The following is a 57,671-nucleotide window of genomic DNA, read 5'->3' on the forward strand; positions in this document are numbered from 1 at the left end:
ATTTTTGTTTTTGTTGCTGTTTCTATTTTTATATTTCCTCCCATTTCATCAGCAATTACTGTATCAGCACCTTGCCACATATGTGAATAATGTTTTAATGTGATTTCAGGACTAGAATGTCCCATACGTTGCGATAGTACAAGTACAGATACATTAAATTCGTTAATTAAGTAAGAAGCATGTGAGTGTCTCAATCCTTTAGCTTGAATTTCTTTTACACTTGCTAACTTTGCGTATCTTTTAATAATCCTTGAGATAGTTGATTTCAACATAGGTAGTCCATCATAACTAAAAATAAAATCATTTTCGTTTCCCATACCTATTTCAGATTGCCTTTTTTTCCACTCTATAAGAATTTTCACGGTATCATTATCAAGGGCAATTGTTCTTTTTCCATCTTCCGTCTTAGTATAATAATTTCGTTTCCAGTCGCTTTTATTTTTTAAAACAATCATATGATGAACTCTTAAACGCTTTTTTTCTAAATCAACATCACTCCACCATAATGCAGTACCTTCATTCACTCTAATGCCTGTATTGTAGTAGGTCCATAGCATTACAAAGTTCAAATGTTCATAAAAATCACCGATATATATTTGATTTATCACTTTTTCAAATTCTTGTTTCGTCCAATATGGTACAATTGCCTTTCCTTTAGGAATTGCCTTAACTTTTTTCGAAATATTGTATTCTAAATATTGCATTTCTACAGCTTTATCCAAACTTTTGCGGAACGTTCCAAAAACTAGACTAGCATATGATTGAGAATATCCAGCCCCACCATTTTCTTTACTAGATAATAACCACGTACGAAAATTTTGTACATCTTCAACGGAAAGAGAGCGAAGGGGGATAGACCCAAACCTATCCCTAATTCTTTCTAAAATCCTTTTCCTAACAGAGAAGGTACTTTCTTCAACGTCTGTTTGATAGTAAGGTATATACACTTTATTCATAAATTGTTCGTAGGTCATTTTATAATTAGCGTAGCTATTGACTTTATGATATTCTCTTTTTAAACGTGTTAATTCTTTGTTAGCTTCAGATGCGGAAGAAAAAGGCTTGCCATTAATGTCTTTTCTTCCCTTTTTTCTTATTCGTTTCCCTGTAATTCTATCAATACCAAATTCTGTTTGATAAAAATAATTACCATTGGTATCAACATAAACTCCAGGATATTTTGTTTTTTGTTGCGTTTTAGGCTTCATTATCTTGTCTCTCTTCCGATACTAACGACACTCCTAGAATATTTTCAACAACATGCCTTGGAACTCTTCCCAATCTCTTATTGTTATAATAAGGACAACCTTCTTGCACCATAATTGCTTTTGCTTGCCTTATTAGTGAAATAGCTTGATATTTCTTATATCCTATCTCGATTAAATCATCTTTACATATTGTCGTACCCATTATAATCTCCTTTCCATTATCGACCTTTCTTCAAACTACCCTCGTATGCATGAAAAGACACATGTTCTGTATCCTTTAAAAAACTCATTGCTCTTCTATATTTCTCCGTACGCTCATAATCTTTCTCAGTAGGGTTCGTTATTCGACTTAAATCAGAATTGTGTTTTAAATCAGCTATCTTTACCACTCTTGCAAGGTGATTAGTTTTAACTAATTCAATATAATCGAAGTACCGTGACTGAGGACGTTTCGTTAAAACCTCAACTGCTGCAATAACTTTTTCTGGAATCCCTGATTCTCTTAAACTTTGAATAGTTATTTTAGTATCTTCTAACACATCATGAAGTAATGCTACAGCTTTTTCTTCCTCTGATTTTACAAGGCTTGCAACATAAATAGGATGTTCAATATAATCAGTAACCTTATCTTTTTGCTTCTGCCCTTTATGAGCTTCTTTTGCAATAATTAACGCTTTTTCATACAAATTCAAATATATCAACTCCTATAAGTAGTGACTGTTTTTCTTTAATATTCATCTTCGCTGATAAGTTCAAATATGCGTTGTTCAATTAATGTCCGATCGGAATCTGTTATTTTTTCCTTTCCCATAAGTATTAACTCTTTCAAGTAAAGCTCGGCATATTCTTCTCCATATACTCTAGCAAATGACTCATAAACCATACTGATTGATTTTACGGTAGATTTTTCAATCCACCCTTTCTTTTTCTTTAAAGTAATCTTGTCACGAGTTACTTTTAAAGGTATCGTTTCAATACCATCTATAAATTTTTGCCACCATTTCATAGTTGGCAATCTATTTTTATTATGAAAATCACTAGCTTTTTTAGGCTGAGTTTTGAAACAATAGTGAGCTGACAAAATTCCTTTTACTATAACACTTAGAGGCTTTCCACCTTTTATATGAAAGCCTACTTGCATAGCCTTCCCGTCAGTCAACTCAAGTTCCCACCTTACCCATTTTTCAATATTTACAACCTCATCAGTATTATCTTTTCTTTCCTGTTTCTTATCATAAATTCTCAATATTTGAGGAGATGAGCCAATATACAAAGAAAATCCTGTCAATTTTCCATCAAGAATTCTACCACTATTAATTTCAATGAATTTATGGCTTTTTGTACTCAACTGCCCTCGTTTTATATAGTCTTGTAACACCTTAACACTTGGGGTTGAATCATCAAAAATATCTAAAGCTAGGTCAATTCTTGTTATTTTACCTTGCATATCTAAAATAAATGAAATGAATCCATGCCAGTGCCACCCATCTACCCTAGACATATATTCTTCATATTGTCGACATGCTTGCCCAGACAAATCTACGAGAATACTGCTATGATTTTTAGATGAATGAAGTTTAATATTTGCAAAACTTATAGAATCATCATAAGTGGGGTAAGGTGACCCCTTAACCTCCGAAGAAAATTCGGAGATAGGGATTCCTAATATTTCATTAGCAACTATCGTAAAATCGCTATTTGGAATTGAAAATCGCAAGTAATCAATTAAACACTGATTACTTAGCTTTCGGCTCATTTACTTCCCCAATATTATAACTTTCAGCCTCGATTTTTATTTCAGAATACTGCCATGTATCTACCATAGGCTTTCCTTGTCCTACAAAGGATTTCTTTTGAACCTTTCTCGGTTTCACATGAAGCCCTTTAAAGGTAATAGGAATGAATTCTCCATCTTCAAAACTATCAAAGATAGGTAAACTATCTTGATTTTCAACTACCACAGTGATAGGAGAACCAATTTCTGTACTACCATTTCCCAAAACCAATTCAATAAAATGTCTATCATAGACTTTGAAAGCAATACTATACTTACCAGTTTCTACAAGCTCACCATTTGCATTTCTCTCTCTTGCCACTCTAGATGTAAAATCATCTTTCTGAACCACCATAGCTGACGGAACTTTGAATTGTGAAATATCAAAATGTAACTCACCTAAATCGATATTCTCTGAATCATTTAAAGAGATTAGTTTTGAAGATTTCATAATTAATTTTGCCATGTTTATTAGCTCCTTTTTCAACAGAAATTTTGTATTATACTAATCCCCAGTCTCGGGATTTTCGTCAGTCCTTCACGCTTAGAGCCCCAACGTTTTCCACGATTTTCGTTGAGGGAGATTCACCCGTGTTACTCAACGGGTGCTACGCTTTTTTATAGTTCCTCATGTTGAGCAAAGAACGCTCAACATGAAGCCATCATTTTTCACAAACGTTTTCGGACATTCCATTCGGATGGCTCCGCCACCGCCTCAAACCTTCGCAAAAAATGACGGTTAGTTGTGAGTTGTGGCTGAAACATTTTAATACTGCTACATTCTCAGAACGTTCTATTTGCCACTTTCTCCGTAAATAGAGTAACTAAAGTCAATATAATCCTCCATTTCCTTCCCAGAGGGCCAAAGTAACCTTTGATATTCTCTACCTCCATCAATAGCAATAGCACCACATTCGCACCGTTGAAAATCATGGGTATATTTTGATTCGATAATACTGTTACATTTTTTACACCTTACCTTGTTCACAATTACTTTCATGTTTACCTTCCTTGCATTAAGTTTTCTATTTCCGCTATGAAATCAAACTCCTTGTCTATATAAGGAGTTTCAAAATAGACAGGGGCTGTGTGTTTGCCATCGATTTGAATATAACCGCCACCTTTTTCTATAACCGTCTTATATTCAACATTATTCGTATCAAAAATCATATTATATCCAATCGAGTCCATAGCGCCTAAGCCAGCTTTGAATCCCATTTGTGCCCTAATATTTGTTGGTAGGTCATCTGCTGATGGTCGTTGCATAAGTATTTCAATCATTACCCCCGCCTGTCTTCCTTTCATTACAAGCGTAAATACATAATCTAGAGCTTCCTTAGCTACTTTCTTATCTACCGAATGCATAAAGGCAGAGAACTCGTCAAAGATTATGATTACTGGAGGTAATCCAAAATCTCTATATGTTTTTCCAAAGGCGGATACGTCATTAAAATAGTCTGTATATCTTTGCTCCATCAATTCGACAGTTTCTCGTAGTATTCGGCATATTTGATTAGCTTCAGTTGCAACCTTATTTTCAAACCCTGTAACAAATCGAAGTAAGCTCAAATCTGCTTTTTTAGGGTCAATGATTCGTAAATCAGCCTGTGGAGATAATTTCAGATATGAAACTATCTTTCCTAAAATAAAGAAGGATTTACCTGAACCAGTTCCACCGACTATTAATGAATGCGGAACCTTATGAAGCTCATAAGATATATTCCCAGTGATTTTGATTTCATCTGAATCATTTACGCTAGTTACTGTAGAATCTAAAGCTATACGTTCATCTTTATGCTTTAAAAATACATATTCAGCATAATGTACAGTCTGATTGGTAGAGTCTAGCTCTAACCCTAAACTGGATTCCAAATTTTCCCCTAATTTAGTTGCTTCACTTGTAAAACGGTCACCATCACGCATTATTCTTACAAATACATGCTTATCTGTCTCTTTGTATTTAATCCGTATAACTCTTGTAATTCGCTTTTCTCTTACCACTTTGTCTTTATTAGTAGTTTCAAAGTATTCTTCATCATATAGTTTTAGAGAACCTATCATGTAAGCTAGATTATTAGCAATCCATGACTTATTTCTTTTAAACAAGGCTAAATATCCCTTGATACTTAAATAAGTTGTACCTAACCAAAATACGATTAAAAGACCTATTAGGAGTAAGTTGATTAAACCTCCCAAAAAATTTATTCGAGGAATGGCATTTCCCACCTTATCCCAGAAAATTGACAAAGAAATAAAGATAACTAGCAACCCAAGGCATTTGATTAAAAAGGTATTCTTTTTTTGAGGAAAAACTACATCTTTCCATTCATCACCTTTTTTCCGTGTTACTCTTAAAAACTTATTTAATATACTCAACATCATGGATTGCTCCCCCCTTCAAATCCTATTTTTTTAGCTTTACTCGATTCTCTATTAACTTTACAAGTCCTACATGAATTAACTTGCCAAGTAATATTAAAAAAATCGCTAATACAAGCACTATCCAAAAAACTTGCACAACGTCAAAACTATAATTAGCAAATCCTTCTCCAAAAGTGTCAAACTCTATCCAACCATAATGAATGTTGGGGTTCCAAGGTTCTTCATAAGCTCTTCCGAAATCGTTAACCCCCGATAACCAATTACCTAGTAATAAATAAGTAATGGTAAATGGTATAAGAGTGATAACTATCTCAAATAAGAGCTTTACCACTTTGATTCTGTTTCTCATAATACATCTTTCCATTCATCTATTATTCGCCTTATCAATTCTACTCAATTACACTTTTTATTTTTACTCGTTTTGCTATCACCCTCATTACTGCCAAAGCCAACATTCTACCAATTATAATTAGCAAGAAAGACAATATTAATCCTATCCAAAATACTTCTAATATATCAATCTGATGTAATCCTAAGTCATTTGGTAATATATAAAGGTCTTCATACCAATACCAAGGAGTCTCAGAAGCTAGCATTTGTAAACCAGTAAATGCGCCCTCATCATTTAAGTTTCGGAAATATATAATAACTTCGTAAAGAAAATTTGGATCGTTCTCATAGCCTTTAGGATAGTTAGAAACCCTCGATAAATAATTTCCTAGTAACAAATAAGAAATGGTAAAAGGCAAAAAGGTTATAACAGTTTCAAAAATAAATTTGTTTACAACTTTGATTTTGTTTTTCATTTTCCCTCCAAATTTTGTACCAGAGAGTAACTATTTTAAGCTACTCTCTATTTGTTCTACCGATTTCGTCAACAATCAATGAACTATTGATTGATTATTTAATTCTTTACGACGTTTGAGACATTCAACAACATAGGAACTTTTTGATTCAATAGCTGAAATCATAGAATCTAATTCTTCATTTGTATATAAATAGCGAGCTGTTGATAAATTAGAAACTTGATTTAATACAGAATCAGCTTTTTCTAACCTTTTCTTTTTCAATCGTAAAGACTTTTCTCTTTTGTCCATCATTTTCACCTCCTATTTAAAGGCTCTCTAGTGAGCGCCCTATTTATATTCCCATTCTACAGTACATAATCGCAACGGTCAAGTGACCGCCCTTACATTTTAAAAAAAAAGACAAAATTTCTAAATGAATTAAGTCTTTTTATATTAATTTTAATCAAGCATATTATTCTGTTTTAATATTGCTGCGTATATTACTAATTTAACTACAAACGCTCTGTAAACCCTCTTAGTACCGAAAACTGCAAGAAACTTTCTTTGTAACTCGTCAATCCCATCTAAAACGCTCTTATCAATATTTAATGTAGTATCGACTCCAACAATAGACTTATCATTATTATCAGTAACATTAGGAATAGGACTTGCGTTAACCTTTTCCCATTTAATAGATGGCAAATCAGGTTGTATAGATTTAAACGCTGAACCCAATACATAACCATTTGTTACAGTAATATTAGGGTCGCCATAAGTAAGTCTTTTATACTCTTGAAAAGCTAACACTGTTGAACGGCTTAGTTTTATTTTTATTCTCACCTATATTCACCTCAACTTATTTTATCTAACAAATCCCTTATCAGTCAATAGACCGACTGAAATATAAACCAAAAAACAACCAACTTTTATCTTCCGAAAAGCTGGTTATTTATTTACAAAGTTTTAGGGAATTCTATATTTAAAGCATATTTTATAAAAAAACATCCATTTTTGGTGGTGTTATTGGTGGGGAACCATTTTAGTAAAAGCCTATTTCACATAGATAATATATTTATAAACCCTGTAAAATAGGCTATTACAATCTAAATTAGGTTAGTTCCTTATTCCCACTCAATCGTTGCAGGTGGCTTACTTGTAATGTCATACACGACTCTGTTAATATGCTCAACCTCATTCACAATACGTGTGGAGACCTTCTCTAAAACATCAAACGGAATACGTGCCCAATCTGATGTCATGCCATCAATAGATGTAACAGCACGAATACCTATAGTATAATCATATGTCCGAGTATCTCCCATTACACCAACACTACGAATATTCGGTAGCACGGTAAAGTACTGCCAAATATCACGATCAAGCCCTGCATTAGCTATTTCTTCTCGTAAAATCGCATCCGATTCTCGAACAATTTCAAGCTTCTCTTCTGTTACCTCTCCTAAGACACGAATTGCTAAACCAGGTCCTGGGAATGGTTGGCGCCAAACAATACGGTCTGGTAATCCTAGCTGTGTTCCAAGCTCTCGAACCTCGTCCTTGAATAAGGTTTTTAATGGCTCAATTAACTCAAACTGCATATCCTCAGGAAGACCACCTACATTGTGGTGTGATTTAATCGTTTGTGCAGTCTCTGTTCCACTTTCAATAATATCCGTGTACAGTGTTCCCTGTGCAAGGAAATCTATATCCGTAAGCTTTGCCGCTTCATCGTCAAATACATAAATAAATTCATTTCCAATAATTTTGCGCTTTTTCTCTGGGTCATCGACACCTTGTAATTTTGATAGGAATCGATCTTTTGCATCGACTTTAATCACCTTCATGTGAAAATCATCCGCAAATATCTTCATAACATCGTCCGCTTCGTTCTTACGCAATAATCCATGATCAACAAATATACAAGTTAACTGATCCCCAATTGCTCTATGAATTAGTGCTGCTACAACGGAAGAGTCCACACCGCCACTTAGTGCACACAGTACGTTACGATCACCGACTCTTTCTTTTATTGCAGCAATTTCCATCTCGATAAAGTTTTCAATTGTCCAATCACCAGAAGCTTCGCAAACATCAAACACAAAGTTACGAAGTAGTTGATTACCGAACTCAGAGTGGCGAACCTCAGGGTGGAATTGAACCCCGTACATATTGTTCTCCTTATTGCTCATTGCAGCAATAGGTGTGGAAGGACTAGTTGCATCAACTGAAAATGACGGTGGAGTCTCTACAACCTTATCACCATGACTCATCCAAACGGTTTGTTGTTCTGGAGTTTCATGGAAAAGAATTCGATTATTTTGTAGGCTGATAGTGGCTTTTCCATATTCACGGTTTTTAGATCTTTCTACTTTACCACCAAAATGCTGTGCCATTACCTGCATTCCATAGCATATTCCTAACACAGGAATTCCTAATTCAAATATCCGCTCATCCGGACGAAAGCTATTCTCATCATATACACTATGAGGACCACCAGATAAAATAATCCCTTTTGGATTTAATTCCTTAATTCTTTCTATCGTAATCTTATGAGAATGAAGCTCACTATAAACACCGAACTCACGTATCCTTCTTGTAATCAATTGATTATATTGACTTCCAAAATCTAGAACTAGAATCATTTCATTATTCATTTCCATTCTCCTTACTTTTATATAAGTGCGAATAAAAAAAACCTAGATTTCTCCTTAATCTATACAATGCAATCCAGCATTATACAAAAAAGGCAGAAATCTAGATTTCACCTAGACATTCCGCCTTCATAGTCAGGGCATTTACGGTGCCCCGGTAGAAACTTTCGAACCATATTATCGAGGATATACGAATGGCGTAAAACAATATTAAGATAAACTTATTTTACTAGTACTAAGAAATATGGTCAACCCAGTATCCGTTTTATTAAATTTTTCCATAAGTTTGACAGTTCTTCTGTTCCGACCTTGCCATTACTATTTTGGTAGATTAGCTTTTCATAGGTTGTCGTTAATTGTCCCATTTCATCTGACCCATACCAGTTGTCAATTTTAGTAGCGAACTCCCGTAACGTCTGATCTGGACCTTTGTTAAATCCTTTGTTTTTTAATAGCTTTAGAGTAAAGAGATACGCATCCTGATAAGAGGCTGCATCCTGTTTCTTGATTATTTTTCTGTGAAGGTAAATGGTTTCTAATTCAAATCTTTTCCAAAAAAGGAATCCAGCAAGTAATAGCAACAATACTACAATGATTACACCATGTATCCATGTAAAATCAAAGTTAAAACCATCTTCACTCTTACTAGGGCTGAATGCGTCCTGAGTTTCCTTAGGAGGCTCTGGCCTTTCTGGTTGATTTATTTCTGGTGCTTCTAATGCATCATCATGCTGATTATTCAAGCTTACATCATAATCATTTGGAACACGGAAGCCTTGTGTTGGTTCAAATGGCACCCAACCAACACCTTCAAAGTAAACCTCTACCCATGAGTGTGCATTAGCATTCGTAATTTCATACAGATCGGTACCCTCACCATCAATATTATCTTCAAGCTTTTCACCACTAGTAAAACCCTTTACCCATCTAGCAGGAATATCTAATGAACGCAGTAATACCACCATAGAAGAAGAAAAGTTATCACAATATCCTACCTTTGTTTCAAAAAGAAATTGATCAACATAATCTTGTTCATCTGATGGAACGGCAACATCACTAGTCTGATAGACAAATCCATTCGCACTAAAATAACGTTCCACTGCACGTACCTTGTCGTATTGATTATCATATCTTGCAGTAATTTCCTCTGCTAAATCATAGACACGCTCCGGTACGGTGTTAGGTAAATTCGTGTATCTCTCTAATAACGTAGTGTCTGTCGGTGCTTGGCTCTTTCGCATGCGGTCAATTGGATAGGATGGATAATTATATCGGATAGAATAATCTCTTACTACTACATCCTTCCCATCTATTTCTGTTTTCATTTCACCAGATTCTTCGTTTAACCAAAGACCTACTTCTTGGTTTTTAAGATTCACATGGGTAGCTCCATACGGATATATGAGCTTTGGAATTTTTCCTCCTTCATCGAACTTTAAAGACATTTCATATGGCTCGGTCTCTACAGTGGAAGCAAAAGTCTCAAAGGTAATATTCCACTCTGGCTGTTCTATATATTTATCAGAGCTGGAATTAACCCAGCCCTTACCTGTATATACATCCTTTGATTCAATTCGAAAATAGCTTTCTTTTTTCACATATGCTTGAAAAACTTGCGTGTAGTCTTGAACAAAAGAACCACCTAATCTGGAATCATCCTCGCCATAGCCAACCTTTTGAACCGTATAACCTCCAGCGTTACCAAAGCTTTCCTTCGCGCTTTTTATGAATTCAACAGGATCATTCCATTGCGGTTCAAGCTTCGGCGCTGCATACCCAACCACGGTTGAAAATAAAACAATCATGACTAGTGGAAGTATCCAGAGTGAACGAAATCGAAAACTACTAGTAGTCATATTTTCTCGTTGTATCTCTCTGACTATATTGGCAATACCTAAAGCAAGGAAGGCAATGACAAAGGTACGTGCAATTGCCCAATTAGCATGATACACAGTAAAGGTATCTAGTAACGCAATATAAATAAAAGTTAGCACACTAAATATCATCACGCGTTTAACTTGAATAAACCAATAATGAATTAAATAACTCATTAACCAAATAATGATTAAGAACAATAAGGTTCGAAACATATTGGATAAATCAAACCATTCTCTAGCTATTAGTGTCTGTATATTGTAAGTAAGGTCAGTGAATAACTCATGTAACCAGCGCATATTCCAGATAGGATAATCTGAAAAAATCCCATTCAAAACAAATAGAATTCCAAACCCCTTTAAAATAAACGACAGCCACCACTTGACCTGAAGTAATGAAATAAAAAAGCAGAAAAATGTATACATGATAAAAATACCAATAAACTTGGTGTCTGTAACTTGTTCAACAGGATAAAGCCACTCTAGGAATAACAAGAGTCCAGCAATATATAAAATGAAGGAATACACGAAAGGAATATTAGATTGTCTTAATCGATTCACCATGTAATCACCTCAACCGGATCCATCACTAATTCCTTCTCTGTTAGCACACAAACACCAACACCATCATTACGAAGCCTTTGAATCAGCTGATGCTCCAATGTTGTAATCCTTTTTTCCGCTTGAATAAATATGATCATAGCCTTTTTATCTCGTAATCGCACATGCTGTAATGTTTCGATTAATTGTTCATCTAAATGAGTAGTAACAATCACGACATAAATGCTACTCGTTATTTTTGTCATTTCCTCCTTCAGCTTAGAGGCGAAGGGCTTTGTAGTACCTGGTTGAATTTGTGTTAAGTGCTTACGAATCCATTCCATTTTCATTGGGTCATGTTTTACTGGAAAAAGAACCGTGTCCGTACCAATAGAAAGGAACCCTACCTGTGATGCCTGCTTCCGAATGGTATCCATTAAGGAAATACTCATTTCGACAGTAGCTTCATAGGCTAATAGATTCATTCCATCATAATAACAGCTATCTAAAATAATAAGCGTGTCTGTACTTTTTTCTTGTTCAAATTCCTTGGTCATCACATTACTTTTCTTAGCTGTTTGTTTCCAATCTATCCAAGAGAATTTATCTCCAGGTTTATATTCTCTTACCCCTGAGGCTACATTCGTATTTTTTAAATGCATCGCAAAGGAAGAGATAGAGCCCTGCTCATAGCTGTTCATTTTCTCGACAAGATGAACTGGACGCTCTATCGGATAAACCATCAACTCTGTTGTAGCCGGATAGACATGCTCTTTTTTAATTAGTCCAAATATATCTCCAGTTCGAACCCTTACAGCTGGTAATACATGATTACCACGTGGGAGCTGGCTTAAATTATAAGTAATGTCTATTTTTCTCTTAAACCACGGAAAAATAAGCTTTTTAATCTGTCTACCTTTATATAATTTATTGGGATGCTCCAAATATTGATATTTCGTATGTCTTGTATCTACTCGATTTAAAGTGTCCGGGAATACCTCTTCCACAACACAATAGTAGATTGGAAAAGGAAATCTCCGTCTTATTTGAATAGTTAAGGTTATTTGATCCCCGGTTGCGACCACATGCTTCGAACTTTTGCGCTCAACCTTCCACTTAGATATGGGATAAAAGGCAAATCCAATTAAATATAGAAAAATCGGGAGAAAGCCATAAAATAAAAACCAGCTCGTGAATCCTCCTTGAAACATTGCATAGGCAAAAAGTAAAGCAAATAATAGTAGGACGAAAATCACATTACGTACAAAACGAAACGTTCTTCGCATCCTCTAAAATTCCTTTCGAATTGGTACAAATGTCTGCTTTACAATTGTCTCCACGATTTGCTTTGCAGTATTTCCATCATACTTTGCTTCCGAGGTTAAGATGATGCGGTGTGTTAACACATACGGTGCCAAGTATTTCACATCGTCAGGTAGTACAAAATCCCTCCCCTTGATGAAGGCATATGCTTTTGCAGCTTTCATTAGCGCAATCGAACCACGTGGACTAACTCCTAGAAAAATAGCGTTATAGTTACGTGTTTCTCTAACAAGATTAATAATATATTGCTGAACATTTGACTCTATATATACATTTCGAACTTCCTCCTGTATGGATACCAATTCTTCTTTAGTCATAACAGGAGAAATCGTTTCAATTGGGTGCTGTTTTGAGGTTCTTTCTAACATCTCTAGCTCTTCCCGTAATGAAGGGTAGCCCATTGTTAGCTTTAATAAGAAACGGTCTAGCTGAGCCTCCGGTAACGGATAAGTACCTTCATATTCAATAGGGTTTTGAGTGGCCATGACGAAAAATGGTCTTTGAAGTGGAATTGTTTTCCCATCAACTGTAACACTCTTTTCCTCCATGCCCTCTAATAATGCAGATTGTGTCTTCGGCGAGGTTCTATTTATTTCATCCGCTAAAACAATGTTCCCTAGGATTGGACCCCCACGAAACTCAAATTCCATCTCCTTAGGGTTATATATAGAAATACCCGTTACATCTGACGGTAATAAATCTGGAGTAAATTGAATACGTTTAAAATCACAATCCAGTGATTTTGCTAAAGTTCGAACAAGCATCGTTTTCCCTACACCAGGCACATCTTCAAGTAAAACATGCCCTTCCGCAAGTAATGCTACTAAGCTTAATACAGCTACATCTTCTTTACCAATCATTACTTTATTTATATTCTCGATGACTTTCTCGATTTTCGCATTGTATACCATTGTTTCCTGCATCTACTAACGCCCCTCTGCTTATATTCCCGTACCCCTTAACTATACTAAAAATCTGCTAGTTAGTAAAAGGTTACTTAAAATATATTATTTTCAGAAAAATGTGTTTGTATACCTAATAAGCTATTGATTTTTGCTTAACTCATGCTATTTATATTCACAGTTCTTCACAGTTTTAAACAGGAATAAGAGAACGTAAAGAGAATGATATAAGGATGTAATGGAGACTAGCTATAATTACTATTTTTACCTGATTAGTTAATAATTCACTATTTACTCCTTTAATTTCTTTCTACCATTCATTTCAGACTCATTCATATTGCAAAGTGATGCTTATTATTGATCCATGCTTCATTTGGTGTCTTTTTCATGTTCGAAATGATGCATATCACGGCTCTATGATTCATTTCATCCTTCTTCTCATTCTGAAATGACGTTTACAACCTCCCTGTACATCATTTCATCCTCTAACTCATTCCAAAATGACGCTTACTACTGCTCTACGCTTCATTTCAGCACCCTCTCCAGGTCCAAAATGACGCTTACAACCCCTCTATACATCATTTCATCCTCCATCTCATTCCAAAATGATGTTTTCAACCTCTCTATACATCATTTCATCCTCCATCTCATTCCAAAATGACGTGAATTACCAAAAAAGGACAACCTGAGGGGTTGCCCTTTTTCGCCGCATTAAAGTATATGTTCAACTTCTTTAAAATAGGGATTACCTTTCATTCCTATCCAAAGCTCTGTTTGTTCAAGCTGATAGGCTAATTGGAGTAAGCGATGTTCTTCACCCTTTGATGCCATCACTTGCACACCTAGTGGAAGGCCTTCTTCTGATAGATAAACAGGGAGAGAAACCGCTGGTTGCCCAGTAAGGTTTGCAAGCTGGGTATATGGTGTATAGGTTAAACTCGGTAGGAACATTTCATAAATTAGCTCTTGTTGACCATATTTATCTAGGCGCTCCACTTGTTCACGCAGTTCTGCTTGCTTTGCTTCGGAATGCGTAAGCTCTCCAACCTTTGGTGCTGTATATGCAGTTGCTGGAGTAATGTAAAAATCATACGTACGATGTAATTCTGCCATTTGTGCTGCCGCTGTATCCCAAGCAGCCAAACTAGCCGAAAACTCCGCTGCCGTTACTGATTTTCCAGCTACGTTCAATAACCATGACTCTATTTCCATATCATCCGCAGTTAACGTTCGACCAAATGCTGCTTCTAACTCCGTTACCATCGCAGCAATCTCACCACTATTCATCATGTAGTACTGACGCATTAGCTCAATACCATCCACATCGTTCTCTTTTTCCTCTACATGATGTCCCTCTTGTTCTAGCCAAGATACTACTTGCATTACAGCTCGCTTTGCATCCTCAGAGACAGGTGTTCCAACAGGTGATTTCGTCGTATAAGCGATGCGTAATGATTTTCCAAAAGGCTTTTTCATTTCTTCTTGAAAACTTCCAGGGAAAAGTGGCGTTTGGAAGGCTGCCTCTGGCTGTACAACCTGTACCAAGTCAAGAAGGGCAGCACTATCACGAACCGTCCTAGATAAAGCAAAATCAATCGATGCACCTTGCCACTGCCTGCCAGCTCCTGGTCCAACAGGTGTACGTCCACGTGTAGGCTTTAAGCCAAATAGTCCTGAAAATGAAGCAGGAATTCGAATGGAGCCACCACCATCACTAGCTCCTGCCATTGGTACAACACCTGCTGCAATAGCTGCAGCACTACCACCACTTGAGCCACCAGGTGAATATGCTGTATTCCATGGATTCCTAGATGGTCCGTATAATACAGGCTCTGATATATTCTTTAGCCCGAATTCTGGAGTATTCGTATGTCCTAGAAAAAGGAATCCAGATTGCTTAAGCTTATTAACATAATTAGAATTTCGTTTGGCAAAATTAGAACGGAGTAATCTCGAACCAGAAGTTAGTGGCTCGCCATTCAATGATTGTGAGATATTTTTCAGTAAAAAGGGGACCCCTGAAAAAGGGCCATCCTCCACTTTAATATTCTCTACTTCTTGTAAAGTCTTATCTTTCCTATCATGAATTACAGCATTTAAAGTTGGATTAACCTTTTCTAATTGTTCAAAGCTTAATGATACAAGCTCCTTTGGTGTTACCTCTTTTTTCTTCAGTAATGCTGCCATTTCTACTGCATCTAATTTTATATAAGTAGAAAGATCCATGCTAACACCCCATTTTCCTATAGTATCCCATAATTATTTTCCAATTTCTTTCACGATAACTTAACAATCTATTTATCATGTCTAAATGCACACATATGTCTAACTGGTCTTAATCCACCAAAGCTCTTAGATAGAATGGTACTCTTTTCTATAGTTCCCATACAAAACCTATCAAAGAGAAACAGCCATGATATTTCCCTTTACTTGCCTTATACTTCTGAAATACCTTATTTTAACTATTAAACGGACTATTATAGTCATATGATATCATGCTAAAGCACTCTTTGTAACTTTAATTCCTTTTGTATTGTATGGATTGTTTTTTAAACTAAATCAAAAGAGTTAGCGAAGAGCACAATAGGAATTTTGTTATATTCGCACTTTCCACTTACCAACAATATGCCACTAGTATACAACTTAACTATTAAATACTACCAATTACTAATAATCCTAAACTGCCTGTCATAGAATATTACGACCATCGGAAACATTTTGAAGCTATTTAATGTTCCTATTGAACAATAATACTTTTTTTAAAAGGGGAATCTAAATGAATAAAAAAACGATTTTTCGTTTAACTTTTATAACCCTTCTTATTTTTATTCTAGCTGCTTTAGTTGCCTGTACGAGTAATATAAGGGAAGCAGAAATGGATATGAATGTACAAAAACAATTGAAACAAGATACGAAAGAAAAAAGTGAGAGAACGCAAAAAAAACCTAAAGCAGGCGGTACATTAGTAGGAGGAATGTATACTTCTCCAACAGGAATGTTTAATCCATTATTTTACGAGGAAGCAAATGAAGAAAATATCTTAGCATTTACACATGAAAGTCTAGTAAGTCGGAATGAACATCTTGAGTTTGTTCCTAAATTAGCAGAAAAATGGGAGATTAATGAAGCGCATACCGAATTAACGCTGTTCTTAAAGAAAGGTGTAAAGTGGCATGATGGCGAGAAATTTACAGCAAACGATGTCGTTTTTACTTATGAATCGATTTCACATCCTGATTATATTCAGGCGGGTGGAATACTCACCTCGTATGCCGAACCTCTCTTAGACTATATACCCTTTAGTAATGGGGAAACTCAAAAATTTGAAGGTGTAGTAGCAAAGGATGACTATACCGTAATATTTAAATTTAGCAAGCCAACGATTAATCCAATTCATTTTGCGAGTGCACCTATCATACCAAAACATATATTTGAGGACATTCCAGTGGCGGAAATGCCTAAAGCACCAGAATCCCTTGAAGCTGGTAAAGTAATTGGGACTGGACCATTTAGACTTACAGAAATGGTTGAGAACGAGCAATATGTACTTGAAGGGCATAAAGATTATTGGCAAGGTACACCTTATCTAAACAAAATAATTTGGCGAGTTGTTCCTCCTTCCGTGATAGTTGACCAATTAGAAAATGGCGAAATTGATTTTATCGCTAATCCAGATGGTATTCCATTAGAATCTATTAATAATGTCCATGAATTAGAAAATATTACTATCATTGAACAGCCAAGCTTCAGTTATCAGCTACTTGGTTTTAAGCACAATTACCGTACAAAAGAAGATATTGAATTAGGAATATTTGATCCAGATAATTGGAAATCAAATAAAAAACTATCGAGCACTAAAGTGCGACAAGCGATAGCCTTCGCTATTAATCGTGAAGCTATCCTTGAAGAGGTACTTTATAATCATGGTGCGATAATAAACGCCCCTATTGCTAAACCATTCTGGGCTTATGACGAAAATGCGACCAAAAATTATGCATTTAACCCCAAAAAAGCCTCGACAATTCTAGATGAATTGGGCTATTTGGACAACAATGATGATGGATTCCGTGAAGACCCAGATGACAATGAGTGGGTATTGAACTTTAATTATCCTATCGGAAACGAATTACATGAAAAATCCGCATCCCTAATTAAGAAAATGCTTGGAGATATTGGGATTAATGTACATCTGCGGCCCCAAAAAATGGCAGCATTCATGGAAGACCTATCCAATGACAAAAATGAATTGGATTTATATCTGCTTGGCTGGAATCTAGGAAGTGTGGACCCTGATCCTACGGAAATGTGGGGTGCTACAGCTACCTACAACTTCTCTCGTTGGAACAATCCAAAGTCAGATGAATTATTAAAAAAGGCAGTGAAAGCACCAGAGGCATACGAACAAGATTATCGAAAAAAAGTTTATAAAGATTGGCAAGAACTCTTCTCCGAGGACCTACCGGTATTATTGCTTTATGCACAAAATAGCGTATGGGCATATAATAATCGACTACAAGGGGTCGAGCCGCTACCACTCACCATGTACAATAATCCACATCTTTGGTGGGTTACAGTCGGAAAGTGAAAATCATTTCATCCATCCCATTTGACTATTTTAAGTATATTTCAGATTCAATGTTTGGCCCCTAGTAATTGTTTTTTAGATGATGGACTTCGTGATGCATTAAGATCGATGAGTATTCGTTAATAATATAAAACGACGAGAATATTTCACCTGCTAACGGTCAGAATACTATCAGGAGGTGCATGAAATGAGTAAAAAACAGGATAAGACACCTGAAAAGCTAAATGTTCAATTAGGCGGTATGGAAATTTACGGTACAACTGGTAACACAGAATTTGCTGGATACAAGACATCTGGAGATATTGAAAATGCAGGCAAACCTGACAAGGGATTTAAAAAAAATGATAAAAATGGAGCAATTGCCTCATTAGATAGTCATAACATTGGAGATGATTAGTCTTACTAATAAAAGCCTTTCTACTAGAAGGGCTTTTATTTTTATGAGTATAACCGTCAACATCTATTATGGATTAAAAAACCTCTAATATTACCTCCGAAAAGCCATTTCCCGATACCTCAAAGCACTTATAATCTATTCTTCCATTTAAAAATGAGATGATGAACATTAGCACATTTACGTCTGGATGATGTAGTATATCCTGTCTTGAGGGAAATGGTGGTGCCGTGGGGTGAGAATGATAAATCATTAATACTTTTTCTTCTTTTTCCTCTATTTTTCGAAGTGTTTCTCGTACATTCGACTGGCTAACTAAAAATTGGCTCCTTGTTGTTGACTCGTTTTTTAGTTCCCAATTAGTGAGTACTTCTTTCATCGACTTTCCACTTAATAGTCCACAACATTCATAAGGCAATACTTGATGACATCTGGTTATTACCATTTGCAATAGCTCCTTTGGTATTCGAACCACTCTTTCACCTTTCATTTTAATTACTCCTTTTATGAATAATTACTGATTTATGCAGCTATCCCATTTGATTAATCATTTACCTAGCTTGCTATTCATTAATAAATCCATAATTATTTGCATAAGTATAAAGAAGCGAAATGAAGGAAAGGAGTTGAAGAACCATTGAGTCTTAAGGAAATTCAAGAAAAAATATCATTACTAAATAAGCAAACAGAAACATATATCACAGCGATTAATCAATTTTTTATGGGGCAAAACAAAATACCACAAGATAGCTCATTACTTGGATACTTTACATATACAGTTAATACATCAAATGATGACTTAGGTGAAAATATAATAATCGGTGACTTTCAAATTAAAAACCTTTCCAATCGTACAGTGGAAGAATTATATTTATGTATAAAAGTTGATGCGACGGATGCTTATAAATTTTCTGGTAAGTTTTATGTTAGTAATTTTAATAATAATAATTCACCGGCTAGTTATTGGCGTCAGTTCCAGACAAATGAGGAAGTGAGTGACAATGAACATTGGTTTCAGCTAATAGAAGAAAAGCAACTTCTCCCCATGGAAACGATCTCTTTTTCTAATCTTCAAATTAAGTGGCGAAATGATGGCTTTTATTCATGCACCGTTCAAGGGTTCATATTTACGAACATGGAAAATGAAGGGATAAGTGCATTAAATATGATTAATGTAAGTACAAAAAGTTAAAAAGGACGTGAAGGCAATGGTAAATCACGAATACCTATGGCAACTATTACAAAAAGTACTCTATAAGGAATTGGTTCATGCGAAGGAAAATAATCAAGACTATAGTGAATTGGAATTCCTCATCCTTACTATGCTTGTCGACTATAAAGTAAATGCTATATCAAATAAAAGCTCTGATAATGATAGAAGCCCAAATCAAAGCTTTGAAATTATCAATAGGGAGCTTGACAAGGCAATTGCCTATCATCGTGAAAAGTTCGAAGGGATTATGCAATTATTATAAACAAAATCTGTTACAAAGGGGCTACTCATCCTTGAATAGCTCCCTTAATTTTTTCGAAATAACCGAGTGATTTTCTGCCATAGTGATCGCTTCTGTGATGTCTTTTGGTTTTCGTGGTTTTCTTCCTCTGTCATAGAATGTACCGAAATAGTTTCGCCATCTCTTTTATCCTTATTTTCACCTTTTAGTTCAATAAACTTTTGCTCCTTGTGTATGGTTCTTTCCTCACTCTTTTTAGTTGTATCTTCTGTAGCAAGCACAGAATTAATAGTTTCTTGATTGTTTACAACATTAGATGTTTCAACCTGGTTAGTTTCATAATTTTTTTCAACATTAGATATTTTATCCTGACTAGCTTCAGCATTGCTATTTCCCTTTAATTCAAATTTTTTATTACCAATAATAGTATCCATTTTAGAATCTTGAATCATTTTCCCATTGATATCCATATCCTTATGTTCTAAGGAGCCTTGATAGGTGGCATTTTTATTTCTAGTATTTCTAATATAAACAGGCTTCCTCCCTTCTTTAGCCTGTGGTATCTGCTGATTTTTAAAGAGATTTATATCTTTCTTTGCACCAACTTCAATAATTTGTGATACATTCGTAGCTCCCTGTAAATCCCTAAATGTAAACTCTTTGGAGCGTGTAGGATTGCTTGTTTTATGCGAGTTTCCTCGCAATAAAGGATTATGCGGACGCTGTTGTCTTGGAAATGGTGTTTCTTTTGGCTTTCTTTCTTCTAGTAGCTTCTTTATTTCAGTTATTTGGTTTTGTATCGTTATTAAAGTTGGGGGAACATGTTGGGATTCCGGTTGATGTATTGAAAATGTACGATGACCTGTTTTTTCACTAGATTTCCCTATACTGGTACTTGATAGATTATTCTTTTCATTATTAGTTTCCGCTCGTCTACCACTTTCATTTCCAATTTGCACATTACTATTGGTATCTTTATCACTTTTTATAATGCTCGATGTGTTTACCTCAAGGTTGTTCTCTTCTCTCTCCATTTTTTCATGAGACTCCTTTCTATTAGGAAAAACAATTTCACTCTTAACCCCTTGTTTCTTTTCTATAGTTAGATTCCCTTCTTCAAGTTTGTATACTTTAGCATCAATCAGATTTAATAATGATTCCTGTAATATTACGGCTACTTTTTCTAAGTCCTTCTCCGTTAAGGAAAAATAATTCTTCTCATTTTGACTGCTCCTTGAATGGTTAAAATGAATTTCGTTCCGAAGCTTCTCAACTTCCTGTTGTAATCTCCTACGTTCTTCCAATACTTTATAGTAATCAAATAGGTTATCTTTCTGTTTTTTTTCCATTTGTACTATTTTTTGTTTACTGTCCGCTAATTTTGCCCGTAGTTCCTTCACTTCTAATTTCAAACGTGAATAATCTAGGCTTAAATCATTTTCTTGATAGTTTCGTATTATTCTTCTATATTTCTGAAGTTGATCCAGTAATTTTTCAACATCCTCTCCCGGGAACAGGTTCGACATCATCCCCACCTCAAAGCACACTAGTTTAATATATTTTATGAACATGACTGAAAGATGTGACATATTTCTAATCTACTTAGCCTATGAATCTTAAATAGGTAAAGGTACATTTTGGTTAAAAACACTAGAAAATAGTCTTTTGTACAGTGCAAAACACTGATGTAACACATAACTTGTTACTGATAAATAATTTATTGAAAGGGAGAGAGATAATGCAGGAACAACCATTACAGGGAGCTCAAGAGCTTCTATGCATAAATGCAGAAAAAGTATATGACTGGGTTATCCTACAAGAGGACTTAAATCAAACAGTACTAGCTGCTGCAATAGGCGCACTGCCTTTAGATCCATGTGGTCCGGCAGTAAGTAATTTAACTGCCACTTGCTATCTAGTAGATCCAGCAACTGGTAATCCACTTCCTCCAAATGCAGAAATTCCAGTTGTTGAAGTAGGAGAAAGAGAAAATAGACAATATGTTGTTAATGGGGCACTAGTAACTCTACAGCGAGTATCATTTGTAAAAACATTAAACGTAGTAATCGAATTTAGTGGGCTTAATGGTACAACTCCATTTGTTATTACTTCTGACGAAATTGTTGTAGATATTCCAGAATCTGTATATCTATGTGCACCTGAAGGAACACGACTTGTAGTTCGACTGACTGATGTAGATTGTAGTGTTACTGTAAACTGTGTCGCAGGAGTTCTAGAAAGTGTTGATCTATTCTTAAATGTTTGCCAAAGCGTCCAATCCGTTGCAGATGTGACAATTGAACTAAATGCAGATTTCTGCCAGCCACGTGATGTTTTAGTCGAACAATGTCCTACACCATCAATACCTCCTCAATGCCCAGTTGTATTTCCAGGAGTTATAGGCGCACATAAACACAATGATCATGAATAATTAGAACTAACCATTGCGTTATAGTTTCTCTTATTGAAGCTATAACGCTTTTTTTATTAAAAAGCTACTAAACCAGAGGATTGGTTTAATAGCCTTTTAAGGATTTTATTTTATATTTTATTGTTTTATCCCATGGGCTACATCTAAATTTACCTTAGGTTCAATAATACTCTTATTAAATAGGATTCTTTCATCATTTGGACGGAACTCCCTTGCCTTTTCATTATGGTAATAGGCATTTTCGAAATCCTGAAGATTATAATAGCAAACACATAATTGTAAATGAGGATACCAAGTAGCATAGGCAGGATAAGAAAAACTCCATTTGTTAAAATCAATTTCTATTTCTGTAGCTAATTTATACCAAAAGATCGCAGATTGATAGTCTTGCTCTCGCTGAAAATAATATCCCATTCGGCTACATATCTCTGGGCGAGGAGTTTTCGCAAACTTTATAGACTCTAATAAGGAAAATAACTCTTTCTCCTTCTCCCCAATCATCCGATAACAATCAGCCTTATTAATACATGCATATACCTTATCCTCTACCCATCCCTCTTTTAATTGTATATTCTTCTCATAGTTCTCTATAGCCTCACGATAGAAACCATTTTCTCGCAATTCATTACCATAATAAAAATAATCTCTAGCGGAAAATACATCTCCTCTTTCTAGTTTTTTTTGATAAATGGACAAATTTCGCCCCACAGAATGACGGATTTTTTTATGTGTAACAGCTATATCCGAGTTGATAATATTCCCATATACTTCAAGGTACTGGTGGCAATCCCCCTTCCACTTGAAGTTTCTGCTTCGTTTTACTAATCGATTCCTTCGATATTGTAACGTAATATTTCCATACTCATCCATTCCGGCATTGTAGTACATGGAAACGGAATCCACCGATATATCCAACGTTTCTTTAAGCTCTTTTAACTTTTTCCGGTCTTCTTCTAATAAAACATCATCAGCATCTAAATATAAGATATAGTCCTTTGTTGCATACTTAAATGATTCGTTTCTTGCTGCAGCAAAGTCACCTATCCATTCAAAATAAAAAACTCGATCTGTATACCTATTAGCAATTTCAACTGTATTGTCAGTTGAACCAGTATCCACTATATTAATCTCGTCAACTATATCCTTTACGGAATCAAGGCATCTTGCAAGCACTTCTTCCTCATTCTTTACAATCATACAAAGACTTATTGATATCATCATTTGTACTCCTTTCATATAGCTCTATAAGGGGGTAGCCTTTCCTAATACTAATGTATTTAAAAAGATGAATCTTGCTTGTATCAAAACCTACATTACACAAAATGAGATGAAGTTTAATAGGAGATTCTATAATCTTGATCCTCATGATATAGAAAAATAGACCTAAACGCATAGAGCGCTCAGGTCTATTTTTATTATAGGTTATTATCTAACCTTACAATTGATAAAGTAGCACCTGCTCCAGTTTGAAGTACAGCTCCACCTAAAAATCCGAAAAGTTCTAATGATACGGTACTACCGGCAGTTAGTGGAACAATTACTTCACCGCTAAGCTGGGTTAGGGATAGGACTGGGTTTACTGTAGAGGCTAAATTTGGAGTTCCATTGATAACTAGTCGAGAACCTATTATTAATCCAACAGCTAAATTAACATTATAGGTAATATAATATCTACCGTCTTCAGGAACTGTAAATACAGTACTAGCTCCGTTTACAGTAAATCCATCCAAATTCTGTGCATCTGGTAGAGGTACTGCTGTTCCGCCTAAAGCAACTGTAATTGTAGCACCAGAAGTGTTCGCAGCAAATGCTGATGTTTCCGTTACTGAGGCTCCGGTTGGACCTGGTGCTCCGGTTGGACCCGCTGCTCCAGTTGGACCTGGCGCTCCGGTTGCTCCTGCTGCTCCAGTTGGGCCTGGTGCTCCCGTTGCTCCGGTTGCTCCCGTTGCTCCGGTTGGACCTGCTGCTCCGGTTGGACCCGCTGCTCCAGTTGGGCCTGGCGCTCCGGTTGCTCCTGCTGCTCCAGTTGGACCTGCTGCTCCGGTTGCTCCCGTTGCTCCCGTTGCTCCGGTTGGGCCTGGCGCTCCGGTTGCTCCTGCTGCTCCAGTTGGGCCTGGCGCTCCGGTTGCTCCTGCTGCTCCGGTTGGACCTGCTGCTCCAGTTGGGCCTGGCGCTCCGGTTGGACCCGCTGCTCCAGTTGGGCCTGGCGCTCCGGTTGGACCCGCTGCTCCAGTTGGGCCTGGCGCTCCAGTTGGACCAGTTGCTCCAGTCGGTCCTGCTGCTCCAGTTGGACCAGTTGCTCCAGTCGGACCTGCTGCTCCGGTTGGGCCGGGTGCCCCAGTCGGTCCTTCTGCTCCAGTTGGGCCGGGTGCTCCGGTTGCTCCAGCTGCTCCAGTTGGACCTGCTGCTCCGGTTGGACCTGCTGCTCCGGTTGGGCCGGGTGCTCCAGTCGGTCCTGCTGCTCCGGTTGCTCCAGCTGCTCCAGTTGGACCTGCTGCTCCGGTTGGACCTGGTGCTCCGGTTGGGCCGGGTGCTCCAGTCGGTCCTGGTGCTCCGGTTGCTCCAGCTGCTCCAGTTGGACCTGCTGCTCCGGTTGGACCTGGTGCTCCGGTTGGGCCGGGTGCTCCAGTCGGTCCTGGTGCTCCAGTTGGGCCTGGTGCTCCGGTTGCACCTGAATCACCAGCTTCAAGTAATGCTACATCATCAACATATACAAATGGTGCAGTTAAGGCACTGATAGGTTTAGTAATAACTACTTGCGCTTGTGTTGTGCCAGCGGGAGCAATATTAGTTGTCTGATATACTTCTAACCATGTATCGTCAGTTACTACAGGAATACTACCGAATTCAATATCTACATCTAATCCAATACCTATCACACTATTTGTAGCATTTAAAAAAAGTACTTGAAGATTTATTATCGGGCTAGGCTGGAGATTACTTTTGGCTAATGAAACTAGTAGTTGATAACCTTCACCAGCTTCAGCTGGAACAATTTGTGATAACTGGGCAGATACCGAACTATTGGCAAGTCTTGCAGAATAATTACCAGAATGGGCATATAAGTTAGTAATGTCTGCATTTACTACCTGCCAACCAGAAAAATCACCAGTTTCGAAGCTATCATTTACAATTAAATTGTTGATAGACAAGCCTATTTCCTCCTTTACAATTTATTGTTTCCACTAGAATCTTCTAGTATTGAAACTCAAAATTATAGTATGCCAGTTTTGACTGCTTGTTCAGGCAGTTACCCCCTCTCATCTCTAAATGTGCGAATTTATAGATAGTATCAGTCCATTCTGAACTAAAGTTTGAATAAAATAGAACTGAAACCTCATCTTTTCTCTATTGTTAGTTTTGAATAATTAATTTTGCTTTGAAGTTAGAAGGTTTTACTTTATAGCGCAATAGTATAAAGGATAAGAAGTCCTTACTCTCTTATCTACCAAAATACCGCTCAAGGATTATCCTAGAGCGGTTTCATTATTTATTCAGATTATAGTTAATAGTTTTGCCGGATTGCCAACAACTACCTGATTATCAGGTACATTCTTCGTAACTACGGCTCCTGCACCAACTACTGCGTGTTTACCAATTATGATTCCCGGAAGAAGTGTTGCGTTATTTCCTACCTTTGCACCTTGCTTAATAATAGGACCTTGATGCCGGTAATTACCTTCTCCCATATATTTATCATTCGATGTGGAGCAGCACGGGCCGATAAATACGTGATCTTCAATCAGCATATCAGCAGTAATATATGACCCAGTTTGAATAGTGACTTGTTTTCCAATCGTTGTATTCATCTCCACAATAGCATTTCTTCCGATAATACTTTCTTCTCCAATAATTACTTTCTCTCTAATACTAGCTAAGTCACCAATGAAAACACCTTTATGAATAATTGTTCCTGTATAAAGCACCGTATTGCATCCAATCACTACATGCTCCCCTATAGAAAGGGGTGATAGAGACTTTTCCACCGGTCTAGCCATGTTGCTGTTAGCAGCAGGGGCTTTACCAAGTATAGTCAAATCACCAATAATTACATTATTTCCTATTTCAGTACCTTGTTTAATAATAACAAAATCACCTATTGTTACATTATTTCCTATCCTTACATTCTCTTCAATTTTTACATATTTACCCATCTTTACATCACTGCCAAATGATGCTGTATCATGAATCATTTCTTCTCCCATTTCTTCACCCTTTCCATGTTCATCTCTTCTGTAGAAAAAGACTCTAATGGAAGATGAACCACTTTATTACACTTAGAAGCTTCATAAATTGCAAATACCGTCATTATAGAACGAAAAGCGTCCTTCTCGTCCATTAACAATATTGTTTCCTTTTGGTTTAAAACGTTAATAAAGTTTTGATACATATATTTATGCTCATTATGATCCTCCATTAATGATAAGATTTCATTGGTATGAGATGAGTTTGGAAAATAGCATCGCTCCAATTTATTAAAGGATGGTCCCCCTATAGAAAATGTTCCATTTTCTCCAAAGAGTGATATATAATAGCCTAGATTGTTCGGCTTTGTAATTGTATTCGCATCAATTATTCCTTTTGCTCGGTTATGAAATGTTAAGATTCCAGCGGCAATATCCTCCGTATCCTTTATATCCATATTGTTGGAAATATCACCATATACAGTATTTACATCCCCCATAAACCAAATCAATAAGTCTATTAAATGAATGCCTTGATTTAATAACATTCCACCATCGTGCTTCCATGTCCCCTTCCAATTGGAGTTGTTAAAATAGCTTTCGGAGCGGTGAATACGCATTGATGCAACACCAAGATGAATCCTCCCTAATGCATCTTTTTCTAACAACGCTTTAAGCTTTCTGAATATAGGACGGTAGCGTAGTTGATGGCAAACGAGGATACGCCTATTTTCTGCTTTGGCCAATTCGATAAGCCGTTCACCATCAGCTACGGAAAGGGCAAACGGCTTTTCTAAAATAACATGTTTATGGTGTACTAACGATTCACTTGCTATTTTGGCATGCAGACCAGAGACTGTTGCAATAACTACAATATCTATATTTTTATCTTCTAATAGATCATAAAAATTATTGAACTTTTTTATTATCCGGTTTATTCCTGTTAATTGGTTGTATAGCAAAATTGCTTCATCCATTTTATTTCCATCAATATCACTTACAGCGATTAATTCGACCTCATCAAATTGACTTATAGTTTCCAGATGTTTTTTGGCGATATATCCACATCCGATAAGCCCAATTGATAACGTCATAGCTGCTCACTCGCTTTGCTTATATGTTCAATAATCATGTCCTGTTCTTTCCTTGATAGATAAGGATGCATTGGGATTGCAAACAGCTGGCTAGATGCCATTTCCGCTACAGGAAAGTCCCCCATTGAATAGCCTAAGCCTTTATATGCTTCCTGAGCATGTAGACATAGTGGATAATAAATGCCTGTTTGAATATCCGCCCGATTTAAAGCAGACATTATTTGTTGTCTCTTTTCTGATTTTAAACAAAATAAGTGAAACACATGGGAACGATTAGGCAATACAACTGGTAGTTCTACAGTTTTACTATCTTTTAAATGAGAAAAATAATAATCGGCAATGGAAACTCTTTGTTCATTCCATTGATCAATTTCCTTTAAACATATTAGTAAGAATGCTGCATGTATTTCATCTAGTCTACTATTGTAGCCTATTTGTTGATGATAGTATTTTTTACTACTACCATGTGCACGTAATTTCCGAATTGACTCTGCCAATCGGTCGTCATATGTTGTAATTAAGCCACCATCACCAATCGTTCCTAGATTTTTCGTTGGGAAAAAGGAAAAACATGCCGCATCACCAATACTTCCAACCTCTTGTTGCATAAAAGTTGCACCAAATGCTTGGCATGCATCCTCGATCACTAATAGATTATAATTCATTGCAATTTCTAGGATTTTATCCATATCTGCAGGCTGTCCAAAAAGATGTACAGGTAAAATTGCTTTTGTTCGGGGGGTAATTTTGTCGATTATCTTATTCGGATCAATATTAAACGAAACCGGATCAATATCAACAAAAACTGGCGTTGCGCCCACCCTTGAGATAGCTTCAGCTGTTGCGAAGAAAGAAAAAGTAGTTGTAATAACCTCATCTCCGCTTCCTATTCCATAAGCATCCAACGTCAGGACAAGTGCATCCGTTCCGTTTCCAACTGCTATTGCATGTTTCACACCGAGTCTTTTTGCGATTGCACTTTCCAATTCTGTAACCTTTGATCCTAAAATATATTGTCCACTATCTAATACTTCTAGCATCGCTTCCACTATATCGTCCTGAATAGTCGCATATTGCTTCTTTAAATCAACTAATGGAATCATATTTACTCTCCTTCTTACTAGAATGTGTCCTTATATAAGTATTGCAACTAAAAAACTAGGGAACGGCATATTGGATAATAACAGGAGAAATCAACTTCCACCCTAGTTTCAATGCCTTTTTTAACAACTGCTTGGAACAGTCAATAAATCGATTTCATATAAAATATTAGCTCTTAAATATTAGAGAGGATTATTTAATATGAAAACAAATACAGGAATAATGAATGAAAAAATAAACGGATTCCTAGATGATCTTATTATTGGGGTTGTGGGTTTAGGTTACGTAGGATTACCTGTTGCCCTGGGATTTTCGCGAAAGTTTAAGGTTATTGGATATGATGTTAATAAAGAGAGAATACACTCTCTTCAACATCATATTGACAACACAAGAGAAGTTTCTAGCAAGCTATTAAAGGAATCCTCCATAACTTTTACACTGGATGAAAAACAGTTAAATTCTTGTCATGTCATTATCGTAACAGTTCCGACACCGTTGAATGCTAATAAGGAGCCTGACTTGTCTTATCTTATTGCTGCATCTACAACAATTGGAAAAAATATGAAAAGGGGAACTATTATCGTCTATGAATCTACTGTTTATCCCGGAGCTACAGAAGAAACCTGTATTCCAACACTCGAGAAGAGTTCAAGGCTTACATGTGGAGAGGATTTCTTTGTTGGATATTCCCCGGAGAGGATTAACCCCGGCGACAAAACCCATACCTTCTTCAATACGGAAAAGATAGTAGCTGCACAAAATAAGGAAACCCTTGATAAAATATATCATCTTTATCAAAAAGTAATCGATGCGGAAGTGCATAAGGTTAATTCTATTAAAGTAGCAGAAGCCGCCAAACTCGTAGAAAATACCCAAAGGGATATTAATATCGCTTTCATGAACGAATTATCGCTAATATTCAAGCAAATGGGGATAAGTACGTATGACGTTTTAGATGCTGCTAAGACGAAGTGGAACTTTACTCCTTTTTATCCAGGGCTAGTAGGGGGACATTGTATAGGAGTAGATCCATATTATTTCATTTATAAATCAAAGATAAAGGGATATCATCCGGAATTCCTTGAAACAGCTCGTAAGGTAAATGAACACATTCCAACTATCATTGTTGATACGGTCTTAAGCTATATTGATGAACACCTAGATGGGGATAATCAGATTAATATTGGCATCCTCGGTCTTACATTTAAAGAAAATATTCCGGATATACGTAATTCTAAATCAGTTGAAATTGCTTTAACACTTGCAGATTATGGTCTAAATGTTTATGTTCACGATCCTTATGTAATGCCAACGGATTTTCCCCATCAATTAAAAGTTGTCGAATGGGAAGAGCTCAAAGATTTATCTATCGTTATCCTTGCGGTTCCTCATCAAGAATACCGAAATAGGAAGGAAATTGATTTTCAAAAACTTTTCATAGATAAAGGATTAATCATTGATATAAAAGGATTATTTTGGCAACATCATTTTCCACCGTTTATTAAAGTCATTAGTCTATAGAGTGCTAACCGTTTTATAAAGGGGTGATTATTCTTGAATGCTAAACCTTTAGTTAAATTAAGTTCACAGCCAAGGAAACTTGTCGCAAAAAGAGTTGCAGGCGGATGCGGTTGTGGAACGAAAAGGAAGGAAAGAGGCTTTAACATAACTAATCAAAAATAATGAAAAGTGGTTCCATTCATTTTAGGATGATTGGAACCACTTTTTGTTGGAACCTCTCCATTTTTAATTAAAAACGTAATTCCCTTTGTCATTTTTCAAAAATATTGATAGCGGGAAAAATAAATTAGTCCTCCTTATTATTTGGGGATGATAAAGGCTTTGAAGGAACGAACAGAATGGATATAAGAATACCTCAACCCTCGATAACTCCTCTACACAATTTACCCTAAATGCCAATCTCAGCTGATAACTTATCTGGTTTACTATCTTAACAGTACTACTCTCTCTATAAGTCACATTTATATCGTAATTATTCTAGTTTACTATCTTTCCAGGACTTCTCTCTTTATAAGTCAAATCTATTATTGCAATCATTTTTGGTCTATTATCTTTCCAGTACTTTTCTCTCTATAAGTCAAATTCAGATAGTAACCGCTCTAGTTTCTTATCTTTCCAGTACATTTCTCTCTATGAGACGAACATACATTTATCTGAAACTAGATACTTATCTATTACCATCTACTTCGTGACGAATATATATATAAGCAAACGAACACGTAGGGACAATAGATCCTCACGCTCTAGTGTGTTCTATGAAAGGAGTGATATATATATGTTCGAAATAGTCTTTACCTCGTTCGTATTCCTTCTAACCATGACTATGATTTTCTGGAGGCCAGGGGGAATGAATGAAGCAATTCCGGCTTCAGCTGGGGCAGTCATTATCTTACTAATAGGGATTGTATCTCAAAGAGATCTTCTAGATATTATCGATAAAATTGGTGGCGCCTCCGTAACAATTATTGCAACAGTGGTTATGGCAGTTATACTGGAAAGCTTCGGTTTTTTCCATTGGGCAGCAGCGCGGCTTGTTAATATGGCAAGGGGATCAGGGTATCGACTCTATTGGTACATCCAACTACTCTGTTTCTCCATGACTCTATTATTTAATAATGACGGGAGTATACTGATTACAACACCAATATTAATCTTGCTTCTTAGAAACCTACGTCTAAAACATCATGAGTATATCCCATATTTGTTAAGTGGATGCCTTATTGCAACAGCGTCTAGTGCCCCGATAGGAGTAAGTAATATCGTTAATCTAATTGCACTAAAAATAGTCGATATGACCCTTTACATGCATACTGCTATGATGTTTATACCGGCAACATTAGGTCTACTGTTTATGTCCCTGCTTATGTTTATTCTTTTAAGAAAAAAGTTACCAAGAAAAATAAAGGTCACTGCAAATGGAATAGAAGAAAGTTTCTTCGACAAACAATTTCATCCCCTTAAAGGAGTAACCATCTCGCTTGAAACAAAACGTAAACGGACGAGATTTATGCTAAAGATACTACTATTCGTCTTTCTTATCCGATGTCTATTGTTTGTAGCCTCCTTTTTATCCATTCCAATTAGTTTGATAGCAGTTCTAGGGTCAGTAATATTACTAATATGGAGATGGTATTATCTAAGAATAACGCCTATCGATATTGTAAAAAAAATCCCCTACCACATTTTCATTTTTGCCTTTTCAATGTACGTTATAATCTATGGACTCCATAATGTAGGTTTGACCAATATGCTAGTAAATCTATGTGAACCTATCGTAAATCAAGGATTATTTAATGCGAGTTTTATCATGGGAGGTTTGGTTTCCATCCTTTCCAACCTCTTTAATAACCACCCTGCACTAATGATTGGAACAATCACTTTAACAGAAATGGGACTGAATTCTATCACGTTAAAGACGATATACCTAGCGAATATTATCGGAAGCGACATTGGTTCACTACTATTACCAATAGGAACATTAGCATCCCTAATCTGGATGTCCATTCTTAAACAACACAAAATCAGAATTAAATGGAAGGACTATTTGAGTCTATCAATGATTGTAATCCCTTTAACTACTTTCGTAACGTTATTCCTTTTATATTACTGGGTACAAATGCTTTTCACATGAAGACAACAGTAAAAAATAAATGTTTAGAAGGGTAGAATAAACTGAAGCTTTTTCAAAGGAGAATTTTAAATGAAAAAAAATAAAAAAAAGAGGCAAATGCCTTTGCCCCATAACATATCCTTCACTAGTCTAAAATAGACAGAAAGAAATATCTTCGTAATATGAATATGATTAAATTCGAACTTGGACTGGGCATACCCACTTAGTTAAATATGTAGAATCACATCATTACTAAGAAGTATGTCCCACCTTCGTTCTAGAAATCCTTAAAATAAATCTATTAAAAGGTTAACCTTTCATATTCATTAATCTCGACATTCATTTCTGGGTTCAAAAAAGAGTTCCCAGCGAACTGTCCCTGCGTTTCTCCAATCACTAAACATCGTATCAAGCTTTATGAATAAATAATTAAATCTTCTATCCATCCTTCAAAATAATCGTAATTAATTAATAGCCAATTCATTAAATCACTTTTTAGGATGATTTCGTAAAATTCAGGGCTTTTTGGCTCTAATATTTAATGAAATAGCCGTACCAGTTAAACTAACATCACATATGATATAACAAATTGTATGAAAAGAGGCGATTTCATGTCTGATAATCATTTTGATGCAAATAAAGTAGGCGAAGAAACTAAAAATTCGAGCGACACCAGCTCACATTCTTCATGTTCCACTACTGATACGACAAGCACGAGTTCTTCTGGCGGAAAAGGAAAAGGTGAATCTGGTAGTAGTACCCATTCTTCTTCAAGCACTAGTAAGTCTAAGTCTTCTACCTCCACTACTGGTACGACTAGCACAAGTTCTTCTGGCGGAAAAGGAAAAGGTGGATCTAGTAATAGCAGCACCCATTCCTCTTCTTCAAGCACGAGTAAGTCCAAGTCTTCTACCTCCACTACTGGTACGACTAGCACAAGTTCTTCCGGCGGAAAAGGAAAAGGCAAAGGTGGATCTGGTAGTAGCAGCACCCATTCCTCTTCTTCAAGCACGAGTAAGTCCAATTCTTCTACCTCCACTACTGGTACGACTAGCACAAGTTCTTCCGGCGGAAAAGGAAAAGGCAAAGGTGGATCCGGTAGTAGCAGCACCCATTCCTCTTCTTCAAGCACGAGTAAGTCCAAGTCTTCTACCTCCACTACTGGTACGACTAGCACGAGTTCTTCTGGCGGAAAAGGAAAAGGCAAAGGTGGATCTGGTAGTAGTAGTACTGGTACCTCATCCACAGGTTCTACCACCACAAAAACATCAACATCTAGTACATCAAGCTATAGCAGTAGAAGGAAACGTCGAAGAAACAGCACTAGTTAATTCTAAACATTAATTAGGATTGGAGGGGTACTATAACTCCTCTTTCCTATAATTTTTTAATGAAGAGGTGATGTTATTGTGGAGATCCAAATACCAAATTTTTATATTAATATGAAGGAAGAGGATTTGGAAGAGTTAAGGAGTGATATTTGGAACGACTTACCTTTACCGGCAAACTTGATTATCGATAAATCCATCTACGATATTGATATTTCGTATAGAGGATCTTATACAAGACCTTTTCGTAAGAGATCTTATTTCATAGAATTTATTGAGCCTGATATGTTTAATGGAGGAAGGGAAATCCATTTAAATGCTGAATATAGAGACCCCTCTCTTTTTCGAAATAAGCTTTCTCTAGATTTTTTTTATGACCTTGGCGTCTTATCACCTAAAAGCTACCACGTCAACTTAATTAGAAATGATGTTCCTAAAGGTGTTTATTTAGTATTAGAATCTGTGGATGACTTATTTCTAACAAATCGGGATCTCCCAATAGGTCCCATTTATTATGCAGTTAATAATAATGCCAACTTCTCTTATACCAGAGATGGTCGTAAAAAGAGATCCAGGATTTCCGGTTATAGACAAAAAATCGGAAACAAAGAAGATGATGAAGCACTTAGGAAGCTAATTGATATTATCAATACTACTTCTGACATGGAGTTTTCTAAGACTATTCCGGGTTTTGTGAACATCAATAAATACATTCATTGGATGATTGGTGCGGTATGTACTATGAATAATGATGGGTTTACACATAACTACGCACTTTATCAAAACACACATACTGGACTCTATGAGGTAATTCCTTGGGATTATGATGCTACATGGGGAAGAAAAGTAGATGGGGGAATAATGAATTGTGACTACGTACCAATTCAAGGAAAAAAAGGTAACTACCTCTGCTATCGTATCTTGCAAGTTCAAGAATTTAGAAAGCAATATAAAGAGAGATTGGAAGAAGTGCTTGAAACAAAATTTACTGTGGACTATATGGAGAACAAAATCACCGCCCTACATCAACAACTTCTCCCCCATGTAATGAATGATCCCTATAAAAAAAGAAAAATAGATAAATTCAAAAATGAACCAGAAATCATATGTCAATTTATTCTAGATAGAAGTAATTATTTAAAGCAACATTTTAGCGAACTTGATTAACTATACGACTTGGTATGGACACGCGAGAGGAGGAATATTATTGCAAAAGATTTCCGTCCAAGATACAGGAAAATATGGAAGAGGTGTTTTTGCATTGTGCGATTTTGAAGAAGGAGATCTGATAGAATCTGCACCTGTCATTGCTTTACCAAAGTCTGAACGGAAATACATTAAGAAGACAATGCTAAGTGACTACTTCTTTAATTGGGGGAAAAAGAGGAAAAACCCCGCTATCGCATTAGGGTACGGGTCTTTGTATAATCATTCTTATACACCTAACGCAAAATTTATTGTTAATCTAAGTGAAAATGCCATTGACTTTTATTCATTGAGGAAAATAAGAAAAGGAGAAGAAATCACCGTTAACTATAATGGTGATCCAACTGATAAAACAAATGTGTGGTTTGAAGTGATCGACTAGCACATTTATTAATTTAACGCTTCATGCTTTTTAAGAAGGGATGTACAACAGGACGTCCTCTATATATCGTGCTCCTTTTTCCTGATGAATCCATTTCTTTTGATATACTACAGTTTCAAGATTTACTAGGATTGAATTATGTAGTGTGTGCTGAAAAGAGCAATTCAAAAAGCCTTTCATCCATTACGAAAGGCTTCATTTATGTTTTTTAACAGAAGCTGGCTTTAAGCATTTTAAGGCAGAAAACCACTAAAACACATTCATTTATTTTCGATACAACGTCTATATCTAAATAAAAACTGTCTTAACAGTATTTGTTTCAGGGCCAATTAAGGAAGTATTTGGTCGACATTAATCTAATAAAGAGATTCTTCCTAGCAAAATAATACTAACAAAAAATATGTAGAGACAGAAGTAAGCTTCTTTCTCTACAATTAGATAGTCACAAATCTACTTAAACTTGATGCAATGTTTTTATATGATGCATATTGATAAACAATGGTTTTGATCGTGCACTTTGAATTTTTACTATCGGTCCTGAAATTTCAATTATTCTTCCAATATGATAATTCTTTTCTCCAATATTTAAAACGACAACATCATCTAAAAACTTTTCAATTTGAACCTCAAAGGTTCTTGCAAGCTTAGGGTTTGTTGGCTGAACGGGGAAATTATGCATATCTAATCCATATGGTCGTTGATCTTGAGAATATGGAATCAACCATTTAAGATGATTTAATGTTATATACATCGTTTTATATATCGGTGAATGGAAAACAAAGTAATTATTCATTATACTTGTTATATATCCATGTAATGGTTGATTTGCGGTCACATAGATTTCTACAAATATACCTTTTGCTTCTGTAAGAACCTTACGTAAAGACCAGTCTGTTTCTTCTAAAGATAGAATACTAGTTAAATCTGTTGAATTTAAAGGATAGGAGATTTCATTCGAACTATCTTCTACTGCTCTAATATTTTGGATATGCACAATCGGAATGTATACATAGTCATTTCCGTTGAACAAAACCAATGTATCTGTCCCAATATCAATAATTTTTCCATTAACTAGCTTTTTACCAGAAATCTCTACTACACATGGTTCGTTCAACAGTCCTTGCAATATTGTTTTCATACTTTCACCCCCAATCAAAAAAAGCTCTATCACCTACGTCTACTGTAAAGGTTTATTGAAACGAGTTAATCCTAGTAGAATGTACTCACTCCACAAGTCTCTTACCTACCATATTTTCATTTTCATAAAAAATTTAATTTCATAGAACTTCTAGATCATTATTGCAATTACAAGGAAATTTATGTCTTAAAATACTAATCCTGATTATTATTTCTACATACTTATAATTAGGTGAAGCTCCTTACAGTAAAATGTAATAAGTACTCTATTTGCACCAAAATTGAAGTGTCCATGGGTTTATCGTATAAATGTAATAATTCTGGAGATGTTTTATGTGGATTTCTAGTAAAAAGCAATAAAAAATAAAGGGTAAAGGATTTTGATAGAAGTAAAACTGTTCACCACTTTTATATATCTTCTTTATTTAATTTTTGAAGCATTTTTTCAGCATGTCTAATTAATGCATGATACTGTGCTTTTAATACTTCTTTCATTTCAGATGATAAAGGACGTTGAGTTTCCTCATCGAGCTGCTCAGGTTCTTCAGATGAAGAATAGATATTTTTTTGCATATTAAGAAGTGATTTTACCTCAGTATTATTCATACTCGCCCTTAACTCTTTAGGATTATTGTTCTTTTGTAGCTTGAATCTTGGTTTCTCCATTTTTACTTTATTTCTCTTATTTATGTGAACCACTCTATAAGATTGGAAGCTGTTTTTTTTCCATTCTTTTTTATTCTGTTTTTGCATTTTTATTTCTGGCATTTGCAAATCTGTTCCCATTGCAGCTTCCGTAAAACGGGTCTCCTCGTTAGCTCCTTCATTATATAGTACTTGATCTATTACTTCAGAGTCCTCCTCTGTAATTGACACTTGATTCTTCGCTTTAGTTCTTTTCCGTGCTTTCTTTTTAACGGGGGCTTGGACTTCTACGTCAATATCTACTATATCTTCTATAACAGATTGATGCCCTTCTCCTTCTATTTTTTCCTCTTTGACAGGTGATTGTTCATTTATTTCTGCTTCTTCCGTTTCTTTCTCAGGTGCATGCTCATTTACTTCTGCTTCTTCTGTACCTTTCTCTATGATAGAGGCTTGGTCATTCACTTCGACTTCTTCCGTTTCTTCCTCTACGACAGAGGCTTGGTTATTCACTTCTACTTCTTCCATTTTTTCTATGACAGAAGCTTGATCATTTATTTCTGCTTTCTCTGTTTCTTCCTCTATGATAGAAGATCGGTCATCCACTTCGACTTCTTCCGTTTCTTCTTCTATGACAGAGGATCGGTCATCCATTTCGACTTCTTCCGTTTCTTCTTCTATGACAGAAATTCGATCATTCATTTCTGCTTCTTCCGCTTCTTCTTTTATGACAGAAGTTCGATCATTCATTTCTGCTTGTTCTGTTTCTTCCTCCATGGTAGACGTTTGCTCAATTTCTTCTTTCTCTGTTTCTTCCTCTATGATAGAAGTATGGGAAATAGACCTAAGATTATCAGCTTGTTCCCTTGTGGGAGCTTTATCTAATACTTCTTTTGGGGAATCTGAAGGGGGATCCTCTTCGGCTTTATCTGCTTGAACATCCTGCTTCATTTCAGGATGTTCACCTTCATAAATGTCGGAAATACAGGATTTTTGAAAATATAACTGTTTACTATTATTTACCAAAACAATATAATTACTGAGGATATCTGTTAGTACTCCTGAGGTACCCTTTCCAGATAAAATATTGATGGTTACCCAGCTATATTTTAGTGCCTCCAAAACGCTATCTAAGGACCATGCATGCAAATATGTTGACCGATCACCTTTTAAATCATAGTCCCTGGAGTTTTTAGAAAGTGCTATTATATGATTGATGGTTAAATAATGGATTTTATCTAAAATAGCTATAATTAGATAATCCTCATTAACATCTAATAAAACACCTTCTATATAATTATCATTCTTAAGAAACAATCCAATATTGGTTCCTTTTAAACTATGAAGGACTTTACCTAGAGTAGAGTAAGTCATATAGAATCCCCCTTTTCCCCTAAAGCAAACAACAATAACAATACAATAAATACTACTCGGTTTTTTCTTCTGCCTTTTCTGGCTGTTTTTCTTCTTTCCTATCTGCTTGTTTTTCTTGCGTCTTTTGTGAATTATTGCTTCGTTTACTCTTATTGTTTTTCTGAGCATTTTGATTTTGGTTTTGGTTTTGGTTTTGATTTTGGTTTTGTTCTTCATTTGCATTTGGCTTTTCAACTTTTGCGCCATAGCTTATATTGCGAAGATGGAAAGTTGATACACGTACAACTTCTTCTCCGGAAACTACAACAATATAGTGATCGGAAACTTCTTCTAGTACACCTTCTAGCATTTCAGGACCTCCACGGTTTACCTGTATCCAACGGTGTTTTAAGTTGTTCAAAATTTCTTGGAACTTATTAGCACAAAGGTATTCAAAATCCTCTGGAACTTCTAGTTCAAAGCCAAATCCCTGCTTAGCATTGCTTGTTAAGCTTTTTATATGCTGTGTATTATAGTAAATGACACCATCATTTTCGGTTAACACCGCTAAATAATCGTCTTCTACTGCTAACACTTTACCGACACGTGATTCAGGTCCACCTCTATCAATTTTAACAACCTTATCCATAAAAGAGAGTAACAAGTCCTTATTCATTTTCTAACCTCCTATTATATTTTCCATATATCTATATGTGTCATAGCAGGTTGTTGTATTAGCCAGAGGCCTATTTTTACCATATTTTTAAAAATTAAGGTATTACCAAAGAGAATTTGAGCTATTACTCTTCATACTTCCTTCTGAAAAAGCAAGCTTCAGTTAGGACATTTTAGAATTAATAAATAATATGCCTAAGTACGGTAAACAGTTCCTATTGTTCCATGGGTATTCTTGAAGAATGGACATAAAATTAAAAAGACTGGAGCAAATAAAATCACTCCAGTCAAATTTAATATTTACTTTTCCTTTAATATCTTAATTAGATTAAGACTATGTTAAATCAACTTCTGACCACAATTAGAGCAAAAGTTAGCTCCTTGCGTCTTCTGACCACAATTTGGACAGAAATTTGGGATGTTATTTGTTGAATTTCCTTGTGATGGTATCGGCTCACTTTGATTTTGTGAATTATTTTGATTTAGGCTCTGATTCATATTCTTCATCACTTCACCGGCCATCGTCATCCCCATCATCATTCCAGCCATATCTGTTGCTGTACCAGAACCCTGTAATTTTCCTGAAGCCATCGCATCTGTAATGGAAACCTGCTGGTAGCGTGATAGATCACCAATCATTCCTTGTGAAGCTGCCTTTTTAACCATATCCTGGATTTCCTGAGGATAGTTAAAGCTTGATACATTGAATCCCGTCATGGTCATTCCCATCTCAAGAATTTGCATATCTAAATCTTCACGAATTCCATTAGATATTTCTAAAGCATTTACCTGTAGATTAAAAAGATCCTTACCCTCTTTCGTTATCCACTTCATTAGTAATTGATCCAGGATAGAGGTAATCCGAATCTTCACATCATCAACTAAATAGCGATCCTTAATCCCTGCAATATTATCGATTAGCCCAATATAATCATTAACCTTAAATTCGAAGGTTCCATTTGCTCGAATTGGTAGCCCTCCAGGTAGATTTAACTGTGGAGCAGGGATATTAATCGCATTTTTTGTCCCCCACTTCACGTTAAAGATTTTCGTATTAACGAATAGAACCTCAACACGAAGACCACTATTAAATCCAAACTTAAATCCTTTTAAAGTGGATAGAAATGGAATAATTTCGGATTCAATATTATAATCACCTTCATCTTTGAAGATTCCTTCAATTTTTCCATTGTATAGAAAAATAGCATCCTGACCAGGGCGAATGATTAAACGACTTCCCTTTTTTATTTCGCTATTTCTCCATTTCCAGAAAATCATATCATCACGAAACTCATCCCATTCGATAACATCTGCAAATTGATTTTTGAAAAAAGCCATGTGCAACTTCCTTTCATTCTATCATTTCGGTGTAACCTATTAAAATTTTCCTCGACTCCCGCTGTAGGAGTGTCCCCCACTGGTAATTCCTCCTCCTCCACCGCTTCTATTATTATTTTGAGGCTTTCTACGTTTTGTAACACTTTTCGTTAAATAAACATCCTTACGCTCTAATACTTTAAAATCACCTGTATAGGTTCTTTCATTAACTGTTACTTTCCCACCAGAGTTATATGCCATGGATCCAACTACTAGTCCAGCTACCCCTATCGCTAGTAAAATATGAAACCACGTTTTTAATAGAAAGCTATCTGGATTAACAAAAGGCATGTAACCCATATATTCAGATCCTGTTTCAATGAACAAGGAAAACGCCTCATAGTAATTTCCACCTGATAAGTAGGGGGTAATCTTTTGTCTAATTAAATCTGCACGCTTATCATTGATATATTTTTCACCTTTATAAAAACCGAATATCATAACATCTCTTTTTGCCATATTTAAAGCTACGATGGCAGTATTTCCATGAGGCTTATCAAAGCCGAATGCCATGTCATCATAAAAGTCCTCTATATATGGTTGAATATCTCGCCCATCGGCATCTGGTGTAGTCACAATGATAAAATCCATTTCATGCTCTTTCCCATGCTTGAGCGCTAGGTCCTCTAATTCTGCTATTTCATCCTCTGATAATAGATTAGCATAATCATATACTCGTTGTTTATTTTCTTCTGCAAAGGCTGAGGTAAGGAATCCAAATATAAATACAAGAGAAAGAATACTAGTTAAAAATAATACCCGTTTTTTCACCAGATATCCCCCCCAACCATAACGGTAATTAATTTTGCTGCAACAAAGGTAGCAGCTGCAATACCGCCAAACCAAGCTGATACTTTCGCAAAGCTTAAAGGAGGCCTTCCAACTACTTTGCCATTAACCCCATTCATAGCAAAGGTGTGTTCCTGCTTGTCATAATCATAATAAACCATCCATACAGGCAGAAGGACATAATGGGCTTTCGTCTCATTCGTGTCTACGTTTTTTTCTATGTATTGTACGGACGAATAACCACCAATGGTAGATTGAATATACTTATCAATATAGCTACTAACCTTTGATTTAACTCGTGGGAATAAGTCCTTATTATTGTAATTATACTTTTCTGCTAAATATCCCGCTAAATAGGGTGTTTTAAAGTCTTTTAAACTACTATAATCATATGGCTCTAATTTATCCATTAATTCATCATTCATTTTCTCAGAAGCATCAACTGGAACTTTATTAAAGGTCAAGTCTATTTTTCGACGTACATCATAATATTTTGTTTCCGTATAGATATAATCTCCTCGTGTATAGGAGCTTACCTTCGTTGCCTTCGCTGTGACATCAGCGACACTATGCAAATCATAAAGCCAGAATGGGACATATATTCCCGTGATCCCTTTTATTCGATCTGCTGACATAAAGCCTTTTGGTGTTAGCCTACCATTTTTACACCATTTCTTAAATGCTTGAATGGCTTCCTCCTTGCTAATTTTAAATGGAATCACTTTATCAGGCGCAAGATTACCAGATACGCGGTCAGCCAGGACTACTGCAGCTCCACAAAAGCTGCAGGAAGTAGCAGAAGTATCTGCATCCGTTATAACAGCAGCCCCACAATTATTACATACATATTCTTTTGCTTCATCATCTGAAAATCTGGTTGAAATAAATTCTTCAGAAAAGTCCTCTACGGAATCATTTCTTCCACAGCTCTGACACGTTAATTTACCTGAAGCACTATCAAATGCCATGTCATCGCCACAGTTTGGGCATTTATAATGAATGAGCATAATTTCACTCCTTCTGCTTACAATATTTTATTTTTTTATCCTTTTCATATCATCTATTTCCTTATTTATATGAACACTGTTATCTTATTTTGATGAAATTCTTTCTATATCATCATCTAATCCTCTTTTTAGTTGTTCAATTGCTTCCGCCTCTGCTAGCGCCCGTTCTGCCTTTTCCTCTAATTGATCAAAGGCTGTTAAACGAACGTTTGATTGAGATGGGCCGAGCTCATTCATCCGCTGCTTGCTCTTAGCTTCTGTCAGACGACCAACTAGAATGTCCCGACGTTCAGAAAGCTCAGTAAAATCCTGTCGGAGCTTTTCTTGTACCAACTTCATTTGTTCTACATGAACTGCCGCTACCTCATATTGTGCTTTTAGTTCCTGTGACCGCGACTTAAAATTTAATTTCTCTTCTAAAAAATTCCTTGCTTTTCCCTCGTCACCGGATTCTAATGCTTTAACCGCATAGCGTTCCATCTTTTCCATCTCAGAAATACATTGATCTAATTCTCTTTTAACCCGTTTGCAATTTGCTTCAATGGCATCATATTCCGCCTTCGCTTCTCTTAAATCTCGCTCTATTTCCCTTAATGATTGATTAACAATATGTTCCGGATCCTCTGCATCACTTATTCTTGCATGAATATTACTAGCCAAAATGGTCCGTACCCGCTTCAAAATTCCCATTTCTACACCACCTAACGAAATTAAATCATACTATATATACGCAATGCTTTGGTAAAAGGTTTCAAAGGGTGATTGCTATTAATATACTAGTGTTTTGTTTATTTATATATTAAAAAGGTAATTAGCAGAACAAATAGGTTACACGGCATTCATCTGTTTTAGTGTTAAAGCAAAAGTATTCCAAACTATTAGAAAAAGCTTCCCAATCACTACTATTATCAGACTGGGAAGCTTCTTTTATCTCAACTTTATATAATACCAAACCATATAGGTTAAAGCGTCTATTTGTGTTTTCATGGGTGACTGCTCGAAGGATTCCTTTAACGGATTCAATAGTGCTTGAACAACACTTTTACGAATTCTATCTCTTTGTAGCTCTGTTAATATTGTATCAAAAAAATCCTTTTGCTCTATTGTAAACTCTTCCTGTTTTCCAATATCATCTGCCAACGCCAAGATTTCTTCTAATGTAACTACTTTATCCTCAATCTTGGAGCGTAGAAAATCAAGCGCAGAATAATTTAATAGCTGCGATTTCTTTTCCATCATTTGCGGAATAATTTTTTCAATATAGGAAAATAATACACTAACAACCTCATCCAATGAACGAGTAGAATTAGAAATTCTCATAACTAGAAGAATGGTATAAAGCATTCCAAGGAACAGAATAGCGGCTTCAAAGGCAAAAGGCCTAATCTGTTCACCGTATACTTCAACAATTCGTTCCGAAATCCATTCTGCTTCATATATTCGATGCTGAAAGACGTACTTTTTCAATTCAGGATCGTTTGAACTTAAAATTTTCTCAAATAGCTCATTAATATTTCTCTCTTCATTCAAACGATTAACAATGGAAATTTGTTCAATTAAAACTTTACGATCTTCTTTGTCTTTCCCGAGCTCTAATTCTTTTCGTAATTGGCTCATATCGTAACGTACATCTTCTAGGATTTCTACAATACAATCGTTCTTCGTTGCAAAATAATTATAAAAAGTTCCCTTTGATATTTTCGCATGATCAATGATATCCTGAATAGAAGTTTGTTGAATACCCTTATCGACAAATAATTTAAATGCAACATCAGCTACATGTCTTTTCCGCTTATTCATAAGTCCTCCTAATACACTACCCCTTTTGGAAAAGTATAAAATTGTTCCTCTAAAATATCAATCGTTTATACTTCAAGTATAAAATCATTGATTTTATTATACACATAGTTTAAAATCTTTTAGGTGATATTAAATTATAGAGGGGGATATGGAATGAATGCAACTTTAAATGAACAAAAAAAACCTCCATATATTATGTTAGTTGTTTTATTTGTAGGAGCATTTGTATCTTTTTTAAATAACTCATTACTAAACGTCGCGCTACCGACAATCATGACTGACTTAAAGGTAGAATATACAACCGTTCAGTGGCTTGCGACTGGTTATATGTTGGTAAGCGGAGTGCTAGTTCCGGCATCCGCATTTTTAATTGTACGCTTTACAAACAGGCAATTGTTTATTACGTCAATGGCGATTTTTACAATTGGGACAGCCATGTCTGCAATCGCGCCAAACTTTGCCATCTTATTAATTGGACGTATGATCCAGGCAGCAGGTTCTTCTGTCATGGGACCATTATTAATGAACATTATGCTGGTTAGCTTCCCACGTGAAAAACGTGGTGCTGCAATGGGTGTGTTTGGATTAGTTATGATTACAGCACCTGCCATTGGACCAACCTTATCTGGTTATATTGTACAATATTATGATTGGCGTTTTCTTTTCGAAATGATCTTACCGCTTGCGGTTATTTCGCTTATTTTGGCTATTTGGAAAGCTGAAAATGTCATGGATAGATTCAAAAATGCAACCATTGATTATTTATCTGTAATTCTATCTACCATCGGATTCGGTGGCTTATTATACGGTGTAAGTTCTGTAAGCTCAGATGGCTGGACTGATCCTATCGTTTTAACAACATTAATTGTTGGTGCAATTGCACTAGCTTTATTCATTGTTCGTCAATTAGTAATTGAAAAGCCACTATTAGATTTACGTGTTTATAAATATCCTATGTTTGCATTAGCTTCTATCATTTCCGTTGTTAATGCAATGGCAATGTTTTCTGGAATGATTTTAACACCTGCATATGTACAGGATGTACGTGGAATTTCACCACTTGATTCTGGATTAATGATGTTACCAGGTGCAGTTGTGATGGGTATCATGTCACCGATTACTGGTAAATTATTTGATAAATTTGGACCAAAGATGTTAGGTATCATTGGACTTACCATTACAGCTATTTCGACATATATGCTATCCGAACTACAAATTGATTCTAGCTATACCTATATCATTTCGGTATATACGCTTCGGATGTTTGGTATGTCCATGGTAATGATGCCTATTATGACAAATGGATTAAATCAGTTACCAACACGATTAAACCCACATGGAACTGCAGTTAACAACACTGCCCAACAGGTTTCTGGTTCGATTGGTACAGCGATATTTGTAACGATCATGAGTAATGTTGCTACCTCAAAAGGTGAAAGTTTAATGGCTAACGTAGATCCTACTACTCTAACTGAAGAATCCGTTGCTGTAATGGGTCATAAAGCATTATTAGCAGGAATCCAGTATTCCTTCTTTATTGCGGTTATCGTGAATATTGTTGCTTTGATTTTAGTATTCTTCATTAAGCGTGTTGATGTTAGCGGTGAAGCTGCTGAAAAGTTGGACGGTGGAAATGAAGGAAGTCTAGCAAGGGAATAATATCCAGGCATAAGCTTCTTACTTCATAACTAATAATGGGGCTACCAACAATAGTTTATAACATTGTTGGTAGCCCCATTCTCTTTATCTTTTAAAATAACAAGAAATACTATTGAAATATCGAACCAGATGATATATCATAAATAATAATTTACTTAATCATTTAACTTTTTAAAAGGCAATGAAGAGGACATGGGTTACTTTTTCAGTTTACAGAGAGGGAAGAATTTGCTGGAATCTTCCTAAACATAAGAAGTAGCTTACCACCTTGGAGCTGTATTAGGGAATATAGTATCTAATACCGTTATGCTGCGTTAATGCATTGGAGCCATAAGTTATTACTTATGGGAAGTTGGGTGGAACCACGGGTTAACACACTCGTCCCTTTTATAGGGATTAGTGTGTTTTTTTATATGTTAAAAGCGATGAAAAGGACATGAATTATTTTTCTTATTTCACAGAGAGGGAAGATTAGCTGAGAACTTCCTAAACAAAGGAAAATAATTTACCACCTTGGAGCTGTATTAGGGAATATAGTATCTAATACCGTTATGCTACGTTAATGCATTGAAGCCATATGTCGTTACGTATGGGAAGTTGGGTGGAACCACGGGTTAAACATACTCGTCCCTTTTATAGGGATTAGTATGTTTTTTTATTTATATAAATATAGTATTAGAAAGTGAGGGATGTGATTAACTAACACACTATAATTTCTAAGTAGTTTGGTTTTTAAATAATATGATCGACGGAGGGGATTAACATGAAAAATGGATTACGAAAATGGAATCAAATAAGCATTGTAAAGCGAATTCTTTTAGGTTTAGCAATTGGAATTATTTTAGCTCTAACACTACCTAATGGTGCAAAATGGATTTCTATTTTTGGTGATTTATTCGTAGGTGCATTAAAGGCAATTGCACCAATTTTAGTATTTTTCCTAGTCATCCATGCCATCTCTAATCATAAAAAGGGAAATAAAACAAATATGAAGTCCATTATTTTCTTATATGCAATTGGGACTATTCTAGCGGGACTTGTAGGAGTTGTTGCAAGCTTTGTTTTCCCAGTTTCATTATCTCTTACCACAGGAGCAGAAGATCTAACTCCACCAAGTGGTATTGTAGAGGTTTTAGAAAAACTACTTTATAATATTGTCGACAATCCAGTAAATGCCCTAATGAACGCAAATTATATCGGTATCTTAACATGGGCAATTTTACTTGGAATTGCATTAAGGAGTGCAAAGGAAACGACAAAAAATGTGTTGGAAAATTTCTCTAATGCGATATCGTTATTAGTAAAGTGGGTCATCAATTTAGCACCAATCGGAATTATGGGTCTTGTCTTTGATGCTATTGTAACGAGTGGACTTTCAACTCTAGTATACTATGGAAGGCTACTTTTAGTTCTCCTTGGATGTATGCTTTTTGTAGCCTTAGTTGTAAATCCATTAATTGTTTATGTAAATATTCGTAGAAATCCATATCCATTAGTATTTACTTGCCTAAGAGAAAGTGGTATAACTGCATTCTTCACTCGTAGTTCTGCTGCAAATATTCCCGTAAATATGAGGTTATGTGAAAAATTAAATTTAGATAGAAATACTTACTCTATCTCTATTCCTTTAGGAGGCACCATCAATATGGCTGGTGCAGCGATTACGATTTCTGTTCTTACCCTAGCCGCTGCTCACACACTGAATATTGAAGTAGATTTATTTACAGCAGTTATCCTTATCGTCCTTTCTGCCATATCCGCTGCAGGTGCATCTGGGGTTGCTGGCGGCTCGCTATTACTTATACCGCTAGCTTGTAGTTTATTTGGTATATCTAATGATGTAGCGATGCAAGTGGTTTCAGTAGGTTTTATTATTGGCGTATTACAGGACTCCTGTGAGACTGCACTTAACTCCTCTACAGATGTCTTATTTACAGCGACTGCTGAGTATGCTAAAAAACGAAAAGAAGAGTTAAATTCACATCAAACTGAAGCAATTTAAATTCATAATATAGCGTAATGTATATGTAAAATAGCAGATTGGAGTAGTTTCTCAATCTGCTATTTTTTGTTATAAAGTTTGAGCTAGAATTCCAAACTTATAACAATTACTTTTTTTGATGGATCTCACCATGTATGTACCTGAATTTCAAGTCACCAAGCTTCAACATCATGTGAACCATTTCCTAACAATAGATGAACGTATAGCATTTTCAAGCAATGTCCATCTATGCTATGCTCTCTTAATCAATAAATAGATAAAATAAGGAGCACCAATTATCGCAGTCATAATGCCTGCTGGAATCATTGTATCCATTATATTTCTACCAATGGTGTCAGCTAGTAGGAGTAATACCCCACCTAGAAGAGCAGTAATAGGAAGATAAAGTTGAGCACGTGGGCCAACTAATGCTTTAGCAATATGAGGAGCCAGTAGCCCAATAAAAGCAATTCCACCTGTTACCGATACCGTTGTCGCTGCTAAAGCTATGGCTATGATTAGTAATATGAATCGTTGTTTTTCAATGGAGATTCCAACTCCAATAGCAACCGGCTCATTTAGGGAAAGCAGGTTCAACTGATTCGCTTTAAAAAAAGTCCATGGAATCAAGATAATAATCCATGGCAGTAAAGCTACGATAAATGGCCAATCTGTGCCCCAAATATTACCTGCAAGCCATTGAGCAATAAAATCTACCTTAGCATGTTCGGCACCAGAAATAATGATAATCATTGCACCTGATAGTGCCATGGAAAAGGCTATCCCAATTAGCACTAATCGAATTGGTTGAAATCCTCTACCCTTTTTATATGAAAGAACATAAATCAGAATCGAAGTTATAAATGCGCCAAGAAAACCGAAAATAGGGATAAGAAAAACGAAATTACCTGGTTCTAACGGTAAAAATAGAAAGCAAACAGCAACAGCTAGTCCTGCCCCAGCATTAATTCCGATAATCCCTGGGTCGGCTAAATCATTCCTTGTGATCCCTTGCAAAATTGCACCTGAAATAGCTAGACCCATCCCTGCTAGAATCGTAATTAAAATTCTAGGTAATCGAACCTCAAACAGTACAAAATGCTCCTTAAAGGTCCCTTGACCAAAAAAAGTTGGAAGAATTCTATCAAAGGACACAGAGGAATAACCTACCCCCATTGTAATGATAGCAAGGACTATCATGGAAAGCAGAAGCAGCGCAATCATAATCCGTTGTTTTCTAATGATAGTTGGATGAATCATGAGAATGCTTTGCCCCCTTTATGTACGACGATTAAGAAGAAAGGAAGACCTAAAAATGCTACAATAGCTGCGACTGGGGTCTCATAAGGTGCATGGATAGTACGACCCATCAGGTCTGCAAGCATCATAAATCCCGCTCCAGTTATTGCAGAAATAGGTAGAATAACTCGATAGTCTGTTCCCACTATTGCTCGAACAATATGGGGAATCATTAGTCCAAGAAAAACCATATTTCCCGCTAAGGCGACCGCTGATCCAGTTAATACAATAATTAAGATGAAAAGAATCACCTTTACTTTCATGATATTTTGCCCTAATCCAATTGCTACTTCCTCGTGTAAGCTTAGTATCGTAAGCTGGCGTGAAAAAAGTGTAGCTACAATAACCCCTACTAGAATAATAGGGACAATAATTTGTAGTTGGCTCCATGTTGTTCCAATCAGTCCACCAGCAGTCCACATTGAAATATCTTTAGAAAGTTTAAAATAAATGCCAATCGCATCTGCTATAGCGGTCAGAAATGCTGTTATGGCAGCACCTGCAAGCACAATTCGGAATGGAGAAAATCCAGCTCTCTTCGTCGCACCTATCCCAAATACTAACCCAGCACCTAAACCTGCACCAATAAAACAAGCAACCATCATAGAAAAGTAATTTAATGCAGGAAAAAATGCCAGCCCTATAGCTAAGGCAAGGTTTGCCCCTGCAGTTAAACCTAAGAGGCCAGGATCAGCAAGTGGATTTCTCGTCAATCCTTGCATAATAGCTCCAGCTACTGATAGAGCTGCACCAACAAACATAGCCCCGATAACACGTGGAATACGTATCTCATGCAACATATTAGCGGTCTCGGATGAACCATTTGTCGTAAGGGATAACCAAATAGATTTCAAGCTAATGTCAGCTGCACCAAGAGCCAAGGACAAACATAATGCACCTATAAAGCTAACCAATATTATCAACGTTTTATAAAATAAATGTCTTTTTCTCATAATCCTCATACTCTCTCTTAAGTAGTAATAGAGAGGGACAACTTATGTTATCCCCTATACACTAGTTTTTTAGAAACGCCTTCTCAAAGGTTTCCAATTGATAGTCAAGTGTTAGAGGATCATTAAAGTAAAATTCATATGCATCAACTTCGATAACTTGATTCGTTTTAACAGCTGGAATATTTTTAAATGATTCAGATTCTAAATAGCTATTATCTTGATCGGAAAATTTACTAATTACCAAGTAATCGCCAGCATACTCAGGAATAACCTCCTGTGAGATAGCATAATAGCCTGGTTCAAGTGCAGTTTCTTTTACTTTTTCAGGCATTTCTAATTCCATCTCTTGATACAGAATTTCAGTTCCCCGACCCCAGTTATCACCATAAATATAGATTTGCTTATCGAAGCTTTCTAAAACAGAAACCGTAGTAGCTTCTCCAATTGTTTGACGAACTTTATCTCCTAAATCCGCTGCGCGTTTTTTGAAATCCTCAACCCATGCTGTAGCTTCTTTTTCTCTATTTAATAATTTACCAATCTCAATATGCTGCTGTAAGTAATCCACCTTACCATATGTAAACGTTACGGTAGGAGCTATTTCCTTTAATTTATCAATGTTCGTTATGTTGGATAATCCAATAATTAGATCAGGCTCTAATTCGATTATTTTTTCTAAATCATCACTAGAAACTTCTTCTACATCCTGTAATTTATCCTGAAAACGTGGATTCATTTTTGACCAAGAATCTACCCCTACAATATTGACATCTAATGCTATAACATTCCCTGCAAAAGAAGATAAAACTACAACACGCTGCGGATCTGCTGGCACTTTTACTGGTCCATTTTCAGATTGATAGGTTATCGTTTTTTCTTTCGCTTTTTCTTCTTTACTTCCCTCAGTAGATGTATTGCCACACCCACTAAGTATTGCTATGAACAATATGAGAACCATTATGGAAATTTTCTTCATTCTCTTTCTCTCCCTTAATTAAGTTATACGTCATACAAATTGGTTTTTTTGTTATTGGATCCTGACGAAGCACAGCATCAATTTGAAAGACTTCTTTAAGTACTTCCTTATTGATTACTTCATCACTGGGACCGGTTTTTACTACTTTTCCATCCTTTAATGCAATGATATAGTCCGCAAAACGAGCTGCTTGGTTAATATCATGAAGAACCATAATGATTGTTCGACCTTGTTCCTGGTTTAATTGCTGCAAGAGTTCTAGGACCTCTAGCTGATGAGCCAAATCTAAATATGTAGTGGGTTCATCCAGAAAAATAATATCTGTTTCTTGTGCTAATGCCATCGCAATCCAAACACGCTGTCTTTGCCCTCCTGATAAAGAGTCAACTGTTTTATATTTATAATCAATTGTCCTTGTCTTCTCTAGTGCCCAATCTATCACCTCTAAATCCTTTCTAGATAACCTACCGAACCCCTTTTGATAAGGAAAGCGTCCATAGGAAACGAGTTCTCCAACTGTTAGTCCTGCCGTCACTTCATTGGTTTGTGGAAGAATAGCCATCTTTTTCGCTAATTCCTTTGTATTCTCCTGTATAATGCTTTGACCATCAAGGAGTATCGAACCATATTGATGTGGAATGATGCGAGTAATCGCTTTTAATAATGTTGATTTTCCACAACCATTCGAACCAATGATGGTTGTTATTTTCTTATCAGGTATCTGAATGGATAGATTTTTTACAATGATCCTTTCTCTATATCCAATAGAAACGTCTTCCACGTGTAAACGGGACATTTCTTTCCTCCTTTCTAAAAATGCTAAAAAACTATTGATAATGATTCTCATTGTCGCTTATAATGTCAATATAAATGAAAATGATTATCATTGTCAATAACTTATGTAAGAAAGGTTTTAAAATACTTGAAATGTACGGAGAGGAGCGTAGCCGTTTGTCTAATTACGATTGTTACGACATCACCATCATAGGTGGCGGGCCAGCAGGACTTTTTTCTGCTTTTTATAGTGGACTTAGGGAGATGAAGACGAAGATTATTGACTTCCAAACACAATTAGGAGGTAAAGTACATATCTATCCAGAAAAAACCATTTGGGATGTTGGGGGAATCACTCCTATTACTGGTGCAAAATTAATTAATCAGTTAGTAGAACAGGGACTAACATTTAACCCAAAGGTTGTTCTAAATGAAAAGGTTGTGTCGATTGAGAAAAAAGATGCTATCTTTGAAATTCATGCAGCATCAGGTGCAGTGCACTATTCTAAAGCCATTATTATTGCTACAGGAAGTGGCATTTTAGAACCACAAAAGCTAAACATTCAAGGAGCAGACAGATTTGAGATAACGAACCTTCATTACACTGTAAAATCATTAAATCGATTTAGAAATAAAACAGTTTTAATATCAGGTGGGGGAAATACAGCTATAGACTGGGCTAATGAACTAGAACCAATTGCTAAAAAGGTATATATTACTTATCGAAAGGAACAACTAAATGGACACGAAGCAATGATCACCCAATTACTTAGCAGTTCAGTTGAGAATTTTTCCCATACCAAAATTTCAAATTTAATCGCTAGTAGTACACAAGATAGAATAGAGAGAGTCGAATTAGAAAATGGTATAACTGGCGAAAAATCCCTTGTAGAAGTAGATGATGTCATTATTAGTCATGGTTACGATCAAGACCTTACACTTTTTCAGAACAGCCCACTAAATATTAATTTAGTTGATAATTATTTCATTGAAGGAAATGAAATGGGTGAAACGAAAATAAAAGGTCTCTTTGTTGCCGGAGATATTTTAAAACATAAAGGAAAGGTTCATCTAATTGCTGGAGCCTTTCACGATGCAGCAAATGCCGTTAACAGAGCAAAGCAGTATATTGAACCAGAGGCTAGTGATGTGGCGATGGTTTCGTCACACAATGAAATTTTTCAAGAGCGAAATAAGAAACTAACCAAGAACTTGATAGAATCCTGATTTTCTAAAATTCTTAGATAAGCGTTAAGGCACGGACTATCCGTGCCTTAAACCAAACCGGGAACTAAGCCTATCCCCTCCTCCATTAGTCATTGATTGTTCATGTGATTCTAGTATTTTTTAATTCGTAAGTTGCATATACACGAAGTAATACTTCTACTATAATCAAATTATGTAAGCGCTACCAAGATACTCCACAGTCTATTAAATTTATGAAGGATTAAGGAGGATAAAAATGATTCGTAAACTAATGTACGGTTTGTTGTCTATTGTCCTATTCACGATGATTATATTCCATACCGAAACAACCATCGCCGAATCCAATTACTTTAATGGACCGATTATTGAAAAGAAAAATCAAAAGAAGTCATCCTTAAAAGCCCATCCGAAATTCTCATGGGGGACTCCTGGCCGATCCTCGCCTGTTCTACATCCCGGTTCAGTCAAGGGAGCGGGTATGGTGGAGGAACCATTATTAAATATAGACTCCATGATCGAATCTATGATTGATAGTGGAACATTTCCTGGGGCTGTAACCTTTGTTGCTCGCCGTGGACATATTGTTCAGCATGAAGCATATGGCCATGCATATCTTTATGAAGATGACGAGTTTACGGAAGCTGACAGCAAAATCAAAATGAAAAAGGATACCATATTCGACCTTGCCTCGATTAGTAAAATTTTTACTACGACCGCAGCAATGAAACTGTATGAAGATGGGTCTTTTAAACTTGATGATCCTGTTGCAAAACATCTTCCTGAATTCGCAATGAATGACAAAGAGAATGTAACGATTCGTCAATTAATGACTCATACATCCGGTTTTCCACCAAGCGCACCTGTCTATAACGTTGAAGGCGACAGAGAGGCGCGCCACCAATATGTTCTCCAGTATCCTCTCACAAATGAACCTGGTACTGTTTATACGTATAGCGATTTAAATATGATTACCTTAGGAATTTTGATTGAACGACTATCTGGTCAAAGGCTTGATCATTATGTGAAGGAGAACATCACAGATCCGCTTAACATGAAGGATACAATGTATAATCCACCAAAATCATTAAGATACAGAATTGCAGCAACAGAATATATGCCATGGACAGATAGAGGAATTGTTTGGGGACAAGTTCATGATGAAAAGGCGTGGGCTCTTGACGGTGTTGCAGGACATGCTGGTGTCTTCTCCACCGCTAAGGACTTAGCAATTCTTGCACATATGTTTCTGAACGATGGTCGCTATGGTGGAAAACAACTATTGAAACCTGAAACGGTTAAACTACTCGTAGAAAATCAAATACCTGAATTCCCTGGTGATGATCATGGACTTGGGTGGGAATTATCACAAATGTGGTATATGGAAGGTTTATCGGAAGCATCCTCACTTGGTCATACCGGTTATACAGGAACATCAATTGTTATCAACCAGAATAATGACACGATTGCCATATTGCTGACAAATCGTGTTCATCCAACAAGGAATACCGTTTCAACCAATCCAGCAAGACGGATGTTTGCAGAACTTGTTGCAGATGCCATTCCTGTTGCGATGCCAACTAAAAAAGCAGAAGCATGGTTCGCAGGCTATGGAGACTTTCTAAATCGGACTCTAACCGCAGAAGTGAATTTAAATACAGCAGCTACGCTTTCTTTTGACACATGGTATCGAACAGAACAAGACGCTGACTTTGGATTTGTAGAAGTAACAAGTGATGGGGAACATTGGCAACAGGTAATAGAGCCTTTTACTGGTACAAGCATCGATTGGCTTTCAAAAGAAGTGACGATTCCAGCTGGTACTACACATATCCGTTTCCGGTATAATACAGACACATATTATCATGGACGTGGTTGGTATGTAGACAATTTGAAGCTTACTAATTCTGCTAATAAAAAGCTACCGATAGATGTAGTCAGTGATGGCTGGACGAAACGTAATTATTAATATATATGAGAAATCTGTGTGTGGCATGTAACAAGTCTTATTTTAAAAAGGGATTCTCTCTCATTAACTTACTTACTCATTGAGAATCCCTTTCTTAAGATTTATGGACTTAATATAACTTCTGTTTGGTACAACCTGTACGGTTTTGGCATTAGGTGTACTTAGACTAACTGCCGTTTAAATAGCTTACTGGCGAAGAAATAAGATACGGCCATAATACCAACACACCAAGCAAACGCAATCCAGAGATTGTTGTCAATAGACCCTTCATACAGAAGGGCACGGATTGAATTCACGATTGAAGTGACAGGCTGGTTCTCGGCAAATACACGGACGACTTTAGGCATGGTTTCTGTCGGTACAAAGGCTGAACTGATAAACGGCAGGAAAACCAGTGGATACGAGTAGGCTGTCGCCCCTTCCATAGATTTTGCGGTCAAGCCTGGAATGACCGATAGCCATGTTAGCGCTAAAGTAAATAATCCAAGTATTCCAGCCACCGAAAACCAATCCAGTAAATTAGCACTGGTACGGAAGCCGATCAAAAGTGCGACAAGAAAAACCACGATGACCGTAAGCGCATTTGATACAAGTGAGGTCAACACATGAGCCCATAATACCGATGAGCGCTTGATAGGCATCGTAATGAAACGTGCCATCAGTCCACTCTGTACATCTGTAAATAGCCGAAGGGAAGTGTAACCAACACCAGTAGCGATAGCCATAAGCAGAATTCCCGGCAATAAATAATTGACATAATTGTCCGTGCCTGTTTCGATAGCCCCGCCAAATACGTAAACAAATAGTAACATCATCATAATCGGTGTAATCGCCACCGTAATAATTGTATCCGGGCTACGCATTATGTTCCGCATTAAACGACCAAATAATACCCCTGTCTTTCTCTTCATTTACATCTCCACCTTTTTACTAATGATAGCTAGGAAAATTTCCTCCAATGTAGGCTGCTTCTCAATATATTCCACTTTTACTGGTGGGAACATCGCTTTAAGCTCGGTAAGGGTCCCAGTAGTGATGATTTTTCCATCGTGCAGGATAGCGATACGGTCTGCTAGTTGTTCAGCCTCCTCCAGGTATTGGGTAGTAAGCAATATGGTCGTACCACTATCGGCAAGCTCCTTCACAGTATTCCATACTTCAATTCGAGCTTCTGGATCAAGTCCTGTTGTCGGTTCGTCGAGGAAAATGACTTCCGGCTTACCAATCAGACTCATAGCGATATCAAGCCGGCGCTTCATCCCCCCAGAATACTGGTCAGCTCGTCGATTAGCCGCATCGGTCAGGCTAAATTTTGTAAGCAAATTTTCTACAACTTGAGCGGGTTTAGAAACTCCCCTAAGCTTTGCAATCATCATTAAATTTTCCCGACCAGTAAGCATTCCGTCTAGAGCTGCGAATTGCCCTGTCAGGCTGATGCTCTGGCGAACCTGATCGGATTGGCGCTGAACGTCAAAGCTGCAAATACTTACTTCCCCACCATCAGGCTTCATCTGCGTAGAGAGGATATTCACTGTTGTTGTCTTGCCCGCTCCGTTCGATCCCAGTAGGGCGAAGATTTCACCCTGCCGTACCTCAAAGTCCACCCCTTTTAAGACTTCCTTGTCTTTAAAGGACTTCTTTAATCCTTTTACAGATATCGCTGTATTGCTCATACTATTCTCCTCCTTTTTTACATACACGTTGTATAGCTAGATTCCTTGCTTGCTATTCAGTCTGACTGGTAACCTGTATTACTTAGTACCACTGTAAAAATAAAACTGAATAACGAGGACACATTCCACATTTACAACTAGCTATTCAGTCAGTATTATCTATCGAGTTTTTACTTTTTTCTCAATCGATCCTGGATACTCTGATTCAAGTCTTCACGATACTTAGCGACATAGGTTTTAGCGTTTGCCACCAATTCGTCGGCAAAGGATGCCACATCATCTCCAGTAATATCTAGCACCTGTCTTCCTTCTGCCGCTCCTTCTTCGAACAAATCCATTAGTTCATATTGCATATGCAGCATATCCATCCCATTACCTGTAGCAAAATTCCACATGTATTTTTGAATTTTCTTAAATACGAACTGGTAATCCTCTGGCAGAGCGTCCACCCTTGCCATCATCATTTTGTATTCTTTTTTATCACCGATCAATTTTTTGAACATCTCTAACATGTCAATTTTCCTCCTTTTTTATTTAGCTGAACAAAATACTCCGATAATATCAGATGATATATCTTATGAAGCTACTTTGACCTTAAAATATTAATTTTTGATGATACAAAATCCCATTTTTCCCAAAATACCTCAAGTTCCTCGCGACCAGCCTCATTCAGGGTGTAAAACTTTCGCGGTGGCCCCATGTCTGATGGCTTTTTTTCTATGTTTACCAGCTTCTTCTTTTCTAATCGTACAAGGATAGTATATACTGTCCCTTCCACGACTTCTGTGAATCCAAGCTCGTTTAGGCGACGAGTAATCTCGTAACCGTAGGTCTCACGGCGGCTGATGATCTCTAGCACGCAGCCTTCTAGGGAACCTTTGAGCATTTCAGTTAAATTCTCCATGTTTGGTGTCACCTCTATTCTGTATGACTTGTATGCAGTGTTACTTAGTACTAAGGTAAAATTTTACTTAATAGCCTTTGGGAAATCCCGCTATTAAGTATTACTTATTACAAGTATACTGTAACACTGAGTAGTAAAGGGTGTCAATGGTTTTTCTTAAATTCTTTTTGACAATCTACCTATTTTGTTACGCATCTTCGTAATGTAAGGTTATCCACAATTTTTGTGGTAATGTCAAAGAAATGAGAAATCAGATGGGGTGAAA

53 protein-coding genes, 1 riboswitch and 2 other annotated features (1 of these 56 only partly in view) are annotated in these 57,671 nt (G+C 36.4%); of the genes, 13 read left to right on the plus strand and 40 right to left on the minus strand.

The annotated features are described in order from the left end of the window. From KI338_RS13400 to KI338_RS13475, 16 genes are all read right to left on the minus strand, one after another. A protein-coding gene (locus KI338_RS13400; protein WP_212921510.1) for a tyrosine-type recombinase/integrase crosses the window boundary here: on the minus strand, positions 1–1,208 show its 5' portion. The gene continues 34 nt to the left of window position 1, outside the view; 1,208 of the gene's 1,242 nt are visible here — the first part of the coding sequence; the start codon lies at positions 1,206–1,208; the stop codon falls past the left edge of the window. Continuing rightward, complete coding sequence (locus tag KI338_RS13405) at positions 1,198–1,410, minus strand: DUF3173 domain-containing protein (protein ID WP_212921511.1); 213 nt, start codon at positions 1,408–1,410, stop codon at positions 1,198–1,200. The genes KI338_RS13400 and KI338_RS13405 overlap by 11 nt, the downstream gene beginning before the upstream one ends. Before the next feature lie 16 nt (positions 1,411–1,426). Continuing rightward, complete coding sequence (locus KI338_RS13410) at positions 1,427–1,900, minus strand: HD domain-containing protein (protein WP_244853608.1); 474 nt, start codon at positions 1,898–1,900, stop codon at positions 1,427–1,429. Positions 1,901–1,935: 35 nt separating this feature from the next. Further along, entirely contained in the window at positions 1,936–2,964 is a 1,029-nt protein-coding gene (locus tag KI338_RS13415) for a replication initiation factor domain-containing protein (protein ID WP_212921512.1), read from the minus strand. Further along, positions 2,945–3,448, minus strand: a complete 504-nt coding sequence (locus KI338_RS13420; protein WP_212921513.1) for a peptidase — start codon at positions 3,446–3,448, stop codon at positions 2,945–2,947. The genes KI338_RS13415 and KI338_RS13420 overlap by 20 nt, the downstream gene beginning before the upstream one ends. A 327-nt stretch (positions 3,449–3,775) precedes the next feature. Next, positions 3,776–3,982, minus strand: a complete 207-nt coding sequence (locus tag KI338_RS13425) for a DUF7695 domain-containing protein (protein WP_212921514.1) — start codon at positions 3,980–3,982, stop codon at positions 3,776–3,778. A 2-nt stretch (positions 3,983–3,984) separates the two neighbouring features. Next, positions 3,985–5,364, minus strand: coding sequence for an FtsK/SpoIIIE domain-containing protein (locus KI338_RS13430; protein WP_212921515.1), 1,380 nt, complete (start codon positions 5,362–5,364; stop codon positions 3,985–3,987). A gap of 22 nt (positions 5,365–5,386) precedes the next feature. Further along, positions 5,387–5,713 carry a hypothetical protein gene (locus KI338_RS13435; RefSeq protein WP_212921516.1) on the minus strand — a complete coding sequence of 109 codons (327 nt, stop codon included), beginning with the start codon at positions 5,711–5,713 and terminating at the stop codon, positions 5,387–5,389. 40 nt (positions 5,714–5,753) lie between these two features. Beyond that, complete coding sequence (locus KI338_RS13440; RefSeq protein WP_212921517.1) at positions 5,754–6,170, minus strand: hypothetical protein; 417 nt, start codon at positions 6,168–6,170, stop codon at positions 5,754–5,756. A gap of 75 nt (positions 6,171–6,245) precedes the next feature. Continuing rightward, positions 6,246–6,464, minus strand: coding sequence for a hypothetical protein (locus KI338_RS13445; protein WP_212921518.1), 219 nt, complete (start codon positions 6,462–6,464; stop codon positions 6,246–6,248). A 147-nt stretch (positions 6,465–6,611) separates the two neighbouring features. After that, complete coding sequence (locus KI338_RS13450; RefSeq protein ID WP_212921519.1) at positions 6,612–6,992, minus strand: hypothetical protein; 381 nt, start codon at positions 6,990–6,992, stop codon at positions 6,612–6,614. 281 nt (positions 6,993–7,273) lie between these two features. Then, entirely contained in the window at positions 7,274–8,812 is a 1,539-nt protein-coding gene (gene guaA, locus KI338_RS13455) for a glutamine-hydrolyzing GMP synthase (protein WP_212921520.1), read from the minus strand. A 103-nt stretch (positions 8,813–8,915) separates the two neighbouring features. Next, a riboswitch (purine riboswitch) is annotated at positions 8,916–9,017 on the minus strand. Positions 9,018–9,051: 34 nt separating this feature from the next. Next, complete coding sequence (locus KI338_RS13460; RefSeq protein WP_212921521.1) at positions 9,052–11,241, minus strand: DUF4129 domain-containing transglutaminase family protein; 2,190 nt, start codon at positions 11,239–11,241, stop codon at positions 9,052–9,054. Beyond that, complete coding sequence (locus KI338_RS13465; protein WP_212921522.1) at positions 11,235–12,503, minus strand: DUF58 domain-containing protein; 1,269 nt, start codon at positions 12,501–12,503, stop codon at positions 11,235–11,237. The genes KI338_RS13460 and KI338_RS13465 overlap by 7 nt, the downstream gene beginning before the upstream one ends. 3 nt (positions 12,504–12,506) lie before the next feature. Next, positions 12,507–13,463 carry an AAA family ATPase gene (locus tag KI338_RS13470; RefSeq protein WP_212921523.1) on the minus strand — a complete coding sequence of 319 codons (957 nt, stop codon included), beginning with the start codon at positions 13,461–13,463 and terminating at the stop codon, positions 12,507–12,509. 690 nt (positions 13,464–14,153) lie between these two features. After that, positions 14,154–15,668, minus strand: a complete 1,515-nt coding sequence (locus KI338_RS13475; protein WP_212921524.1) for an amidase — start codon at positions 15,666–15,668, stop codon at positions 14,154–14,156. A gap of 550 nt (positions 15,669–16,218) precedes the next feature. Between KI338_RS13475 and KI338_RS13480 the strand changes: the two genes are divergently transcribed. Both KI338_RS13480 and KI338_RS13485 read left to right on the plus strand, forming a co-directional pair. Beyond that, positions 16,219–18,027 (plus strand): ABC transporter substrate-binding protein, encoded by a 1,809-nt coding sequence (locus KI338_RS13480; protein WP_212921525.1) that lies wholly within the window; start codon positions 16,219–16,221, stop codon positions 18,025–18,027. A 187-nt stretch (positions 18,028–18,214) separates the two neighbouring features. Next, the gene (locus tag KI338_RS13485; RefSeq protein ID WP_212921526.1) at positions 18,215–18,424 is read left to right on the plus strand and encodes a hypothetical protein; all 210 of its coding nucleotides are present in this window, start codon (positions 18,215–18,217) and stop codon (positions 18,422–18,424) included. A gap of 73 nt (positions 18,425–18,497) precedes the next feature. On the opposite strand, the gene KI338_RS13490 is transcribed toward KI338_RS13485, so the two are convergent. Further along, a complete protein-coding gene (locus KI338_RS13490) occupies positions 18,498–18,911 on the minus strand; it encodes a M67 family metallopeptidase (RefSeq protein ID WP_212921527.1) in 414 nt (137 codons plus the stop codon). Positions 18,912–19,058: 147 nt separating this feature from the next. Here KI338_RS13490 and KI338_RS13495 point away from each other — a divergent pair, with 147 nt between their 5' ends. Together KI338_RS13495 and KI338_RS13500 are read left to right on the plus strand one after the other, a co-directional pair. Beyond that, positions 19,059–19,613, plus strand: a complete 555-nt coding sequence (locus KI338_RS13495) for a hypothetical protein (RefSeq protein ID WP_212921528.1) — start codon at positions 19,059–19,061, stop codon at positions 19,611–19,613. A gap of 16 nt (positions 19,614–19,629) precedes the next feature. Beyond that, entirely contained in the window at positions 19,630–19,896 is a 267-nt protein-coding gene (locus KI338_RS13500; RefSeq protein WP_212921529.1) for a hypothetical protein, read from the plus strand. 44 nt (positions 19,897–19,940) lie between these two features. Here the strand turns inward: KI338_RS13500 and KI338_RS13505 are convergent, their stop codons facing one another. Then, positions 19,941–21,404: a hypothetical protein gene (locus tag KI338_RS13505; RefSeq protein ID WP_212921530.1), complete on the minus strand. Its 1,464-nt coding sequence runs from the start codon at positions 21,402–21,404 to the stop codon at positions 19,941–19,943. 209 nt (positions 21,405–21,613) lie between these two features. On the opposite strand from KI338_RS13505, the gene KI338_RS13510 reads away from it, so the two are divergent. Then, positions 21,614–22,306, plus strand: coding sequence for a BMQ_0737 family morphogenetic spore coat protein (locus KI338_RS13510; protein WP_212921531.1), 693 nt, complete (start codon positions 21,614–21,616; stop codon positions 22,304–22,306). Positions 22,307–22,423: 117 nt separating this feature from the next. On the opposite strand, the gene KI338_RS13515 is transcribed toward KI338_RS13510, so the two are convergent. From KI338_RS13515 to KI338_RS13535, 5 genes are all read right to left on the minus strand, one after another. Further along, on the minus strand, positions 22,424–23,524 hold the full coding sequence (locus tag KI338_RS13515; RefSeq protein WP_212921599.1) for a glycosyltransferase: 1,101 nt from the start codon (positions 23,522–23,524) through the stop codon (positions 22,424–22,426). A 197-nt stretch (positions 23,525–23,721) separates the two neighbouring features. Then, a complete protein-coding gene (locus KI338_RS13520) occupies positions 23,722–25,458 on the minus strand; it encodes an NTTRR-F1 domain (protein WP_212921532.1) in 1,737 nt (578 codons plus the stop codon). A gap of 342 nt (positions 25,459–25,800) precedes the next feature. Further along, positions 25,801–26,499: an N-acetyltransferase gene (locus tag KI338_RS13525; protein ID WP_212921600.1), complete on the minus strand. Its 699-nt coding sequence runs from the start codon at positions 26,497–26,499 to the stop codon at positions 25,801–25,803. Beyond that, positions 26,496–27,584, minus strand: coding sequence for a Gfo/Idh/MocA family protein (locus tag KI338_RS13530; RefSeq protein WP_212921533.1), 1,089 nt, complete (start codon positions 27,582–27,584; stop codon positions 26,496–26,498). The genes KI338_RS13525 and KI338_RS13530 overlap by 4 nt, the downstream gene beginning before the upstream one ends. Continuing rightward, positions 27,581–28,687, minus strand: a complete 1,107-nt coding sequence (locus KI338_RS13535) for a DegT/DnrJ/EryC1/StrS family aminotransferase (protein WP_212921534.1) — start codon at positions 28,685–28,687, stop codon at positions 27,581–27,583. Before KI338_RS13535 ends, KI338_RS13530 begins: the two co-directional genes overlap by 4 nt. A gap of 199 nt (positions 28,688–28,886) precedes the next feature. On the opposite strand from KI338_RS13535, the gene KI338_RS13540 reads away from it, so the two are divergent. After that, positions 28,887–30,206, plus strand: a complete 1,320-nt coding sequence (locus tag KI338_RS13540) for a nucleotide sugar dehydrogenase (protein WP_244853610.1) — start codon at positions 28,887–28,889, stop codon at positions 30,204–30,206. A 775-nt stretch (positions 30,207–30,981) separates the two neighbouring features. Next, positions 30,982–32,337 (plus strand): arsenic transporter, encoded by a 1,356-nt coding sequence (locus KI338_RS13545; protein ID WP_212921535.1) that lies wholly within the window; start codon positions 30,982–30,984, stop codon positions 32,335–32,337. A 601-nt stretch (positions 32,338–32,938) separates the two neighbouring features. On the opposite strand, the gene KI338_RS13550 is transcribed toward KI338_RS13545, so the two are convergent. Next, positions 32,939–33,562 (minus strand): hypothetical protein, encoded by a 624-nt coding sequence (locus tag KI338_RS13550; protein WP_212921536.1) that lies wholly within the window; start codon positions 33,560–33,562, stop codon positions 32,939–32,941. Between the two features lie 196 nt (positions 33,563–33,758). Here KI338_RS13550 and KI338_RS13555 point away from each other — a divergent pair, with 196 nt between their 5' ends. Together KI338_RS13555 and KI338_RS13560 are read left to right on the plus strand one after the other, a co-directional pair. Further along, positions 33,759–34,811 (plus strand): CotH kinase family protein, encoded by a 1,053-nt coding sequence (locus KI338_RS13555; RefSeq protein ID WP_212921537.1) that lies wholly within the window; start codon positions 33,759–33,761, stop codon positions 34,809–34,811. 40 nt (positions 34,812–34,851) lie between these two features. Beyond that, complete coding sequence (locus KI338_RS13560; RefSeq protein WP_212921538.1) at positions 34,852–35,232, plus strand: SET domain-containing protein; 381 nt, start codon at positions 34,852–34,854, stop codon at positions 35,230–35,232. 454 nt (positions 35,233–35,686) lie between these two features. Here the strand turns inward: KI338_RS13560 and KI338_RS13565 are convergent, their stop codons facing one another. From KI338_RS13565 to KI338_RS13600, 8 genes are all read right to left on the minus strand, one after another. Then, the gene (locus KI338_RS13565) at positions 35,687–36,370 is read right to left on the minus strand and encodes a YwrJ family protein (RefSeq protein ID WP_212921539.1); all 684 of its coding nucleotides are present in this window, start codon (positions 36,368–36,370) and stop codon (positions 35,687–35,689) included. A 407-nt stretch (positions 36,371–36,777) separates the two neighbouring features. Then, positions 36,778–38,388, minus strand: coding sequence for a hypothetical protein (locus KI338_RS13570; RefSeq protein WP_212921540.1), 1,611 nt, complete (start codon positions 38,386–38,388; stop codon positions 36,778–36,780). A gap of 52 nt (positions 38,389–38,440) precedes the next feature. Further along, a complete protein-coding gene (locus KI338_RS13575; RefSeq protein WP_212921541.1) occupies positions 38,441–39,043 on the minus strand; it encodes a hypothetical protein in 603 nt (200 codons plus the stop codon). Positions 39,044–39,381: 338 nt separating this feature from the next. Then, positions 39,382–40,380 (minus strand): SPFH domain-containing protein, encoded by a 999-nt coding sequence (locus KI338_RS13580; protein WP_212921542.1) that lies wholly within the window; start codon positions 40,378–40,380, stop codon positions 39,382–39,384. A 39-nt stretch (positions 40,381–40,419) separates the two neighbouring features. Further along, the gene (locus tag KI338_RS13585; protein WP_244853612.1) at positions 40,420–41,190 is read right to left on the minus strand and encodes a TPM domain-containing protein; all 771 of its coding nucleotides are present in this window, start codon (positions 41,188–41,190) and stop codon (positions 40,420–40,422) included. Continuing rightward, on the minus strand, positions 41,187–42,215 hold the full coding sequence (locus KI338_RS13590; protein WP_212921543.1) for a TFIIB-type zinc ribbon-containing protein: 1,029 nt from the start codon (positions 42,213–42,215) through the stop codon (positions 41,187–41,189). The genes KI338_RS13585 and KI338_RS13590 overlap by 4 nt, the downstream gene beginning before the upstream one ends. An 84-nt stretch (positions 42,216–42,299) precedes the next feature. Further along, complete coding sequence (locus KI338_RS13595) at positions 42,300–42,905, minus strand: PspA/IM30 family protein (protein ID WP_212921544.1); 606 nt, start codon at positions 42,903–42,905, stop codon at positions 42,300–42,302. A 237-nt stretch (positions 42,906–43,142) separates the two neighbouring features. Next, positions 43,143–44,015 carry a TetR/AcrR family transcriptional regulator gene (locus KI338_RS13600; protein WP_212921545.1) on the minus strand — a complete coding sequence of 291 codons (873 nt, stop codon included), beginning with the start codon at positions 44,013–44,015 and terminating at the stop codon, positions 43,143–43,145. A gap of 153 nt (positions 44,016–44,168) precedes the next feature. On the opposite strand from KI338_RS13600, the gene KI338_RS13605 reads away from it, so the two are divergent. After that, a complete protein-coding gene (locus KI338_RS13605; RefSeq protein ID WP_212921546.1) occupies positions 44,169–45,674 on the plus strand; it encodes a DHA2 family efflux MFS transporter permease subunit in 1,506 nt (501 codons plus the stop codon). Positions 45,675–45,846: 172 nt separating this feature from the next. After that, positions 45,847–46,063: a binding site (T-box leader), on the plus strand. 27 nt (positions 46,064–46,090) lie between these two features. Beyond that, positions 46,091–46,309 (plus strand) — a binding site (T-box leader). Between the two features lie 128 nt (positions 46,310–46,437). Further along, positions 46,438–47,676 (plus strand): serine/threonine transporter SstT, encoded by a 1,239-nt coding sequence (gene sstT / locus KI338_RS13610; protein WP_212921547.1) that lies wholly within the window; start codon positions 46,438–46,440, stop codon positions 47,674–47,676. 231 nt (positions 47,677–47,907) lie between these two features. Here sstT and KI338_RS13615 read toward each other — a convergent pair whose 3' ends face one another. From KI338_RS13615 to KI338_RS13630, 4 genes are read right to left on the minus strand one after another with little or no spacing between them, the layout of a single operon-like run. After that, positions 47,908–48,915 carry a FecCD family ABC transporter permease gene (locus KI338_RS13615; protein WP_212921548.1) on the minus strand — a complete coding sequence of 336 codons (1,008 nt, stop codon included), beginning with the start codon at positions 48,913–48,915 and terminating at the stop codon, positions 47,908–47,910. After that, complete coding sequence (locus KI338_RS13620) at positions 48,912–49,916, minus strand: FecCD family ABC transporter permease (protein ID WP_212921549.1); 1,005 nt, start codon at positions 49,914–49,916, stop codon at positions 48,912–48,914. The genes KI338_RS13615 and KI338_RS13620 overlap by 4 nt, the downstream gene beginning before the upstream one ends. A 52-nt stretch (positions 49,917–49,968) precedes the next feature. Beyond that, a complete protein-coding gene (locus KI338_RS13625; protein ID WP_212921550.1) occupies positions 49,969–50,883 on the minus strand; it encodes an iron-hydroxamate ABC transporter substrate-binding protein in 915 nt (304 codons plus the stop codon). Beyond that, entirely contained in the window at positions 50,834–51,679 is an 846-nt protein-coding gene (locus KI338_RS13630; RefSeq protein WP_212921551.1) for an ABC transporter ATP-binding protein, read from the minus strand. Before KI338_RS13630 ends, KI338_RS13625 begins: the two co-directional genes overlap by 50 nt. Before the next feature lie 155 nt (positions 51,680–51,834). On the opposite strand from KI338_RS13630, the gene KI338_RS13635 reads away from it, so the two are divergent. Together KI338_RS13635 and KI338_RS13640 are read left to right on the plus strand one after the other, a co-directional pair. Next, positions 51,835–52,884: an NAD(P)/FAD-dependent oxidoreductase gene (locus KI338_RS13635; protein ID WP_212921552.1), complete on the plus strand. Its 1,050-nt coding sequence runs from the start codon at positions 51,835–51,837 to the stop codon at positions 52,882–52,884. 235 nt (positions 52,885–53,119) lie between these two features. Further along, positions 53,120–54,829 carry a serine hydrolase domain-containing protein gene (locus KI338_RS13640; protein WP_212921553.1) on the plus strand — a complete coding sequence of 570 codons (1,710 nt, stop codon included), beginning with the start codon at positions 53,120–53,122 and terminating at the stop codon, positions 54,827–54,829. A 161-nt stretch (positions 54,830–54,990) separates the two neighbouring features. On the opposite strand, the gene KI338_RS13645 is transcribed toward KI338_RS13640, so the two are convergent. From KI338_RS13645 to KI338_RS13660, 4 genes are all read right to left on the minus strand, one after another. Continuing rightward, entirely contained in the window at positions 54,991–55,740 is a 750-nt protein-coding gene (locus KI338_RS13645) for an ABC transporter permease (RefSeq protein WP_212921554.1), read from the minus strand. Further along, entirely contained in the window at positions 55,741–56,502 is a 762-nt protein-coding gene (locus KI338_RS13650) for an ABC transporter ATP-binding protein (protein ID WP_212921555.1), read from the minus strand. A 170-nt stretch (positions 56,503–56,672) separates the two neighbouring features. Next, on the minus strand, positions 56,673–57,014 hold the full coding sequence (locus tag KI338_RS13655) for a DUF1048 domain-containing protein (protein WP_212921556.1): 342 nt from the start codon (positions 57,012–57,014) through the stop codon (positions 56,673–56,675). Positions 57,015–57,085: 71 nt separating this feature from the next. After that, positions 57,086–57,406 carry a PadR family transcriptional regulator gene (locus KI338_RS13660; protein WP_212921557.1) on the minus strand — a complete coding sequence of 107 codons (321 nt, stop codon included), beginning with the start codon at positions 57,404–57,406 and terminating at the stop codon, positions 57,086–57,088. Between the last annotated feature and the right edge of the window lie 265 nt (positions 57,407–57,671).

The organism is Ornithinibacillus bavariensis, assembly GCF_018333235.1.
Taxonomy (GTDB): Bacteria; Bacillota; Bacilli; order Bacillales; family Amphibacillaceae; genus Ornithinibacillus; species Ornithinibacillus bavariensis.

Coding starts and splice junctions, on each gene's coding strand:
- KI338_RS13405 (WP_212921511.1), bottom strand. CDS start 1,410: ATGGGTACGACAATATGTAAAGATGATTTAATCGAGATAGGATATAAG.
- KI338_RS13415 (WP_212921512.1), bottom strand. CDS start 2,964: ATGAGCCGAAAGCTAAGTAATCAGTGTTTAATTGATTACTTGCGATTT.
- KI338_RS13420 (WP_212921513.1), bottom strand. CDS start 3,448: ATGGCAAAATTAATTATGAAATCTTCAAAACTAATCTCTTTAAATGAT.
- KI338_RS13425 (WP_212921514.1), bottom strand. CDS start 3,982: ATGAAAGTAATTGTGAACAAGGTAAGGTGTAAAAAATGTAACAGTATT.
- KI338_RS13430 (WP_212921515.1), bottom strand. CDS start 5,364: ATGATGTTGAGTATATTAAATAAGTTTTTAAGAGTAACACGGAAAAAA.
- KI338_RS13435 (WP_212921516.1), bottom strand. CDS start 5,713: ATGAGAAACAGAATCAAAGTGGTAAAGCTCTTATTTGAGATAGTTATC.
- KI338_RS13440 (WP_212921517.1), bottom strand. CDS start 6,170: ATGAAAAACAAAATCAAAGTTGTAAACAAATTTATTTTTGAAACTGTT.
- KI338_RS13445 (WP_212921518.1), bottom strand. CDS start 6,464: ATGATGGACAAAAGAGAAAAGTCTTTACGATTGAAAAAGAAAAGGTTA.
- guaA (WP_212921520.1), bottom strand. CDS start 8,812: ATGGAAATGAATAATGAAATGATTCTAGTTCTAGATTTTGGAAGTCAA.
- KI338_RS13460 (WP_212921521.1), bottom strand. CDS start 11,241: ATGGTGAATCGATTAAGACAATCTAATATTCCTTTCGTGTATTCCTTC.
- KI338_RS13465 (WP_212921522.1), bottom strand. CDS start 12,503: ATGCGAAGAACGTTTCGTTTTGTACGTAATGTGATTTTCGTCCTACTA.
- KI338_RS13470 (WP_212921523.1), bottom strand. CDS start 13,463: ATGCAGGAAACAATGGTATACAATGCGAAAATCGAGAAAGTCATCGAG.
- KI338_RS13475 (WP_212921524.1), bottom strand. CDS start 15,668: ATGGATCTTTCTACTTATATAAAATTAGATGCAGTAGAAATGGCAGCA.
- KI338_RS13480 (WP_212921525.1), top strand. CDS start 16,219: ATGAATAAAAAAACGATTTTTCGTTTAACTTTTATAACCCTTCTTATT.
- KI338_RS13485 (WP_212921526.1), top strand. CDS start 18,215: ATGAGTAAAAAACAGGATAAGACACCTGAAAAGCTAAATGTTCAATTA.
- KI338_RS13490 (WP_212921527.1), bottom strand. CDS start 18,911: ATGAAAGGTGAAAGAGTGGTTCGAATACCAAAGGAGCTATTGCAAATG.
- KI338_RS13500 (WP_212921529.1), top strand. CDS start 19,630: ATGGTAAATCACGAATACCTATGGCAACTATTACAAAAAGTACTCTAT.
- KI338_RS13505 (WP_212921530.1), bottom strand. CDS start 21,404: ATGATGTCGAACCTGTTCCCGGGAGAGGATGTTGAAAAATTACTGGAT.
- KI338_RS13510 (WP_212921531.1), top strand. CDS start 21,614: ATGCAGGAACAACCATTACAGGGAGCTCAAGAGCTTCTATGCATAAAT.
- KI338_RS13515 (WP_212921599.1), bottom strand. CDS start 23,524: ATGATATCAATAAGTCTTTGTATGATTGTAAAGAATGAGGAAGAAGTG.
- KI338_RS13525 (WP_212921600.1), bottom strand. CDS start 26,499: ATGATTCATGATACAGCATCATTTGGCAGTGATGTAAAGATGGGTAAA.
- KI338_RS13530 (WP_212921533.1), bottom strand. CDS start 27,584: ATGACGTTATCAATTGGGCTTATCGGATGTGGATATATCGCCAAAAAA.
- KI338_RS13535 (WP_212921534.1), bottom strand. CDS start 28,687: ATGATTCCATTAGTTGATTTAAAGAAGCAATATGCGACTATTCAGGAC.
- KI338_RS13540 (WP_244853610.1), top strand. CDS start 28,887: ATGAAAACAAATACAGGAATAATGAATGAAAAAATAAACGGATTCCTA.
- KI338_RS13545 (WP_212921535.1), top strand. CDS start 30,982: ATGTTCGAAATAGTCTTTACCTCGTTCGTATTCCTTCTAACCATGACT.
- KI338_RS13555 (WP_212921537.1), top strand. CDS start 33,759: ATGAAGGAAGAGGATTTGGAAGAGTTAAGGAGTGATATTTGGAACGAC.
- KI338_RS13565 (WP_212921539.1), bottom strand. CDS start 36,370: ATGAAAACAATATTGCAAGGACTGTTGAACGAACCATGTGTAGTAGAG.
- KI338_RS13570 (WP_212921540.1), bottom strand. CDS start 38,388: ATGACTTACTCTACTCTAGGTAAAGTCCTTCATAGTTTAAAAGGAACC.
- KI338_RS13575 (WP_212921541.1), bottom strand. CDS start 39,043: ATGAATAAGGACTTGTTACTCTCTTTTATGGATAAGGTTGTTAAAATT.
- KI338_RS13580 (WP_212921542.1), bottom strand. CDS start 40,380: ATGGCTTTTTTCAAAAATCAATTTGCAGATGTTATCGAATGGGATGAG.
- KI338_RS13590 (WP_212921543.1), bottom strand. CDS start 42,215: ATGCTCATTCATTATAAATGCCCAAACTGTGGCGATGACATGGCATTT.
- KI338_RS13595 (WP_212921544.1), bottom strand. CDS start 42,905: ATGGGAATTTTGAAGCGGGTACGGACCATTTTGGCTAGTAATATTCAT.
- KI338_RS13600 (WP_212921545.1), bottom strand. CDS start 44,015: ATGAATAAGCGGAAAAGACATGTAGCTGATGTTGCATTTAAATTATTT.
- KI338_RS13605 (WP_212921546.1), top strand. CDS start 44,169: ATGAATGCAACTTTAAATGAACAAAAAAAACCTCCATATATTATGTTA.
- sstT (WP_212921547.1), top strand. CDS start 46,438: ATGAAAAATGGATTACGAAAATGGAATCAAATAAGCATTGTAAAGCGA.
- KI338_RS13615 (WP_212921548.1), bottom strand. CDS start 48,915: ATGATTCATCCAACTATCATTAGAAAACAACGGATTATGATTGCGCTG.
- KI338_RS13620 (WP_212921549.1), bottom strand. CDS start 49,916: ATGAGGATTATGAGAAAAAGACATTTATTTTATAAAACGTTGATAATA.
- KI338_RS13625 (WP_212921550.1), bottom strand. CDS start 50,883: ATGAAGAAAATTTCCATAATGGTTCTCATATTGTTCATAGCAATACTT.
- KI338_RS13630 (WP_212921551.1), bottom strand. CDS start 51,679: ATGTCCCGTTTACACGTGGAAGACGTTTCTATTGGATATAGAGAAAGG.
- KI338_RS13640 (WP_212921553.1), top strand. CDS start 53,120: ATGATTCGTAAACTAATGTACGGTTTGTTGTCTATTGTCCTATTCACG.
- KI338_RS13645 (WP_212921554.1), bottom strand. CDS start 55,740: ATGAAGAGAAAGACAGGGGTATTATTTGGTCGTTTAATGCGGAACATA.
- KI338_RS13650 (WP_212921555.1), bottom strand. CDS start 56,502: ATGAGCAATACAGCGATATCTGTAAAAGGATTAAAGAAGTCCTTTAAA.
- KI338_RS13655 (WP_212921556.1), bottom strand. CDS start 57,014: ATGTTAGAGATGTTCAAAAAATTGATCGGTGATAAAAAAGAATACAAA.
- KI338_RS13660 (WP_212921557.1), bottom strand. CDS start 57,406: ATGGAGAATTTAACTGAAATGCTCAAAGGTTCCCTAGAAGGCTGCGTG.